We start from the raw sequence: 55,791 nt of genomic DNA on the forward strand, positions 1-55,791 counted from the left end.
GGCGACCGGTCTCCCGGTAGAGATATCCCACGGGTCTCTCCGCCTTACTCTCGGGAACGTGAACACGGAGGCAGACGTGGATTTCGTGCTGGATGTGCTTCCGAAGGTTGTATCCCGTTTGAGGGACATGTCTCCCTTGTACCAGAAGAGCGGGAAGGAAGGAGGCTGCAATGTACAGTGACAAGGTCATGGACCATTTCAAGAACCCCCGCAACGTGGGCGAGATAGAGAACCCTGACGGAGTCGGGGAAGTCGGGAACCCGGTCTGCGGGGACATCATGAAGATCTTCCTGAAGATCGAGAATAATATTGTCACCGATGCAAAATTCAAGACATTCGGGTGCGGTGCTGCAATCGCGTCCAGCAGCATGGCAACCGAACTGGTCCGGGGAAAGACCCTCGAGGAAGCCTGGGAGGTGTCCAACAAGGCGGTGGCAGAAGCCCTCGAGGGACTCCCGCCGATCAAGATGCACTGTTCGGTGCTTGCGGAGGAAGGTATCCACAAAGCAATCAACGATTACCGGAAGAGACACGGGCTGCCCGAGTGGGAGGAGAAGAACCCTCATTCCCACGACCACGAGGAAGATCTGACCTGCCAGCATTAGCTCCGGATCGGCCTGGAGGCAAAGTGCCGCGGTCCGGAAGGGAATTTTGCAGAATATCCTGATGAAGCCGGGGATCAGGAAAAATTTGCCGAGACGAAATTCAATAAATAATCCTCCCGACAATGATGAAACTAAGTTTCCGGAGAATGAACCGGACGCCCCGCCCGGACTAATTTCGGACACCCCGGCGGAAGTTAGGTGATGCATGTTATCCCAACGTGAACTCGACAGGTACAAACGACAGATCTTGCTCTTCGGTGAAGAAGGGCAGGAAAAGCTGAAAAAATCAAAAATATTTATCGCTGGCGCCGGGGGACTGGGCTGTCCCATATCCATCTACCTTGCGGTTGCCGGCGTCGGAACGATCACGCTCGTCGACATGGATGTCGTGGACCAGACCAATCTCAACCGCCAGATCCTGCACTATGACCGGGACATCGGGAAGAAGAAGACCGTTTCTGCAGAAGAGAAGCTGCGCGAGATCAACCCGGATATCAGGGTGAAGGTCATCGATACCACCATCGACGAAACGAATGTCCTCAGCCTTGCCGGCAGTGCCGATGGCATCGTAGACGCGATGGACAATTTCCCCACCCGTTACCTCCTCAACGAAGCGGCAATAACAAAGAACATCCCGCTCTTCCACGGCGCGATACGCGGGTTATACGGGCAGGCAACGACTATCATTCCGGGAGTGACTCCGTGTCTCAGGTGTATCTTCCCGAGCGCTCCTCCAAAGGAAGTCTTCCCGGTGGTGGGGGTGACCCCCGGGCTCATCGGGATGGTGCAGGCAACAGAAGTACTGAAATATCTCACCCACGAAGGCAGGCTCCTGACAGACCGGCTCTTCCTCTGGGACGGCTTGGAAGCACGTGCGGAGGAGATCTGCGTTGAGAGAAACCCGGCCTGTCCGGTATGCGGCGGGAAGAATACCAGAAAGACAACAACGGAGAGAAAGAGATGACAGTCAAGGTACGGTTTTTTGCCCGGTTCCGGGAACTGCTCGGGACGGATATTCTTGCAGAACCAGAGAGTGGAACCGTCTTTGCGAGTCTGGTAAAGGACATTGCAAAGAAGAACAGGGAAGGATATGACGCCATCTTTGACGGGAACGGCAATTTCCGGGAGTTCGTCATCCTGATGCGGAACGGGAAGCGGCTTGAGGCGTCCGATGCAGTCACGCTCACGGTGACAGATGGCGACGAGATTGCGGTATTCCCCCCTGTCGCCGGGGGATGAATAACCGGGGTATCATGATTGCCATCCAGCACGAAGATGTCGATATCGGCAGGCTGATCAACGACGCGAAGCGGGCGGGTACCGGGGCCGTTGTCGTGTTTGACGGGGTTGTCCGGGATGATGATATCCGTGAGATGGAGCTCGAGGCGTACGAGGAGGTCGCACGCCGGGAACTCGAGAAGATTGCGGAGGATGCAACGAGGCTCCATGACCTTTTCCATGTCGATATCATTCACCGGATTGGCCGGCTTTCGGTAGGAGAGAACATCCTTATCATTGTCGTCAGTGCCGGCCACCGTCCGGAAGCGTATGCGGGTTCACGCTACATCATCGAAGAGATAAAAAAGGGCGTGCCGATCTGGAAGAAGGAGCTGACCCGGGATGGAGGGCGTTGGGTGCCCGGTGAACACCCGCATGGTTCAGGAAAGAGTGAGTAGATCATCGTGTTTTTTCGATTTAGAGTTCCTTCGTAATCCTTTGGGATGAACGCCGTAGCAGTCGAAGAACTCTGATGAGTTCTTCGCCACTCACAGGTCGCTTCGCAACCTGTTCTTAGTCAAAGAACTCTGATGAGTTCTTCCTCGGCCAATCCTTCCTGATGCGACGATTGACTCCCCGCGGTGGGGATCAGTGACTGAAAAAAACTCCTTGCCCCGCCGTGCCCCGTAGGGGCCCTGAGGCGGGGAGCCGTCGCAAATATCGATCTTTTTAGTAACTTTCATTATTCAGGTTCAATTTCGTTTCTCATTATTTCTAAAGAGCCGAACCTTTTCATCGTTTAAAAAAATCGTAACCTGAGACAAGATCTGTGGAATGCACCACTTCCCTGCTTTCCTATCTCCTCGTGATGGTCAGGTTCACCCGTTCAAGGGCGAGAGCTGTCTGGTTGGCAAAGGCGGTCAGGATCCTTGACTGTTCAGGACTAATGAACCCGTTCAGTTCGGTGGGCTTGACACCCATGATGCCGACGACCCCCTGCGTGCCCTGGAGCGGGATGTACCGCAGCCGCGATCCATGGAGGGTGTCGGTATCGTAACCGGCAACGGCCCCGTGCTGGTACGCCCATGTTGCAACGGCAATGTCATCCCCGTCGAGGACCAGCCTTTCGCTGGCCGAATGTACGATCAGGCGGTTCTCCCGGGGAAGAAGAAACACCGAATCCCACTGGAAGATCTCGGTGATATGCTTCCGGACTGCGTTGATAATTGCGTCAGTCGTGACAGCCACCGCGAGGTCTTGGGAAAGGGCATAGAGCGTGCCGGTCTCTTTTTCCCGGATCTGGGCGGCATCGGCGTGTTCGCGGGCCCGTGCAACGAGAAGGCTGACCACGGCGCCGACAATAATCATCCCGGCAAACGTGATCAGGTATTCCGTGTCCGAGATCCTGAATTCCAGGTGGGGGGAGGTGAAGAAGAAATCAAATGCGAGGACCCCGATGATACTGGTGAAGATGGCGGGGCGGAGCCCCCTCCGCCACGCGACCGCCACGACAGCCAGAAGGTAAAGCATCGCAAGGTTCGTCGGTGATATAACCCAGTGGATCAGCCATCCGATGATGGTGACACCTACGACCAGGAAAAAGCTTGCCATGTAGTCCTTTGGCGGGGTTGCCGGGAGAAGCGGCTCCATCTCCACCGGCTCTTCCTGTACATCCTTGCCGCTGCTGATCACGTAAACATCGATGGGGCCGCTGTTGTGGATGAGCTGGTCGACAACCGAGCCAAAAAGATACTCCTTCCACCGCGCCCGGAGGGTCTTGCCGATAATGATCCTGGTCACATTGTGCCTGCGGGCATAATCAAGGGCCGTTGACGCTACGTTGAGCCCGAAGACGGTGGCAGTCGTGGCGCCGAGTTTCTCCGCGAGCTGGAGGGTGCGCCAGAGCTGTTCCTTCCCTTCCTTGGAAAGTCGGTGGTGGGAGGGGGTTTCGATGTAGATCGCGCTCCACGAGGCATTCGTGCGGTCAGCCTGGCGGCGTGCAGTCCTGACAAGCCTCTCCGAGAGCGGCCCTGGTCCGATGCAGACCAGCAGGTGTTCGCTCGCGGCCCATGGGCCGGGTATCGCCCGCGTCTGCATGTAGGCGAGCATCTGGTTATCGACCCGTTCCGCGGCGCGCCGGAGGGCCAGCTCCCGCAGAGCGTAGAGGTTACCCTCGTTGAAGAACTGCTCGATCGCCCGCTGTGCCATGTCAGGGACATACACTTTACCTTCCCTGAGCCGCTGGAGCAGTTCCGGTGGGGCGAGGTCAACGAGCTCGATCTCGGCAGCCTCGTCGATCACCCGGTCGGGAATGGTCTCCCGGACGATGATCCCGGAGATCTGGGCGACCACGTCATTGAGGCTCTCGACATGCTGGACATTCAGGGTCGTATAGACATCGATCCCCGCGTCGAGCAGTTCCTCGACATCCTGGTAGCGTTTGGGGTGGCGCGACCCCGGGGCATTGGTATGGGCGAGCTCGTCCACGAGCACGAGCCCCGGATGGCACTGAAGTATCGCGTCGAGGTCCATCTCCGGGATCCTCACGCCCCGGTATTCCACCTCCTTCCGGGGAACTGCCTGGAGGCCTTCTACCAGCGCTTCGGTCTCCGGCCTGCCATGAGTTTCGACATAGCCGATCTTTACATCAATCCCTTCGTTTTTTCGGAGGTGCGCTGCTTTCAGCATCTCGTAGGTCTTGCCAACGCCAGCGATGTATCCCAGGAAGATCTTGAGGCTGCCCCGGTGCTTCTGCCGCTCCTCGCCCTGGACGTGGGCGAGGAGGGTGTCCGGATCGGGGCGGCATTCTAAGGGGACGGCCATGGGTAGCGCGTCACACTCCGGGCAGCATCAGCAGCATCAATGTACTCCCAGCACTATCAGAAGCATATCAATGATCTTTATTCCAATGAACGGGGCAATAAGCCCTCCGACGCCATAGATGAGGATGTTGTTGCGGAGCGCCTCTTCTGCCGACATGGCCCGGTATTTTACGCCCCGAAGGGCGAGCGGGATGAGGAGGACGATGATAATGGCGTTGAAGATCACCGCCGAGAGGATACCGTTGTGCAGCCCGAGCACATTGAGGGTGGCAAGGGAGGGATAGGTGGAGGCGAATGCGACCGGGATGATGGCGAAATACTTCGCTACATCGTTGGCAATAGAGAACGTGGTCAGTGACCCCCTGGTCATCAGGAGCTGCTTTCCGATCTCCACGATCTCGATCAGTTTCGTGGGATTGGAGTCCAGGTCGACCATATTTGCCGCTTCCCGGGCCGGCTGGGTGCCGGTATTCATCGCAACCGCGACATCTGCCTGAGCGAGCGCAGGGGCATCGTTGGTGCCGTCCCCGGTCATCGCGACCATCCTCCCGCCGGTCTGGTACTCCCGTATGAGTTTGAGCTTGCTTTCGGGCGTGGCCTCTGCAAGGAAATCGTCCACCCCGGCTTCTGCCGCGATGGTTGCTGCGGTGAGACGGTTATCCCCGGTAATCATGACGGTTTTGATCCCCATCTTCCGGAGCTGGGCAAACCGCTCCTTGATGCCTCCCTTGACAATATCCTTGAGATGGATCACGCCCAATGCCTGTCCGTTACGCGTCACGACGAGGGGAGTACCCCCGGCACGGGAGATGGTGTCCACTTCCTGGCGAAGATTGCCGGAGACGGCTTGGCCCTGCGATTCAATGTACCGGAACATGACGTCTGCAGCACCCTTGCGGATGCGGAGTTCTCCCTGATCAACCCCGCTCATCCGTGTCTGGCTCGTGAACGGGATGAACCGGGTATCAGTACCGGCATCTGTGGACGCGACCGACCGGCCGCGGAGATTATATTTTTCCTTGACGAGCACAACGATACTCCGGCCTTCAGGAGTCTCATCGGCGAGGGAGGCAAGCTGCGCGGTTTCGGCCAGATCCATGATGTCGCTGTTGTCTACCGGGATCAGTTCTACGGCCTGGCGGTTGCCGAGCGTGATGGTTCCGGTCTTGTCCAGCAGGAGGACATCCACGTCACCGGCAGCCTCGATGGCCCGGCCTGAAGTCGTGATCACATTGCGCTGGATCAGGCGATCCATACCCGCTATGCCGATCGCACTGAGCAACCCGCCGATAGTTGTCGGTGCGAGGCAGACGAAAAGGGCGACAAGGACCGTGATCGTCACGGTAGTGCCCGCGCCGGCAGCCCCGACACTGTATTTCGAGAAGGCATAGAGGCTGGCGGAGACAAGGATGAAGACGGCGGTCAGGCCGATGAGCAGGATATTGAGGGCTATCTCGTTCGGGGTCTTCTGCCTTTTTGCCCCCTCGATGAGGCTGATCATGTGATCGAGGAACCCTTCGCCCGGGTTCGCGCTGACCCTGACAACGAGCCAGTCGGACAGGATCGCGGTCCCTCCGGTGACCGCACTCCGGTCCCCGCCGGATTCCCGGATGACCGGCGCGCTCTCCCCGGTGATGGCGCTCTCGTTGACGGATGCGATCCCTTCGATAATCTCCCCGTCAACCGGTATCGTGTCGCCTGCCCTAACATAGAAGAGATCAGACTTGCGCAGCGTGGAGGATGAGACTTCAATATAATCGAGGGATGACGGCTCCCTCCCCTTGGTGATCACGTGGCCGGGATGCAGTTTTTTTGCTGCTGTGTCCTGCCGCATTTTACGCAGGGAGTCGGCCTGTGCCTTTCCCCTGCCTTCAGCAAGGGCTTCGGCAAAGTTCGCAAACAGTACGGTGAACCAGAGCCAGGCCGAGACTGCGCCGATGAACCCGGCCGGGGCTTCCCCCGCTCCGGTGAGTGCCTGGAGCCAGAGCAGGGTCGTGATCACGCTGCCGACTTCCACGGTAAACATCACCGGGTTCCGGATCAGGGTGCGGGGATCCAGTTTGATGAATGCATCGAAGACCGCCCTCCGGTAGAGACCCGGGGTATCATAGGCATTTCGTGTCTTTCCATGTTCAGACATGGATGATCCCCCCCGCGGCCATATTCAGGAATTCTGCAACAGGCCCGAGCGAAAGGGCGGGCAGGAAACTCAGGCCCCCGATAATGAGAATGACAAACACGAGCCAGATGATGAAGAGCGGGCGGTGATCCCGCAGGGTGCCTCCGCTGACCGGGACTATCTTCTTGGTGACGAGCGCACCGGCAAGGGCGAGGGTCAGGATAGCCACGAGGTACCGTCCTACGAACATGGTGAATGCGGTCGTAAGGTTATAGAAGAGGCTGTTGGCATTGAGCCCGGCAAAGGCGCTGCCATTGTTCTGGGATGTGGACGAGAAGGCGTACAGGATCTCGGAGAACCCGTGCGGGCCCGGGTTGAACGCCCCCGCTTTGCCCGGGTCAGTCAGTACTGCAAGGGATGTGAGGATGAGGATCAGGAAGATCGGGACGAGAATGATGATGGTGGAGAGCTTCATCTCATGCTGTTCGATCTTCTTGCCATAGAGTTCCGGGGTCCGGCCGACCATCAGGCCGGCAATGAACATGGCGATGATGGCAAAGACGAGCATGCCGTAAAGCCCCGATCCCACTCCGCCATAGACCACCTCCCCGAGCTGCATATCGAACATCTGGACCAATCCGCCAAGCGGCATGAAGGAATCATGCATCGAGTCGACCGCCCCGCAGGAGGTCACCGTCGTGACCACTGAGAAGAATGCCGACGGGACGATCCCGAACCGGACTTCCTTGCCTTCCATGTTCCCTCCCGGCTGCGCATGCCCGGGGTCCTGGTCGATGCCCAGTGGCGTGAATGCCGGGTTCCCGCCCAGCTCCGAATAGATGGCGATACCGGCAAGCGGCAGGAAGATGATAGTCATCGCCATCAGCAGGGCGATCCCTTTGCGCCCCGAGCCGATCATCTTCCCGAAGGTGTAACAGAGTGCCGTGGGGATGAAGAGGATAGCCAGTGTCTCAAGGAAGTTGGAGAACGGCGTGGGATTCTCAAGTGGGTGGGCGGAGTTGGCGTTATAGAATCCTCCCCCGTTCGTGCCCAGCTGCTTGATCGCGATCTGGGATGCCGCCGGCCCGAGCGGGATCGTCTGGGTAGTGACAGGATTCCCGTTGCTGTCATTCACCGGGTCGAGGAGCGGGACGGTGACCGGGCCGCTGAAGGTCTGGGGGACCCCCTGCCAGACCAGCACGAGCGCGATCGCGAGGCAGATTGGCAGCAGGATCATGACGCTCCGGATGAGGAGCACCCAGAAGTTGCCGATGGTGGTGCCCGATCGCCGGGAGAATGCAAAGATGAGTGCTATCAGCACAGCCATGCCTTTTGCCGCAGACAGGAAGTTCTGTACGGCGAGCCCGGCCATCTGGGTGAGGTAACTGACCGTGACTTCCGGCACGTAGGCCTGCCAGTTCGTGTTGGTGGCAAAACTGACTGCGGTGTTCAGGGAGAGGTCCCATGGCACCGGCCCGAGCCCGGCGGGATTGAGCGGGAGGTACTGCTGGACGAGCTGGAGGAGGAATACGACGAGGATACAGGGGACCGTAAAGACCATGAGGGCGATGGCAAACTCCTTCCAGTCCATCTCCTCAGTCCCGTCCACACCTCCCAGTGCAAGGAATTTCTGTTCGACAAAGTCGCTCAACGGTGTCAGGAAATTGGGCTTCCCGGTATAAACCTTCGCCATCCATGCCCCGAGCGGGACGACGCAGAAGGCAATCACGATGATAAAGAGGATCAGCTGGAGCCAGTCTGACATGCGCATGCCGAACATCGGGGTCTGGAAATATATCTGGAGCTGGGTGGACCATGACAATGGCTGCGATGAGACGGTGATGCGCCCTGCACTGAGGTCATCGAGCGCGAGGTTCAGGGAGAGGACGTTGACCCGTGGCTCACCGAAGATTCCGAACTGTCGGGGTTCGATCTGCTGCGCGACCAGCGCATGGACATCCTGTTCGCTCAGGTTCCGATCCCGCGCAATGCGGGGTACCTGGTACTCTGCGGCAGCGATCGATATGTCCGGGTCAAGGCCGCTTGCGGATGCCGTGACCAGATCCACGGGAATCGCCTGCACATTCCCGGGGTCTGCGGCATGGAGGGCATCGACACGGGCTTTCACGGCATCGATGAGCGCAGGATTATTCGGCCCGAGATTCGAGCCTGACGATGCTCCGGCATTATAGGGGAATGGTGATGTTGCCGAGGGGCGGCCCCAGAAGTATTCCGGGGAATCAAAAGGCTGGCCTACCAGTGCCGAACCCACAACTTTGCCGTTGTGTTCGATCAGGTTCCCGTTTGCCTGGACGGGAAAGATCATTTGTGCGATGCCGGTGACAAACAGGGGGTACACGATCCCCGTGACAAGCGTGAGGAGTAAAAAAATGACGATTGCCGGTTTGATCTGCTTTCTGATCATGGACTGAATGGTGCCTGTGGTCATAACGTGACCGCCTTTCTGGAGATATGCCCCTGACCCTGGAGTACGGAGCATTCACATTACCAGCGTGCTGGTTTTGAGTATTTATGCCCATTGAAAACCATGGTGGTCCCGGGGATCTGGTGAAACAGAAAGATATGACGAAAAAAATCCTTTGGGTGGAAAAGTACTTCCAGCTATTCTTTATATAAAAACTTGTGACCGCGCGGAATTTTCCGGGGAACAGATGCTGATGCCGCCGAAATTTTCCCTGCGAGGGCTCTGCCCGGATGCCATCACTTCTTCGTATGACCGGGGATCGTTTCAAGTGCTGTCATGAACCGGTCCCGGATCTGTTCCGGGCTGAGCGGGATATTCGGCACGTCGCGGTTACCGGGCTGTATACGGGCATGGATAAAGGAAGGCCCGCCCCGGGCAGAAGACCCGATGGCCGCTTCCAGTTCCCGGGGTTCGTGGACGGTCATGCTCTGGTTAAAACCTGCGGCTGTAGCCATGAGGGCGAGGTCAGCCGTGTCGCACCCCGGGCGCGGCTGGTTGCCGGTACTGCCGAAGACCCCGTTGTCAAGGCCGACGACCGTGAGATTCTCCGGTGCTGCCGCCCCGATCACCGGAAGGATGGAGGAACCAAGCAGGCTCCCGTCGCCGTCCAGCACGATAACCTGCTTCTCCGGCCTGACCGTGGCAATGCCAAGCCCGATTGCCGAAGCCTGGGTGTAACTTCCCAGCATGTAGAAATTTCCGGGCCGGTCCCGTGCGGCATACAACTCTTTTGAGGGCACACCGATGTTGGAGACCAGCACCTCTTCCTCCACGCGTGAAGCGATCGTCCGGATGGCATCGAACCGGGTCATCAGCGGTGTCCGCCAGTTCCTTTCATAGCAGATCTTCGATGGACGGGCGCCCCGGGGAACTGCGCAGCCCGCAGTACAGGTGCTCTCCCCGATACACCCGGGCGGGACAAGGATCACGTGGGGCGACCGGTTTTCGTATGCGGAGGAGATCGCATCACCAATCTCCCGGGGATTGTCCGGGCCCGAAAGGATGGTGAAGGGGATCCCTGCGGCCGAGAGAATGCGGGGGAGGGGGCGGTTGAAGGGGACCTGTGCCGGGATGGCCTCGCCCTCCCCTCCCCGCCAGCTGGCAAGGATCGGGAGCGGGAGGCCGTACGTGGTCGTGAGGGAGAGGATCGCGTTCAGCATGTTCCCGAGGCCGGAACTCTGGAGTGCGATCAGAGGGCGGGCCCCCGCGAGGAATGCCCCCGCGGAGATCCCCACGCCGTCTTCTTCCCGGGTGAGGCCGATGTGCCGGAATTCTTCCGGGAGCCGGAAGAAGAGTCCCCGTGCCTTGTCACAGGGTATTGCAGAGACGAGATCGATCCTCTGGCTTTTTAATTCGGCAATGACCCGGTCTTCATCCATAGCGTGAGATCCACTCCCTGAGCCCGGCCACGAGTTCGTCTCGCGATTCACCCGGAAAGACCGTGGCGGAAGGGCTGATCGGGTAGAGCGTAAAATCTTCCCGGATCCGCTCGTATCCTCCGCCCGTCAGGTTCAGGAGAATATGGTCGCCGGGGCCGATGATATCTTTTTCCACTGCCTGTACGAGCGCTGCGGTGGCGATGGCAGCCGCGGGATCGGGATCGATCCCCACGGTCTCACGGATCAGCTTCTCCGCATCCGCCCCCTCCTCATTCCTGACGCCGTACATACGTCCCCGCGTCTCCTGGAGAGCGTCAAAAAGACCGCCGCGGATACCGTACGGCGGGTTCCGGTTCGTCAGCACATCGGACATGACCTTTCCGATACTCTCCGCCGCGTCGGGCATATCCTCCGCGGGGACGATCTCGCGCCGGTGTGCCGCCCAGGCCGAGACCATCGGCGTAAAGGGCTCATTCTGGGCCAGGTGGAGCCGGGGCAGCTGCTGCCCGTATGAGCCGTCGCGGATGAGCCGTATCGCGGCTTCCCACGCGGCGATCGCCCCGGTACCGCTCCCCACCGCCTGGAAATAGTGACCAGGGATCCTGCCGGTGGTCGCGGCGGCATCGAGCATCACCGTGCCCATCCCGTCCCGCCGGGCCACGTTCTTCGCCCCGCCTTCCGGTATGCACCCGGGGACTGCGGCGAGGGTGGTGCTGACCGCGATCGCATCCGAATAGTCTCCTCTCACGGCGACAAGGAAGATATCCTGCGCCGGCTCCGTAGTCCAGAGCCGGGGAACCGCTTTCTCCGGGATCACGATAACGACCGGCCGCCTGCACCGTGCCGAGAGTTCCGCAAAGGCCCTGCCGGTATTGCCGGCCGAGGCGATCACCGGGATCTTACCGCCAAGTTCCTGCAGCCGCTGCATAGTGGGCGATGCCTCAAGTTCCTTGAAGGAGCAGGTGGTGAGGTCCGCCCCACGTTCGGGGAAATAACCGGAGAACGAGATGGAGAGGCCCGGGAGCCCGAGCTCGCGGGAGAGTCCCGGATCCGTGAACGTGACCGGCCCACCCGACGGGAGGAGCGGGGCGCTGACCGGCAGCCATGCCAGGTAGCGGTACATGCCTTTGTGGGGTGCGAGCCGGAGTTTCCGGGTGCTGTACTCGGTCCGGAGCAGCGAATCATGCCGGTGCGGGCAGGAGAGGAGGGAGATGTCATCCACGATCTCGTTCCCGGCAACACACCGGACCCGGTACTTGGGTATCATGGAACGTGCTCACAGGATCCTGATATCTTCAAGGCGGACATGCGTGCCCTCCTCCTTTTTCAATACCATGTTTACCACGGCGGTATGGGAGAGGTCCATCATGCAGTAGCCGGGAAGGAACCGCTGGCGGAGGCCGAGGGTCGGCGGACGGATGATCGTCTCGGCAATCCCCTCGAACGCGTGGACATGGTAGGCCTGCACGTCGTGAGGTTTTTCCTTCCGCGCTTCCAGCGGTCCGACCGTATGGCACTCCAAGACTCCCGTGACCGGGTTGGCAGAGAGTACCCTGAGCGCGTGATAGACCGGGCAGCCGGGTCCGGCAGGACGGCCGGTGACGAGGTCACCCTTCTGAATGTCCCATCTCTCCACAAGATCCGCCCGGAACGGGACGATAAATTTGCGTGCCGAAGGTTCACCGGGAAAAGCCCGGAGTACGAAGTCATATTTTGCGCCGGTTACATCGGTTCCCGTATAGGTCGTCTTTTCACCATGTGCACCCTGGCCGATCGTGTAAAATGTGCAGTCCTCATTGGTCTTATTCTTCTCCCTGACCGCCCTGACAAACTCGTCACAGCTCGGCAGGCCGCAGGCCCCGCAGTCCCTGCCCGGGGGGACCCATGCCATGGTCAGTCACCCCGGTAGATATTGTCAGCCTCTTCCAGCGGGCGGATCACACCGAAGTGGTGCTGCCACCCGATCTCTTTTTTCCCGATACAGATCGTGCAAACCCCGAGGGGTGGGGTCCCTCTCAGGGTGATCGCGGCTGCATCCGCAATATCCGGATATGCCGCGATGGCCCGCATCAGGTACCGCATACCTGTTCCCTGGATTGCGTTGGTCTCGATGATATCGATGCCCGGGGTGACCATCCTGATGCACTCCCGGAACACTTCCTTCTCCGCCTGGGAGACGAGGTCTGTCTTGGTCACCACCGCCACATCGGCAAGGGCGATCATGGGGGCCATCTTAAGGGGGGAATTGCTGCCGGAAATTGCTGAGAGCACGGCAATGCCGAATGCCTGGGTCGTGTAGGGGGTACAGCGGAGGCAGAGCCCGGCGCTTTCAATGATGAGGATACCGGCATTGAGGCCCTCTGCCCAGCTTATCGCATCCCGCATGATCATGATGCCCATATGGTCGGGACAGAGATCGCCGGAGTAGACTTTCCGTGCCGGGATACCGAACTCTTCCCTGAGTTCGTCGTCCTCGAATGCCCGGACAACATCGATCTTCAGGAATACCGGGTTCCGTGTCGTTAAAAATTCACGGACGATCTGCCGGATCACCGCGGTCTTCCCCGCACTCGGCGGGCCGGCAACGATGACGAGTTTCATGCAGGGATGACCGTCATGTCCCGTGCCAGGATATCATCGCTGATCAGTTCCCCGGCCCGTATCTTTTCGCGGAGATCCACGAGGAATGCATCGATGCCGGAGATATGGGTGATCATCTCCCTTTCAGCGTCCTTTGGTTCGAGGACGCTCACAACTGCCCCGCGTTTCATGACGATCCTCCGGTCGGTGATCAGGGAGAGCAGGGGATCGTGGGTGACAAAAATAACCGCCTTGTTGTAATGTTTCAGGCATCGGATGACTTTTTCCTTGAAGATGCCGGCGTTTTCCACTTCATCGAGGAGCAGGATGGGGGTCTGGCCGATCATGATGGCGTCGGCGATGAGGAGTGACCGGGTCTGGCCGCCGGAGATGGATGTCATCCGCATGGACCTGTCGATCTTCTCCCCGGTAAATTCATTGGCAAGCGCAACCGTACGGGTGATAAGCTCCTGGGCGTCGGAATCCCGTGCCCGTATGTGAAGTGCGAGGAAACGTTCTACCGTCAGATCGGCAATCACGCGGGTATTCTGGGTGATGAGGGCGATGGGTTTTTTTGCGGGATCGCGGACCATGTCATCGGCCGGGGGTGCACCGTTTATCAGGATGGAACGGCCGGTGACGGTATCTTTCTGGGCAAGCACTTCGATATCGTTGATGAATGCCGATTTTCCCGAACCGGTCGACCCAACGATGGAGACCGTGTCCCCTGGACGGAGGGTTATCCGATCAAACCCTTCTTTCTCACCGCACCGGTCGGCGCCGGGAAGGATCGTAAGTTCGGAAAACTGAACGCTCTGCATACTCAGTATGATTGCACCTGTGCTGATATAATTTTCCAATTTGGCAGAATAATTATCCTTATAGTAACAATTATTATCTCCAGAGTATCACTTAAGGGTTAATATGCTATCAAAGAGGATTTTCGAGACGGATTTCACCACGGCCCTGAACGAGGAGCTGGAACGGAAGAACCTGACCGTCAGGGACCTCGCCGAGCTGACCGGCATCCCTGCCTCGACGCTCTACAAGGTTACGGCTGGCGAACGGGACCCGCGCCTCTCGACGATAAAAAAAATTGTCTCGGTCCTCGAACCCGGGCACGACCGGTTCATCGCGATCATCGCCGCCCGTTTCCTGCTCGACAACCTTGAGGTCCGCGAGACGGACGTCAACGGGAAGTCCTTCAGGATCCGGGGATATTCCGCAAATTCCCTTGAGGAGTGCATCATCGCGGCGGCCCGTGCGGAAAAAGACGGGGCGTCCGGGATCGTCTGCGCACCTATCCTCGCTTCCATTGTCGAGAAGATCGTTGATATCCCCGTCGGGATGCTCCGCCCGGAACTCTCCGTGGTCAGTGAAGCGATCACCACGGTCGCGAAAAAGATAGGGTGAACCATGCCACAGGAACCCGCAAAGATCAGAATTGGCCACCTCTCGACGATGTACCATACCGCATTCCTGCTTCGCGGAACGGATCTGCTGGAACGCCAGGGTCTTGCGGCTACGTGGACGCTCTTCCCGTCCGGGCCGGATATCATCAACGCGATGCAAAACGGGACTGTCGATCTCGGGTATATCGGGCTTCCGCCGGTGATCATCGGGATCGACCGCGGCCTCTCCCTTGCCTGTATCGCGGGAGGGCACGTGGAAGGGACGGTCATGATAGCCGGCGCCGGGATTCGCACGCTCGGTGAGTGCTCAGGCATGCCGGACTTCCTCTCCCAGTTCTCCGGGAAGGCGATTGGCACTCCGCCGAAAGGTTCCATCCACGATGTCATCGTGAACGAGCTGCTGCGGGAGCACGGGTTTCATGATATCACCGTGAAGAACTATCCCTGGGCTGATTTTCTGTCCGATGCAATCGAACAGGGGGAGATTGTTGCCGCTGCCGGGACCCCGGCCCTCGCGGTGACCGCCCGGAGGTACGGCAGCGCTCGCCTCGTCGTGCCTCCGGACCGGCTCTGGCCGTTCAACCCGAGCTACGGGATCGTGGTCATGCGACGGATGCTGGAAAACCGGGACCTGCTCTCGCGGTTCCTGTCAGCCCACGAGGCCGCGTGCGAGATGATCCGGAATGACTCACCTGCTGCCGCCCGTATCGTCGCAGATACTACCGGCATGGTCGATCCGGATTTTGTGCTGGAGACCTACCGTATCTCACCGAAATACTGCGCTGCCCTGCCACCGGAATACATCGCATCCACGATGAAATTTGTACAGACCCTGCAGTCGCTTGGGTACATCTCCCGGGCCATCGGTGAAGAAGAGATCTTCGAACGGTCGCTCATTGAGGCCGTCCATACGGGACCGCACCACTACGATGCGGGGATCTCCGGTTAAGCCGGCGTTATGATTTCTTCCAGTTTTTCCAGCCTCCGGCAGGCCTCTTCAAGTGTCCCGTCCTTCTTCGAGAACGTGAACCGGAGTTTCGTCTCCCCTCCTTCATGGTAGAATGAACTGCCCGGGACTGCGGCTACGCCAATCTTCCCGATAAGGAACCGGGCAAATTCCGTATCGGTCATGCCGAAGCCGGTGATATCCGTGAAGATGTAGTATGCGCCTTCCGGCAGCTGGCAGGAAAACCCGGCATTCCTGAGGCCGTCAAAGAGGATCCTTCTCCTGCGATCGTAATCCTGTGCCAGCCCGACGTAATAGGATTCCGGCAGCATCAGGGCAGCGACACAGGCACGCTGGAGGGGAGCAGGGGCACCGACGGTCAGGAAGTCGTGGATCTTCCGGATCCGCCCGGTCAGCCCCTCATCCGCAAGGGCATAGCCGACGCGCCAGCCGGTGACGCTGTAGGTCTTGGAGAAACTGCCGATGGTGATCGTCCGGTCCCGCATGCCGTCCAGCGACGCGAGCGACAGGTGCCGGTGCCCGTCATACACGATATGCTCGTAGATCTCGTCCGTGATGGCAACAGCGTCGTGATCGATGCAGAGGTCAGCGATGAACGAGAGTTCCTTTCTGGTGAAGACCTTGCCGGTCGGGTTGTTGGGGGTGTTGAGGATGACTGCCCGGGTCCTCTTTGAGAACGCCTCCTTCCACTTCTCCTCGTCGATGGAAAAATCGTCCTTCAGCGGGACAAATCTCGGGACGGCTCCGGAGATCTGCGCATCCGGGCCGTAGTTCTCGTAGAAGGGTTCCGGCACGATCACCTCGTCGCCCGGCTGGATGACGGCGAGCATCGATGCCATCATCGCCTCCGTCGACCCACAGGTGACCGTGATCTCCGTCTCGGGATCGAAGCGCATCCCATTGAACTTCCCGACCCGTTCTGCCAGCGCATCGCGGAGATCCTTTGCCCCCCAGGTGATCGCGTACTGGTTGATGTCGTCGTTCACCGCATTGCATGCCGCCGCCTTGAGCTCGGGCGGGCAGGGGAAATCGGGAAAACCTTGGGCAAGGTTGATCGCGTTATGCTTCAGAGCGAGCCGGGTCATCTCCCGGATCACCGATTCGGTGAAATTGTCGGCCCGTGAGGGCCGGGTGGAGAAGTATTTTTTTACGTTGGGATCTGCTGGGGTATTTCCTGTGCCGGGCCCGGTCTGCTTCATGGTGATCAGATTGGCATGCAATGAAATATAGTGGGAGGATCCGGCAGGAGATGCGGGACGCGCTTTCTCTGTGGTCGGGATCTTCAACCCGGACGGTCTTTAAATAGAGTCACGTACCCAATAAGCAAATTTTATTTACTTAAGGCAAGTAAATTTGTTCCTGTATCATCATGCACATCATGGAAGGATTTCTGCCCTGGCAGTGGTGCGTCTTCTGGTACCTTGTATCGGCGCCGTTCATCATCTACGGGGTTTACCTCCTGGACCGCCAGGTTAAGGAAAACCGTGAAACACTCTCACTCCTTGCCGTGTCAGGTGCTTTCATCTTCCTTCTCTCCTCCCTGAAGATGCCGTCTCCCGTTGTGGGAAGTTGTTCCCATCCCACGGGCACCGGGCTCTCGACCGTCCTCTTTGGCCCTGTTATCACCGGTATTCTCAGCCTGATCGTGCTCATCTTCCAGGCGCTCTTCATGGCCCACGGGGGGATCACCACGCTCGGCGCCAATGTCTTCTCTATGGGAATTGCGGGGCCGCTTCTCGGGTATGCTGTGTACCGGCTGGGAAAAGCGGCAAACCTGAATATTTTTATCAATGTGTTCCTGGTGACGGCGGTCGCGGATCTCTTCACCTACGTTATCACGGCAATCGAGCTCGCTGCTGCATTCCCGGCCACGCACGGGGGGTTCCTGATCTCCTTTGAGACCTTCTTTGCGATCTATGCAGTTACGCAGGTCCCCCTTGCGATCCTCGAAGGCGTGCTTATCGCGCTCGTCTTCAAGTACATCATCCAGAGCCGGTCAGATATCCTCGTCAGACTCAAGGTACTCACGCCGGAGCAGGTCACAAAAATCCTGGAGAGTTTCTCATGAAGTTCAGGTTTCTCATGAAGTACAAACTCGAGATCATCTTTGCTGTCGTGGTCGTGGTCTTTGCGGCAGTGTTCCTCGTCCAGAATGCCCATATCCAGGAAACCGCCAGACCCGGGCAGGAGACCTGGCAGGGATCCGATGATATGGGCAGCGCTGCAATTGAGGCCACGGGATATCACCCCTGGATATCCCCCCTCTGGACACCCCCCAGCACGGAAGTCGAGTCCCTCCTCTTCAGCATCCAGTCCGGGCTGGGGGCGCTGGTGATCGGATACTTCTTCGGGTATTACCGGGGCAAAAGGGAATGTGCGAAATCTCCATAAACCTGTCATCCGTTGATATATTGGCATCCGGGGGTATGTACTCTCCATGACATTCATGGAAGGGAACCTGGATTACTACGCCCAGTCAAACGCCTTGCGGGACGTGAACAGTTATCTCAAACTCGTCCTCGGCATGGGGGCCATATTCATCTGTGTTGCATCCCCGGGCCCGCTGGCTCCTCTCTTCATCCTCGTCACTCTCTCCGCAATTACCCTCGTGTTTGCAAAGATCCCGGTGCGGGTTTACAGCGAACTCCTGCTGATACCCGCAACATTTGTCGGGCTCTCGGTCATCGTGATATTGTTTCTGAGCGGCGGGGGAGAGCCGCTCCCGGCCTTTTCCATCGCCGGTTTTCCGCTGACCGCCACGACGGGCTCCGCAAACCTCGCGCTCCTCGTACTGGTACGGACCTTCGGCGGGATGTGCGGGCTCTTCTTCATCTCCCTGACAACGCCCATGGTCGAGATCTTCTCTGCCATGCACGCGCTGCGCGTCCCGCCCGTCCTGATCGACCTCTCCATGCTGATCTATCATTTTATCTTCGTCTTCATCGGCCAGGCCATCGCGATCCACAATGCCCAGACCATCCGCCAGGGATATACTTCGTTCAGGCGATCGCTGAACTCAACGGCGATGCTCGGCGCCATGCTCTTCATACGGGCGTGGAAGGAGGCAGAAGACCTGGTCATAGCGATGGACTCGCGGTGCTATGACGGCAGACTGGAATTACCGGGGCACCAGAACCCCCCGAAACCGGTTGCAATCGCGTCCACCGCAGTCTACCTGGGTCTCTGCATTACCGTTGCGATCATGACTAGCACAATAGTGCCTTTCAGGTGAACGATGACAACCCTGCTCGAATTCGACGATATTCATTATGCCTACCCGAACTGCCCGGCATCGCTCTCCGGTGTAACATTCTCGATAGAGAAAGGGGCCCGGGTTGCCCTGGTCGGCCCCAACGGTGCCGGGAAGACCACCCTGCTCCTGATGTGCAACGGGGTTCTCGAGCCCTCGAAAGGACGGGTGCTGCTCGGTGGCGAACCGCTCCGGTACGACAGCCGTTCGCTGCGCGAGGTGCGCAGGAAGGTCGGGCTGGTCTTCCAGAACTCGGATACCCAGCTCTTCGCACCGACGGTATACCAGGACGTGGCGTTCGGCCCCCTCAACCTCGGCATGACACCGGGCGAGATCCAGGCGACGGTTGCCCGATCGCTTGCGGCCGTGGGTCTCACCGGGTACGAGAAGCGGCCGCCCCACCAGCTGAGCGGCGGTGAGAAGAAGCGGGCCGCGATTGCCGGGACCCTTGCGATGGAGCCGGAGGTCCTCATCTTCGATGAACCCACCAGTTCGCTCGACCCGGCCGGTGCCGCTGACCTCATGGAGCTGCTCGATGAACTCAATATAAGGGGGACGACGATCATCATCTCGACCCATGACGTGGAGCTCGCGTACCACTGGGCGGACCAGGTCATCCTCCTGAACAGGGGGACCGTGCTTCATGCCGGCTCTCCTGAAGAGGTTTTTACCAACACGGCACTCATTGCTGCTGCCAATCTCCGGATGCCTGCGGTGCTGGAAGTCTACACGGAGCTCGTCTCGCGGCAGATGATGGAGAAGACGGAGTCGCCAAAGTCTGTCCTCCAGCTGGTCAGTTCCCTCGAACGGAGCTTCAGTAAACCCCACGCGGGCAGGGCCCTTGGGACCATCACGGTCTGCGATGTGGACGCGACCGGTGCCGGTGAGATCCTGGCGTGGATAGCAGATCACCCGTCGTACAGGTGCGGGGCAATGGGGACCCGGGCGAAGAACCTTGCCGAGCGCGAATCGATATCGCTCGATTTCACGTACGGCGTGATAGACAAAAGTATCCTGCGGGCACTCGTCGGGGAATCTTCGCTCCTCCTGACCCCGGGGTCGATGGTGCCGCATGTTTTCCGGCGGGTCGGGACGTACTGCCGGGAGAGCGGCAATACCATCGCGGTGGTCTCCCTGGACACTACGAACCCTTCCCCAGACCAGGCCGGGTGAATGAGGAGGTGAAAGAGCATGATCCTCACTGTTGAAGACCATGAACCCCGGGAAGATACCGGGCTTGATCCTGGCCATCTCCCCGGGCATGATCGTGGGGATGACCATGACCATCACCACGGCCATGCCCACACGCATGGTGTTGTCGATCCATCCGTTCTCAGCACCGAACGGGGGATCCGGGCGGTCAAGTGGTCGTTTGCCGGCCTGTTCATAACCGCGACCTTCCAGTTAATCATCGTCTCGTATTCCGGGAGTATCGCACTGCTCGCCGACACCATCCATAACTTCGGCGATGCGTTCACCGCGATCCCACTCCTGTTCGCGTTTCTGCTGGCCCGGTGGAAACCGACGAAACGGTTCACCTACGGGTATGGGCGGGTCGAGGACCTCGCGGGCGTATTCGTGGTCCTGATGATCATGGTATCGGCTGTTGTGGCCGGGTACGTCTCTATCGACAGGCTCCTTCACCCGCAGCAGGTGACGTTCCTCTGGGCGGTAGCAGCGGCAGCACTGGTCGGGTTTACCGGGAATGAAGCCGTGGCCCGGCTCCGCATCCGGGTGGGAAACGAGATCGGCAGTGCAGCGCTTGTCGCGGACGGCCAGCACGCCCGGACAGACGGGCTCGCGAGCCTTGCAGTCCTGATCGGTGCAGCCGGGGTCTATCTCGGATTCCCGATTGCCGACCCGGTCATCGGTCTCATCATCACGATCATCATATTCTGGATTGTCTGGGAGTCGGGAAAGACGATCTTCACCCGGCTGCTTGACGGCGTCGACCCGGCGATCACCGACGAGATCCGCCATACTGCTGAGTACGTTGAAGGAGTGATGGAAATTACCGATGTCAAGGTCCGGTGGCTGGGTCACCGGCTCCATGCGGAAGTCAATATCACGGTCGGTTCATCCCTTTCCGTGGAAAAAGGCCACGCGATTGCGAAAGAGTTCCGGCACGAACTCCTTCACCACCTCCGGTATCTTTCGGATGCCACCATCCATGTCGATCCGTCGACTGCCTCTGGGCCCGATTATCACGATATTGCGGAGCACGACCATGACGGGCTGCCTGAGCATTCGCATTGAATCCGCCAGAGGATGGGACCTGAGTGAAACAAAAGAAACCCGGGGAGAGCAGATGTATCATTTTTATGGAGTCAGTCCCGATCGCGCATTATAACGGCCGTGCTGAATGAGATGGCGGGAAACCCGGTCCATCCCGGTTCCTTATCCCCATCGCCCGGTTCATGGCTGCCAACTGCGGGTTCTATAGTGTCGCCTGGACCGTGGACGGCGATCCGAGCTCGGGGACTTCGAGTCCTATCGTTTCAGAGAACCATTCTGCGACCAGCCCGCGGTGGCAGTGCATCCGTTCCTTCTCGAAGCAGAGCAGGATGACATCATGACCTGCCCCGGCAATGTCCAGGTCCCGGAGGATCTCCTCGGGATCGAGGCCCGAGAGAATTTCCTCCCGGTACCTTCTCTGATATTCTTCCCAGTCCCCGAGTTTCAGCATCTCGGGTTTGGGGGCGAGCCTGAAGTATCTCCTGCCGGTATACCACCGTGGCGGGAAGCGGGCTATCGAGACCGCACCGGGCTCCCGTGCACTCCTCGCGAAGTAGCTGGTCTTCAGCATCCTGAAGGTATTTCATTGCCGGTCGGGAATATGCTTGCGGAACTCTCAGGCAGGTCTATCTCCTGTTGCGGACCGGGAGAGAGGGGGTACCCACCCATTCCCCTCAGCGAGGGTGGGGAGGGGGGTGCCCCTTCTACTGAGGGAGGGGCAAGGGGGTGGGTACCCCTCTGAGCACATGAGGGGTGGGTACCCCCCCTGCCCGATACCGGCCCGTAAACCGGCCTCTCCGACGAGAACTCCATGAGAAATCACATCCAAGTGTATGTAACCGGAGAGGGGTAGGTACCCCACTCACTGAGGGATGGGTGGGGAGGAGGGGGGTGGTCTGAGCAAAGAGGGGCAGGGGGGAGGGGTACCCCTCATTGCATGGGACAGGGGGGTACCCCCTCAGTCAAGGTGGGGTGGGTATCCGCCCTCCCCCTTTCATCCGGGCCGGCAAAAAACAGCCTCTGCCGTCGGACGTTCCATGGGAAGGGTAGGTTCTGCCGTTGTCAGACAGGAGAGGTAGCTACCCCACCCTCAGCAGAGCGGGGGGTACCCCTCCCATGCCCGGAGGGGTGGGGGGTAGGGGGAGGCCTCCTCTATGAAGATGGGGGGTGGGCCCCTCTGCTTGGGGTTGGCATTGAAGGCAGTTGTCAAGTATTCTTTGACTACTAATCCTTTCTCCAATTCTCTGTCATTAAAAAAATATTTCTGAAGTAGAGGCTGACATTTTCTGTTTTGTTGTCTGGTGGAGTTCTGCGATAACTATCTGTGTGAGCCAGACGGTTCCTTCGTCAAGCCGGACTTCAATGCGACTCATGTTCTATCAGGGGTTCACTTTCACTCTGCGCATCAGGTAATTTGTTAATTATATAATGGTCAGGGAGATATGACAATAATTCTCATATTCTCATGAAAATGAGCATTATTGCAGGAGAACAAATATGGCAAAGAACACAGACGAAGGTTTTCGAAGAGGAACTGTAGATGATCGGAGTCAGGTTCTCAATCCAAAGACCGGACAGTTTGTGAAACGTGACACAAATACCGGCCAATTCATGGATGTAAAACAGGATGGTGCCCCCTTCAAGGGTATAAGAAAGGAGAAATAATTTTTCTCGTCGTCGGACCCTCTTAGTATTACCTACAAAATAAATGAAGAAATATCAACCGTATCGAATTTAAAAGCAGTATTATTATATCCGGAGCCAAATTGACAATTATGACGATCCAGTTGAATGATGAAAAAATTGGATCATTATTGGCGGAGAGAAAATTACTTCCCGAAGACTTCCTTTCACAATTGAAACCAAAATCAAAACATGGGCATAAAGAGTACGAGAAAGACATCCTTGGAGAGAGTGGATCGAATTTCCGTTTAATCTTCCGGCAGAGCGAATTGAATCCACTGGACTTCTCGGTTATGCTTGTGTATCTCCCGAAAGGATCAAACCAGCAGTTCCGCCTTCGCAGGTATAATGGAAAAAGTCATGAGCATGGCAATCATATTGAGAGAAACAAATTTTATGGGTTCCATATCCATACAGCGACCGAACGGTACCAGCAATCCGGCTACCGGGAAGATACCTACGCAGAAGAGACAACCCGGTATGCAGATTATCATGGTGCAATAGAATGCATGTTAAAAGAATGCGGGTTTATGATCTCTGCGAAGAATCGTAGTCTGTCCCAATGGGGGATGAGTTAATGTCGGTCAAGGCAATCATCCAGAATTTCCGGCAGAAAGTGTGCGATCAGGTACGCGTCGAAGCCGAAGGTGTCGATCGCTATCATGTATTCACCCCTTTCCTCTTTGAAGACGGAGATCATCTCGTTGTCATCCTGAAACAGGAGAACGGGAAATGGATACTCTCCGATGAGGGACATACGTTCATGCACCTTACCTACGATCTTGAGGATAAGGACCTGCGAAGCGGGGGGCGGCAGAAGATCATCTCAAATGCCCTCGCTGCATTCTCGGTTGAGGACAGGAACGGAGAGTTGATCCTGTCGATAGACGACGATCAATACGGGGATGCCCTCTACAGCTATATCCAGGCACTGCTCAGGATTTCGGACGTATCCTATCTCTCACGGGAGCGTGTCCGCACCACCTTCATGGAAGATGTCCGGGAGTTCGTGAAAGAACAGATTCCGGAGGAACGTGTCCAGTTCGAGTGGCACGACCCCACCCATGATCCTGACAGCCGGTATACCGCCGATTGCATGATCGAAAGTCCATCCGGCCCTATCCTCATCTATGCCCTGCCAAATGATGACCGGGTGAGAGAGGCAACCATCAATCTTCTCATGTTCGAGAAGTGGGGCCTGAAATTCCGGTCCATCGGCATCTTCGAAGACCAGGAAGAGATCAACCGGAAGACGCTTGCGAAGTTCTCTGATGTATGCGAGAAACAGTTCTCCAATTTCCCCGGAAACAAGGACCGGTTCCTGAAATACGTGCAGGAGACCGGGGGGATGGCGGCGGGGTAGGTTTGTCTTCTTTTCTTATACACATTATCAAAATATGTGTGAAACTTTTCTTATTATCCATAATTCCGATTATTTTAATTGTAAAATTGAATTTTGATGCAATTCTTCCGATTGTGGTCTATTTACAATTTTTGTTAATCTGGTGTCAAGCGGAAATTGCCTTAAAGCAGCATTATCTTTTTGCAGTCCAATTTGAGCCGACATTCATTACAATTCAGACAAATGATTTTTTGTCGCCACCTTCTCAAGATTTCGCAATTACCCTGAGAATTAAAAATACGAGTTCAAATCCTGCATACAGTGTAGCGGTAACTCGGGTGTTAGACCATAGCATTCCAATAATGCCAAAAGAGTGGGAAAATAAAATTACTCGTTCTCATTGGATTAATTTAGGTCCGAATGAAGTGAACGTTCTTTGCCAAATTACTGATGTTGATTATTTCAGAAATAAACAAATGGAGATTTTGTACAGAAACCAATTTGGGGACTTCAGAGAACTTATCCTATTATTTTCAAATGATACGTTCATTTTAGTACCTCATGTAGTTAAGGAAAAAGGTTTCCTATTGAACACTTTTAAGGAAATTATTGAACTTCCGGATTTGTTGTTTTTGAAGTGGCGATTAAATCACTAATCTCATCCTGAACAATTTTAAACGCAAATAAGAACAGATTTTCTGCATCCGGTTCTGTTATCGTCTTTCCCGAATGTACAAAATCGTTTCTTTTTTTATTATATTCGGTTAAAAAAGAATATTCTTGAACACCCAGATTTCCGTTGGAATAGAGCAACTTCAACTTGTGGCTATTTCTCTCTTTATCAGGATCTTTATTTTTCCCTTGTTTTCCTGCAATTTCCTTTTTTTCTGACAATAATATTCTGAATTTTTTCGAGATATATTGCTCGACTATCAACCAACAAAAAATATAAGCTTGGGAGAACTCGGAATTTTTCAGATGTGTATTGCTTTCAAGTAAAAACAATAATGATTCATTCAAATTCTCATTGCGGAAAACTATCTCTGATACTTTGATAATTTCCTGCATTTTTTCAAAATTAATTTGTGTTTTCTTTATCATTGCAAAGAAATTCGGGGCCTGTCCAGTAATTTTGGATATTTTCCTACTATATGATCCAAGTGACTGGCCTAATGGTACAAAGTCAAATGGGGGGTCTGTACTTAATACATCTGATTTTCTTACTGAAAATGCCTCAATCCCATACAGAATAGAAATCCCAAAAATCGTATTGATGATTTTTATCGCTTCTGCTTCGCTTTCACCCTCGATAATTACCAAACCGTACCGGTCATAGAACCCCATTCGACCATTGAAAGCAAATCCATATTCATATTTTGGGTATTCCATGTTCGGACCAAAAATTTTCTCCCTAAAAGGTAATTCGACATTATCCCCAATACGCGCACCAGGACTGTAATAAGACCCGAAAAAATTTCTTCTCTTTATGTATTTTTCGGCAGTTTTTGATTGCACAATATCTGGAATTAATCCTCTTTTAACAGATTCTGCATACTGCTTTGCAGATTCAATGAAACTTTTCTGATCTAATTCAGCAGGTGGCAGATTTGCGATATTTCCTTTGAAAATTGCGCAATAATCAATTTCACCCATCGCTTGACTAAAGATTAAACCTGGGGGAAAAGATTGTGATACGGTTTGCCGAATCACATCTAAAAAAGTTGAAAAATGACCGGCAAATTCGTCAGAATATTTATGCTCTTTATCCCCCACATCGGAGGGGAAGGGCCAATTGTCATCCGAATGTGGTGCCTTTCCTCTCCATCTGGGTTCGTCCATTATTTCAATAACTCTTTCGACAATTTGATTGGCATTGTACGGGCCATTGATTATAATCTCTTTATCCTGCCGATTGGGATCATGGAGCAGAACAAAAAGCTGGAACTCGGACGGTTCAGACACCCAAAAAATCTCAATCTGGCAGGGAACTGAATATAATGTATTTTGAGCGATATACTTCCGTTCTACATCATCAAGTTGATCATATTCTTTCCTGAAATCATCGATGATTTTAACTAAATATTTTTTTAAATATTGGATCTTTGATTCGCTTTCCATGGTCCATCTTTTTATTCCTTAGAATTATTCTCGCTCGATTTTTCTCTTCCTTCCACAATCCCAATCTCCTCCTCCGTTAGCCCATACAATTCGTACACCAATGTATCGATGGAAGCATCCGTCGCCTCGATCTGCCGCTGGAGCAACGTCTTTTCATGGTCCAGTTTGGCGTCTTCCAATCGATTAGTTAAATCGAGCATCTGTATGACTAGCATAACCATGCGATCATGGCGAGTCATGTCTGTCGGATCTGCAGAGTTGATGGTGCGTATGGGGAGTTTGGAAATGTACATCGGTTTATATTCGTAATATCCACCTTGTTTTGTTGATGAAATAGCATGCATCACAAAATCTAACACTTTTGAATTAAGCAGACCAAGTAAGTACCAATCTTTTTTAGGAATGATTGTGGTTTTATCACTTGAATAAAATCCAGCTCGGTCGAAGGAATAAGAAGCACTTTTTACAATGGCGGGAATGACAATTTTAGGTTTTTCGAACTCTGAATGATAATTTGAACCAAAACGTTGAAGCGCATACCACTCATATCGAATTCCTGTCTCGGCAGTATTTCGCGCAGCCAACTTATCCTTATATTGTAAAAGATGATTGTAGATTGCAGGATATTTTGTTTTAAACTCTTGTTCAGCTCTTTTGGATGATCCCATGATTGATTGATCTGTATGCAACGGGAAATGCCAGGGGATATACAGTAAAAATTTTCCGTACTTCAATAAGGAGTAACGTTTTATATCTCTGCCGCTCACGAATGGCTTTATCACTTCAGAGCTTTTTGGATCTTCTTTAATAAGACGATTTTTTGTTTCTACATCAATAACAAAGGCTTCATTCAATCCTGTTTTAAGTCCATAATAAATCGCACCCTCTACATATTCTTCAAGCGATCTTCCAGTAGTTTGTATTTTTTTCAGGAGTTTTTCCGTCCCCTCATTCCCAAGAGTCCATCCTTCTTCTGTAAGATTATTCGGATTAATCGAATGCCAATGCTCTTTCACGTATTCATCAAGACTCGGGAAATTGAGGGCATTAACATTTGTTACACCGAATTCTCTTATTAACTTCTCGTTAGAAATCCGAATTATACAAGGATAGGTTATCGCCGTTGTAAATACCGGAAGATCTCCGAAATCGACAATTTCTTCAATTTGTTTTGTGAGCAAAAATTTTCGGAGTGGTTTTCCATAATTCGCCCGCATCCATTTATTCGCTACAATATAGGAAAATTGACCCTTCGGGCGTGCGAGTGCCAATCCTTTTTCGATGAAGTATGCATACAAATCGGCCGTACCCTGATAAACTTCAAAATGGGTCTCGAAATATTTCTTCTGTTCTTTCAATGCCTCTTGCCTGAGATACGGCGGATTCCCAATCACCGCATCGAACCCGCCCGCCTTCATCACATCGGAAAATTCCCGATCCCAGTCGAATGGTTTTATTCGCATAAATTCTTCAGAGGTCATTTCCGGAGTCAGGATATCCGTCCCGATCAGCGAGTTCCCGCACTTGATATTCTGGTGCAGCGAGGGCAGCGCCCGCTCAGCAAAGAGCTTGAGCTGCTTGTCGATGTTCTCCTCGTTCTCCTCTTCGAGCACTTTCAGGAGGAGCGAGAGTTTCGTCACCTCGACTGCCTGCTGGTCGATGTCCACGCCGAAGATGTTGTTCAGGAGAATGCGTTTCTTCTCGGTAGTCGTAAGCCGCCAGTCGCTCCGGGTACGGGTGGTGTCGCCGCTTGTGCCGGCCTTGAAGATCGGCAGTTCGACTTGGGCGAGGTGCTTCTTCCCTCGCGGGGTGGCTTCGGGCAGGAGGGCGAGGACGGCCGGATCGGTCACAGATTTCTTATCGATGAAGACCGGGACGAGGTTCTCGATATACCAGTCGCGGTGCCGGTCGAGGAGGAACTGGTAGGCGCCGATCAGGAACGAGCCGGAGCCGCACGCAGGATCGAGAATTCGGAGCTTCGACCACTCTCGTGGGGTCTTTTCCTTCAGGAGTTCGCCCGCCGTGTGCTTCACGATATATTCCACGATGTATTGCGGCGTGTAGAAGACGCCGCCGGCCTTCTTGACTTCCGGTTTGTATTCCACCTTGGCCTGGTGGCCTTCTGTGAGCCGGATCACCTTGCCGAGGAACTGCTCGTATACGTGGCCGAGGATCGCCGGCGGGATGACTGAGAAGAGGTACGGTGTCTCTGGGTAGTACAGCCTCCTGATGATCCCTTTCAATATCCTGTCGTCGATATTCAGCGAAAGTGAAAGGGTATCAGGCATCTCGTCCCAGTCCGGTTCTTTCTCGAAATGAAAGATCCCGGAATTATACTTCGCATCCGCCAGCCGGAAGATATCGCAGAGCCGGGCATAGACATGCTCGCCTTCAAGCAGTTTATGGAGGGTCGTGTACTCCTCGATGCCCCGGTCCTCGCAGATACGTAGAAAGATGATCCGATCGATCGTCCGCTGGACAACCGTGTTCAGCTCATCCACCGAGAGCGCGGAGTTGCGAAGCGCGATGTTTTTTGCAAGAGCATCCCGCCACGTCTCGATCTCGGTCAGGATATCATCATCCACCGTCGCCGTCCCTTTCTTCCCCTTTTGGGAATCGGCATACTTGTCAAACGATCCTTTCAGGATACAGTCCTGCGAGAAGACCGAGACTAAGTATTCCCACTTCGCAGGAATCTCCTTGTACGTGAAATACTCGATCCGCCCCTTGGCGGCATTATCCCCATGCTCCGGTTTGATGGTGCAGTCATAGATTGCCCACTCTTCGAAGTTCGTCAGGATGGAGAGCGGGAGTTTTGCGTTCCACGCGTACCTGCGCAGCTGGAGTGCCGAGTCCGCATCATCCTTGATGCGTACTGACGGTTTCTTGGTCTCGACAATAAATTTCCGGACACCCCCGATGCGGAACGTATAATCAAAAAACTGTGTCGTCCCGCGGATCCGGATCGGTTCCCCGTGCATCACTTCGCGATACGCTTCCGAATGACCCTTATTGTTGTTGACATCCCAGCCTAATGCATGGAAAAACGGGTCGGTAAAGTCCTGGCGGAGCTGGGCTTCATTGTATTTCTCCTGCCCGCGGATGTAGGCATCGCGATGGAACGTGTACTTATCAACAAGGGGTTGGATCGATTCGGGGACTGCCATTGATAATGTGTCACTCTCCATCCCGTTAAATATGTTCTTTCCGTGCCCATTTCAATTTCATTCCGGTCCATTCGATGAATCTCCCAGCCGAACCGATCCTGTCCCTCAGCCCGGATTGAAGTACACCGGTTCGTATAACTCGCATCATCATAGTAATATATATGTGATTTTATCTTTCGTTTAGGTAATCACAAATGCCACACAACTTCTGCACCCCGGCACCGGCGAAGACCCCGGGACCCGGCTCCTTCCCGCACGAAGCGGAGGGTGTCACGGATTTCCCGGGCTTTGTTCCGGTGCCGGCTTACGCAGTCCTTGGTGTACTCAATGTACTCATTTCGGTATTTTGTGGGATCGCTGGTACCGGGATATCTCCTGAAGATGCCCGGATAGATACTCTTCTGCCTGCTGGCAGGAGCCGGATCATTCTCCCGCCATTCCTGCGCGACCCGGGAGGATTCCCATGAGGTATTCATATTCGGAATCCCTGGTAAGGACCGGCAGAGAGAACCCGTTGTGGAATGTCCCGGCCATGAGCCGGAAACGAATCGGACACGAATCCGAATTCGAGGTGGACGTTTTGGAAAGAAAAATTATAAGCCAACCGATGAAACGGTCAACGGAACAGGAACGTATCGCACTATCAGGAGAGAACACTCCGGCAACGGAAGCGACAGTCATCATCCACGAGATCGATGGAGATGAAACGCCCGGTTGCCGCGAGGCATATCTGAGGAGTACCGGGATCATCTTCCGGGCCATGCGGTTGCTGGAAGAATGGAAGTACCTCCCGGCACAGATCAGTCACTGCCGGATCCCGGTCGACATCATCGCGCTGAGGAAGGACGTGACCCTGCTCATCCAGGTCATCTATTCACGAAAGCCGGTATCCAATGCCCGGGTCCTTGTCAGCCACTTTGCAGAGAAGATCGACAACCTCCGCACGATGGGAACCACGAGGCAGTTCAGAAAGATGATAATGGTCTATTCCCGGCTGTGCGGGTGGAAGTATTACGAAGTCCTGCCGGGCGGGCTGATACCGGCATGGGCACTTCCGGCGCTGCCGGAAGAATAAATCCTTTTTTTCCGCGGTAAAACCCACAGGACACAAATCCGCAGTCTCAATAGCAGTGAATCGCTGGACCGGCTGTGTATATGCCCCGGATTACCACCCCCACGTTTATCCGATATATCTCCACATCCAATACTGTATTGTCAAAGGGCGCCCCGAGACACCAAGGAAAAACAGGGTTCAAAGGAATCTGACGGAATCGAAGAGCTCTGATGAGTTCTTCTCATCATTCGGGTCGGAGAGGTTTCCGGTAAACCTCGACGAAGAGAAGTGAGGCAAAAAGCCGAACTTCGAAGGGAGGCGTAAGCCGACTTTCGACTTCCTTACGGATCCTCAGGAGAAACCAAATATGGCAGATTTCGTTCAAAGTACGAACGTAAAAAGTGCAGTTCGCAAACTCGCGAACCCGATTGCTGACGTGGCCGCGTTCAACACGCTGGTCCAGTCAATAATCACCAGCAACCCGTTTGGGTGTGTATCGTATATGAGCTCGGGCGTCAACCACCCGCCCGTAGAAAAGTCCAGGGAAACCTACACGGCGAAGTTCGTGTACCAGGACACCGACGCGAAGAAAATCGGAAGTGGTTCGGAAAGCTACAACACGATCGCCGGCTTCAATGCCGGGATCACCGCGGTGCTCGCAAACACTGCAAACACCACGGCCCACGGGGGCACACCTGTCCACGATGTGGGATCGGACACTTTCTCGGCAACCCTGAAGTGCCACGACCCCAACGGGGAGATGTACTTCGTGAACTTCTCCCGCAGCCGGGTCGTAATCTCCTCGTATGAGGACGACTCGATCCGCAACCGGATCGAGACCTGGGCAGACGGGGTTACAGCGTTAGCCTAATCCCGAAGGGAGGATGGCCCCCGGGGGAGGAACCCCAACGGGCCACTCCCTCTTACGGCTATCCCCCAGAGGAGGATGGTTATGGAAACAACCCTCTCAACCCTGCTCCGCACCTTCTGGTGGGGCGTGCTCCACGCAATCGGTATGTTCGATCTCGCGGAGCTGACGAGCACCGGGAAGGATACTGACCTCGCGGAACAACGGGCCTGGTTCGGGCTCGGGGAAGTCTGCATGGCCGGCGTCCTCGCAGGGATCATCGCGGTCCCTGCCGGGATCTGGTTTGCCGGGCGGACGGAACTCCCGCTCGCCTTCATCGGCGCAGCGGTCCTGTTCCTGCCGCTCTTTGTCTTCCTGCCCCGGCTGGTCCGGTACGTGATGAACGCGGACACGGATGCCGTGCTGGACGCCTTCGGCAAAAACGAGCAGGTGAAGAAAGTCTTCTGGGCCCTCTTCGCCGCGACCGCCGCCCTCGTGCTGGCGCAGGTGGTCGACCCGGCCACGGCACAGAAGATCGTCGGGATCATCACGGGATTGATCCCATAAGCAGAGGCAGGGCCATCCCCCTGCCGAACCTTTTCTCCGCATTATATCATGTCCGGCAATGAATACCTCAAAAACAAGAGGGAGTTTTAATCATGCAGGTATTCGACAGGCCGGGCCCGGTGAACACGGACCGGGTCGTACAGGTTGTAAAGGATTCCGCGGCGCTCGCCGACACGATCGTTGTAGCCTCGATAACCGGCGAGAGCGCACTGAAGATCGCGAAGGCAGCAGGTGCGCGAGACGTCGTCTGTGTCACCTGCCCCCAAGGGATGGCATGGGAGGTGGACGGGATGACAACCGGGGTCTTTGCCGATATCCCCGAGCTGCGGGTATGCCGGGACCGGTGGATGGAAGAGGGGAGGGAACGGGTCCCCATGGAGATCCCGGAAGAGGCCAGGATCCTGCTCGACGCGGCGGGAGTGCGCGTGATCCGCGGGACGATCCCGTTCTTCGGCCCCAGTTTTTCGATGCGGGTCCATCTCGGGCATGTCTCTTCGCTGGATATCATGGCAAAAACCCTCGAGCTCTTCTCCCCCGGCACGCTCGTCGGCATGGAGTGCGTACTCATGGCAGTCGATGCCGGGGTGGTCCCGGAGGGGATACCCGTCGTCTGCTGCGCCGGTACCGAACGCGGCCTCGATACCGCGTGGCTTGTCCGGAGCGCCGCTTCGGCAAATATCTTCCACCCGGAACGCGGGTTCCGCTTCATCAGGATGCTGGCAAAACCTGAGATTGCCGAAACCCCGGGAATCGGCATCGGATATATCCGGTGACCGGAACTATTCCCGAAAACAGGCCGTCTTTTCCTTACCATCCAGTCTTCCCGGGGCCTGCCGCGGGGTACGGCCGGGCGCCGGCAGGGTTACTCCCCGCATTCCCCTCCGCCGCGCCTGACGGTCGCCCCCGGCACCTTTCCTGAAAAATTTTAAAGTTCCGGACCGTTCAATGCAAACGTGCAGTTCAGCTGCTGCAAGAGGCAGGAACCATGGACGATCTGATGAAAATTATACAGGAGAGGCATTCGACCCGAATATTCTTCGATCCCCACAGGCCGGTGCCGGAACGGGAGGTAAAAAAGATCCTGGAAGCCGGCCGGTGGGCGCCGACTGCCCACAACATGCAGAACTTCGAGATCATTGTCGTCGATGACAGGAACGTCCTGGACCGGCTGGGGGACATAACGACCTATCCGTCCCCGGACTTTATCAGGGAAAATTATGAGCAGTTGTCGATGACGGAAGAGGAGTTGGTGCAGAAAAAGGTCGGGATACTGGGGATGCAGTTTCCGCCGGCATGGCGGGACAAGGCACAACTTGAAACGGCGATGAAAGATACGACTCCCGGAACCCTGAACGAGACGATCAAGGGAAGTCCGGTCATCCTCGTCGTGGTGTACGATACACGGAAACGGGCCCCGGCATCAGAGGGAGACAGGCTTGGGATACTGAGTCTTGGCTGCCTGATGGAAAATATGTGGCTCATGGCCGGGGAGCTGGATATCGGGTTCCAGATAATGAGCGCATTCAGCGGTCCCGTCCAGAAGGATGTAAAGAAGATCCTGAAGATACCGGAGCATATGGCGGTATCATTTGCCGTCAGGCTGGGGTACCCGGCTGCACAGGCAGACTATCTGAGGGTGCGCAGGGACAGCGCATCGTTTACGCATCATAACAAGTACGGGACGATGTGGTAAATCCGGGACCCTCCCCGCCCCGGCAGGAATGTATACAATCCCGCACGTGCAATCCGGATTCTGGATATCAGGGAGGGACCTGACGCGGTGAGCCGCGGCCACGTGTCCCCCTTGATGAGAGGCAGGTACCATGAAGATCGGTGGCAATACGGTTTTGATCACCGGCGGGGCGACAGGCATCGGCCTCGCCATGGCCGGGGAGTTCGTGAAAGCGGGCAGCGAGGTCATCGTCTGTGCGAGGACGGAAGAGCATTTACAGGAAGCAAGAGCCAGGCTGCCGTCGCTGCACACGAGAAGGTGCGACATAGCAAAAGAAGCCGAACGCGAGGCACTGTTCGCGTGGGCGGTTACCAACTTCAAGGACCTGAACGTGCTGGTCAATAATGCGGGCATCCAGAGGATGATCGATTTCAGGAAAGGGACAGCAGACCTCCTCAGGCACCGGGGGGAAGATGGCGAGGACGAGATCGAGGTCAACCTGAAGGCGCTCGTGTATATGACCGCACTTTTTACGCCTCACCTGATGACCCGGAAAGAAGCGGCGATCGCCAATATCTCTTCGGGACTTGCCTTTCATCCGATGGCGCCGCTTCCCGTGTACTGTGCGACCAAGGCGGCCGTCCACACCTTCAGCCTGGCACTCCGGCAACAGCTGGAAGGCACCCCGGTCAAGGTCTTCGAGCTGATACCGCCCATGGTGGACACGAACCTGGACAAGGGCGCCCGGAAAGCCCGGGGACAGACGTACTTCGGCCTCACTACGGCCGAATTCGTCATACCGGCCATGAAATCGTTCGCAAACGACGAATACGAGATCCGGGTCCCGGACCCGAAACTGGCAGCCATGACCGGAAACCGCCTGGGTGGGCCGTAACCTGATCCGGGGGGATGAATACCCCTATAAATGTGGCCGGCACCGGTGTGGGGCGACTGCCATGATGAGAACATTAAGCACAGTCCCGGGCTCACCGTGGCAACCGATGACCTGACCGTGGCTATCATCTGAAAAAAAATCAGTCGTTGATCTTCTTTAACAGCCACGCCATGTTGGCGCCAAGCGTCCGCATGGTCATCAACCCTTCCTCATCGCCTTTTGCATCCTCCGGTCCATGTCCTCCTATGCCGATATTCCAGTACGACGAGCCGGGGACTACCATCTGGCTGATGAAGAAGAAATGGTTCATCGTGTCAAACGCGTGAATGGCCCCGGCACGGCGGACAGCAACCACCGATGCCCCGACCTTGCGCCGGAACATGTCCTGGTTTGCCTTTGCCACAAGGCCGGCCCGGTCGATGAGTGCCTTCATCCCGGTGGACACATCGGCAAAATACGTAGGCGAGGCGAGGATGATCCCGTCGGCATCCAGCATCTTTTCGATACAGTCGTTGAGGATATCATCTTTTATTCCGCACCGCTTGTCCTGGTTCGTGAAGCACGTGCCGCAGGCATTACAACCCCGGATCTCCGTTCCTGCCAGCTGGACAAGCTCGGTCCTGATACCTTCTTTTTTCAGTTCCGCAAATACCGCATTGACAAGAATGGCGGTATTGCCGTCCTTACGGGCGCTGCCGTTGAATGCAACAACGTTCACGATCAGTTCCTCTTTGCATTCTTCCGGCCGGCACCTTCCTTGACCGCTGCAACGGTTATGCTCGTGATGCTGTCCTGTAGTGCCTCACTGATTTCCGCCAGTTCTGCCGGGTTTTTGTCTGTCGGAAATCCAAGGTCCCTGATCGCGGAAGCGAAGTCAATGGGGGAATCTTTTACAATCTCAGCCTTTGCGAATCCTGCAGCCCGGAGCATGGACAGGTACTCCTCTTTCATGAGTGCCCCGGAAATACAGCCGACATATGCGGCCACGGATTTCTGGATCGCTTCGGGAAGAGGTCGTATCATAACCGTATCGGATACCATGAACCGGCCGCCGGGTTTCAGGACCCGGAGCGCTTCTGCAAACACCCGGCCCTTATCCGGCGCCAGGTTTATCACGCAGTTGGATATGATGACATCAACGGAGTTGTCATCGACCGGCAGGTTTTCAATCTCGCCAAGGCGGAATTCGACATTGGAATACCCGCCCCGCTTTGCATTGGCCCGTGCCCGTTCGATCATCTCCGGTGTCATATCGACACCGATTACCCTGCCGGCAGGGCCGACTTTTTTTGCTGCAAGGAACGCATCAAAGCCCCCGCCCGATCCAAGATCGAGAACGGTCTCCCCTTGTCGGAGCGAGGCGATGGCAACAGGGTTCCCGCAGCCCAGGCCAAGGTTGGCGCCGTCCGGTGCTGCAGACAGGTCATCATCGGAATAGCCGACTTTCCGGGAAGCGTCGGAAGCGGCAGAGCACCCGCATGAAGGTGCAGGGCCGCAGCACGATCCGCCAGTCCGTGCAATAGTCCCGTAACTGTTCCTGATCTCATCCTTGATTGTTTTTTCACTCGTGGGTTTCGTTTTCATGATACATTCCCGAATTCGGATATCCAATTTTTCCGGTCATATCCAAATCACAACTTGATGTGAGCTTTCAGCATATTTAAATTTATCAGATTAATCAGATGCGTAAGATTATGCTGAAAATATTGTATGTGGACAGCGTTGTGGACAAAAAATGCGATGCAGTTCCGGTTGTAGTTCAGACGCCGCTTATTCTGGTTTTTTTACGGGTTGATAATTAGGCATGAAAAAAACCTGGCATCCGTATTTTTTATTCTGATTTTTCTGAAGAATTAAATAGGTATAAAATAATCAGTAGTGAACGAGACTATGACGAAGAAAAAAGATGTTGTCCCCCCCGGAATTTCCGGAGATATATCCTGCGGATGTGATGTCGGATCGGTTTACAAAATGGAGGCGTTACTGAGTGTCGATGAACGCGGCCAGATGGTACTTCCCAAAGATCTGAGGGAGAAAGCAGGTATACGGCCGGGGGATAAACTTGCATTGTTCACCCTTGAAAAAGAGGGAGGATTCTGTTGCATGGCACTCGTGAAAGCAGAAAACCTGAGTACCCTGGTAACAACGATTCTCAAGCCTCTTGGCGAGAATGTCCCGGAAAAATAAATTTCTGCGTTTTTTCCTGCCTTCTGTTTTAAAAATTTTTCTTCCTCTCATTACGATTCCAGTCAGTAGAGGTTTTGATTGGTCAGCGGTTGGTCCGATCATGAGGTATGAAGTGTCGTGGAATGCAGGATCGTTCAATAACCGTTAACGCATCAATATCCGTCAATTATACTCGTCAGTTCCCCTGAATTTTTCCTAATGCTTCGGCTGCCTTCCCCCGCGTTATTTCATCCTCATCATTCAACGCCAGCCTGAGTGCGTCTACTGCCGTTTCTGATTTTATCTCACCCAGCGCCCATGCAGCCCCATGCCTGACATAGACATGGTTGTCTTTCAGGGCCAGAATAAGCGGTCCAACAGCCTTTTCCGATTTGCGGTGTCCAAGAGCCCCGGCTGCGGTAGAACGGACGATTTCATCAGGATCTTTGAGTTCCTGAATCAGTTGATCAATGGATTTTTCTGCGGGAATATCTGACGGTACTGTTGTATCCGTTCGGGCGTGTTCGACCTTTTCGTGGAATGGTATCTTTGACTTCTTTTTACTTTTTGAGACCATAATGTATCACAACCTCTTGCTGGAAATTCCCTGATATGACGGATATCGGGATATGGTATGGAAGTTTTCCGGTAATTTGTGCGGACCTGAACTGTCATATCAGGGCAGAGCATGTGGATATCTATCAAAGGTATATTTAGAGATTTGCAGCCAGCGGTTCTGGTGCATTAACGAGACTTAAAGAAAATGACCTCGTCGTAATCGATACCGGCATAGTATTTAAAAAGTCACGACAATGCACCGGAACCGCCTGTCCAACCGGAGCGTACGATATCAGCCGGATCGGGTGATTACGAATTGATAGAGAGTATTACACGTTTCCCCGTGCGGCAATTGCAGCCCCCAGGGCACCGGTGATCTGAGGTTCGAAAGGGACATAAAGGGTGACACCCAGCTCCTTTTCGAGTGCTGCTTTCATCCCGGCATTCTTCGCCACCCCACCGACGAACGCGATACGCTCCTTCAATCCCATCCGCTTCGCCATCACCACCACCCGCTGCGCGACGCTCGTGATGAGGCCCGCCGCGATGTCCTCTTTGGTGACGCCCCTCGCCCGGAGCGAGATCACCTCTGACTCTGCAAATACCGTGCACATACTGGTGATGTCGGCAGGGTGGCTGGACGCGAGCGCGAGACCGCCGAGGTCGGTTATCGGGACCTCCAGCGCCTTTGCCGTATATTCCAGGAATTTCCCGGTCCCTGCAGCGCACTTGTCGTTCATGAGGAAGTCCGCGACTCTCCCCTCCTCTACCACGATGACCTTGGAGTCCTGGCCACCTACATCGATGATCCCCTGAACCTCCGGAAAGAGGAAGGATACTCCCCTCGTGTGCGCCGTAATCTCGCTGATCGATGTATCTGCAAACGAAATGGAATTCCGGCCATACCCCGTAGCATATACTTTCCCGACCTCCTCTCTCCCGGTATCACAGCTCGCAAGGAGCTCGTCGAACATAGTCCGGGCAGCGGTGAGGAAATCAAACGCGGTGCCGCCGATCCGGTACCCCAGGATCTCCCGGTCCCGGAGCAGGAGCACCTTCGTCGTGGCGGCACCCGCGTCGATCCCCGCGGTGATCACACGATCATCTCCAGGAACGCGTCGACACGAATCCCGATCTGTTCCATGTCCGAGTCCCCGTAGTCAGACTCGATCGCAAGCAAGGGAATTTTCTCCTTCTTCAGGGCCCTCTGCACCCGGAGGCGTTCGATATTGTAGGCATGGCAGAACTGCAGGGTGTAATATACCACCCCTTGGACATCGTATCGTTTCGCGAGATCCACGATACGGGCGACCCGCTGGTCATTGGGTGTCATGCAGGCACAGGGGATCTCCAGGTACCGCTCTGCGAGGGCTGTCCACGGGTCTTTATCCTCTTCCACAAGGTCCCAGAACGACCTCGTGCCGGTACAGCTCTCCTCAACCACGATCACCCCGCCCTTCTGCTCGATGATGTCCGGCACTTTCGTATTTCCTGCCGCCATCGGGCACCCCGAGATCATGATCCGCGGTCCTGCCCGGGCGTCCGGGGTGGCGTGCTCTATCTCATCGCAGAGCTGGCTGACTCCCTGCCTGAACTGGTCGGGAGAGAGGAAGAACTGCTTCTGCATCACCCTGAGGACTTCGGATCCCCTGATCGGGGGCGGGTCGCGCCTCCTCAGCTCGAAGAGCCGGTGGAGGAGCCGTTTTGTCTCATTTGCCGACCGGATCTCCCGCCTCAGTGCATCGTTGCTCACACCATTTCCGGTCAGGTCCTCCATGAACTTCCCGAACTTCCGGAGCTCGGAAAGAAAGTAATTCAGGGCCTCAGGGCTTCCGGGTTTCTGCGGGAGGTCCATGATATAGGTAGGCAGGTAATCAGGGAGGATCTCGTACATCTTCTTCTTCCCGTCGCAGGTCGCCTCTGCAACCACCACATCGACCAGGGGAACATGAGGGCACGCCAGGTTTCCCCCGCAGCATGCATCGACCACCGCCCCGAACGAGGACTTGATCAGCGGACATATGTTCCGTGGAAGCGATTGCTCTGCCAGGGGGATCGTATCGGCTCTTCCGCCACAGAGCACGATCCGGTCGGCACCCGCTGCAAAGATGATCTCATCCGGAACATAGAGGCAGAAGGTCCCGACGATTTTTATTCCCTTTTCCCGCTCTTCTCTTAGCTGTGCGATACGGAGCTCGTATGAGTTCGTAAAAAAATCGAGACCCTGGAGAGAGGATGGCATGGAGCTTCGATATTCATTTTCATCATGGATCTATTCAAATGTGCCGTCTCACATTCGTTGTTTTCAATAAGAACTGCAGTCCTGCAATATGAGTAGTCCGGGAGCTACCGTGGAGTTGAGGCAGGAACGGGCAATTTCAGGAGTTTCACGATGCTGATGTACGCTGTCGATTTGTCAATCCTGCTTATTGTTATCAGCTCGCCGGGAGGAGCGCTTGGTAAAAAATCAAGGACATGGCTGATCTTTCCTGTCATTCCCCGCAGCCGCCGGAGCGCTTTGGGGTGCATCCACCGCTATAACCTTCGCTCTTCTCCGGGCCACAGCCCCCGGCATCCGTCACATAATCCCGGACCACCTGCTCAGCGACTTTGTACGCATACACCGTGAACATTTCGTCTGGCACCTCATCGATCCCGAACGGGATGGCAGAGGACTCATAGAGTGTGTCAGCCTGTACAACGACCGGCTCGAGGTCCGGTAAAACCCCTCTCATCATCCGCGACGAGCAGTTGATGAAGCAGCCCTCGATTGCGATCACCTTCTCCGCGCTGCGCACCAGGTTCCGCTGGCCGGTGTCCTTCGTGAACGCACCGCCTAGGCAGATGCGCACGGTCTCATCGCGGGCCAGCCGGTGGGCGACCATGTTTGCTGCCCGGCGGGCCACCTCGCCCCGGGAGCATGCCCCCTCGCAGGCCAGCACCGCAATCTTCGGCGGGGTCGTGGAGTTCTTCCCGGCATAGTCCTCGCAGGCCGGGCACTTCCCGGTCACTTTTGCGATTCTGATAGTCTCGTAATCCATGGTTTCACACCCGACAAGCCATAATCAGTCGAAGGTCGGCATTGCCTCCCTTCTCCTCATCGGGATTTTTATAAACCCCTCAGACTTGGAGGAGGAGAATGCTGATGGTCATCAGACCTGAAGCAGGAGAAGACCTTCAGGTCTTTGACCGAACGCATCAGCGTTCTTCGACCTTCTGCATGATACGTGGGAGCGGGTGCGATATATATCCCGGAACCGGATTTCAAAAAAGGTTGAAATCCGGCACAATGTTCGCAGGCCCCTCTGTCAGGATGAGCGGAGAGAAAAGGTCCCGTGGTGCCTGCCGGTGATCACCATGAAGACGCACCAGAAAACCGCAATGACAAGCGGATATACGACGTCCCACCCGACAAACAGGAATATGGTGCCTGTTAGGAGGAGGGAGATGATGCTGACGGGTACGCCCCATCTGCCGCCACGCAGGAGGACAATGCCGGCAGCACAGCCGCCGATATAGGTCAGAATGAAAGTGCCGCTTGGGATCTGGATCAGCGTGGAAAGCGAAACAATCCGGGTACTGAATACGAGGAGGAGGATTGCAAAACATCCCGTGAGGAACAGGAGACCCCCGAGAGGGGTATGGTATCTCCGCGACCTGCGGGCCAGCAGCCGGGGTGCAAACCCGCCGTTGGCAAGCGAACACGCGAGACGGGAGGCGGCCCCGCTGTAGGCGATCACCGGCGCCATGCAGATGAAGAGGGCTGCGATACTGGCGACGATTGCGCCGGCCGGGCCGTAGCTGTGCGTCCCGACAACTACGAAGGCCGTGAGGAAATAGAGGATGCTGATGATCAGGGCGGCGATCAGGCTCCCCCGTATCGCGTCCCGTTGAGGGTCAACAAACTCCCCGGAGATATGCGCAACGGCTTCCCAGCCAATGAAACACCAGAACAATACGGCGGAGGCATGTCCGACGCTCTCCCAGCCGGAGGGCATAAATGGCATGAAATTCGCCGGCTCAATGATGGTAAAACTCCCGGCTATGGTGACAACGAGGACGATGATGATGGTCAGGACAACGACGACCTGGACCTGCCCGGTCATTTTCATCCCGATGTAATTGACGAGAATACCGGCAGAGAGGATTGCCGTCGCAATCAACAGGCGGGCAGTGTCCCCGAGACCGGCCGCTGCGCAGATATATCCTGCTCCCGTGAGTGCGGCAATCGGGGCTGCGACAACAACCGAGAGGAGGAAGAACCAGCCGATCAGTGAGCCGAGCTGCGGGTTGAAGGCCTTCGTGACAAACGAGGAGACCCCTCCGGCATCGGGATACCGGGCAGACAACAGCCCCATCGTCAGGGCCATCGGCACGACAAGGACTACCATCAGGCCCCATGCAACAAGGGATGCCGGCCCGGCGAGTTCGGCTGCAAGGCCAGGGAGGATCAGGATACCCGAGCCGAGAACTGCGCCGGTATAGAGGGCGACCACCTGCGGTAACCTGAGGACACCCTTTGTCTTCAGAGAATCCTGCATCGCCACCTCGCCGTCTCCTTGCCCCGTTTTTGCATTCTCCGGTAAACCGGCTCCCTGTTCTTACAGGGAAAATGACGTTTCATCATATATATCCCGGGATTGGATTTCAAGAAATCTGGAAAACCGGTTGCAGGTTTCTCCCGGTATCAGAATGCCCGGGCAATGTCAGGCACGCCCGGCGGGATCGTATTATTTTCTCCCAAATCCATGGTGTAGTATGGCAACCGCCCGCTGCTGTCCTGCCGACTGCGCCCTCCGGAGCGACTGGGAAGACGAGCTCCGCTCCGAGAAGGAGATGCTCTCGGGAGACTCTGTCGCCGAACTCCTAAACTACATGAAACTGCTCGGCCACCCGCTCCGGCTCAATATCGTCCTGATGCTCCTGAAACGGGACCATTGTGTCTGCGAGTTCTGGCATGTCTTAAAAGAGCCGCAGAACCTCATCTCGTATAACCTGAAAAAACTCAAGGACGGCAAGCTTGTCGAGTCTTACTACCGTTCGAACCACAAGATCTACAAGGTACGTGCAGGGGCAGAACCGGTCCTCAGACGGATTCTAGGAGATCCGATCAGGTGAAAGCAGATGGATAAACCCGTCCGACATCTCTCGTTCCTTGACCGTTACCTGACGCTCTGGATCTTCCTTGCCATGGCAGTCGGTATCGGCATCGGGTATTTCTCGCCCGCAGTACCGGCACTGATCACCGGCCTCTCGGTCGGGACCACATCAATCCCGATTGCCATCGGGCTGATCCTCATGATGTACCCGCCGCTCGCGAAAGTGAAATACGAGGAACTTACGAAAATATTCCAGAACGCAAAAGTCCTCGGGCTCTCGCTCATCCAGAACTGGATTGTCGGGCCGGTGCTGATGTTTGTCCTTGCCGTCGTCTTCCTCCGCGACCAGCCGATGCTCATGTACGGCCTGATCCTCGTCGGGATCGCCCGGTGCATCGCAATGGTGATTGTCTGGAACGATCTCGCCGAAGGAGATTGTGAGTACTGCGCCGCAATCGTGGGACTGAACTCGGTCTTCCAGGTCTTCTTCTACTCTGTCTATGCCTGGTTCTTCATCACGTTCCTGCCGCCTCTGCTCGGCATCGGGGCCGGCTCAACAGTCTCGATCACGATCGTCCAGATTGCCGGGAGCGTCTTTATCTATCTCGGCCTCCCCTTCATTGCCGGTATGGTCACCCGGTACGCGCTCCTCCGCGTAAAGTCGAAGGCATGGTACGAGCAGGTGTTCATCCCGAAGATCTCGCCGATCACGCTCATTGCCCTGCTCTTCACGATCATCGTAATGTTCTCCCTCAAGGGAGAGTACATCGTGAACGTTCCGTTCGATGTGGTACGGGTTGCGATCCCGCTGCTCTGCTACTTCGTCATCATGTTCTTTGCGAGCTTCTGGATGGCCCACCGTCTCGGTATCGACTACCAGAAATCCGCTTCGCTCTCCTTCACCGCTGCATCCAATAACTTCGAGCTTGCGATTGCCGTTGCCATTGCCGTCTTTGGTATCGCATCACCGGCAGCATTTGCCACGGTTATCGGCCCTCTCGTCGAAGTGCCGGTGCTGATCGGGCTGGTGAACGTCTCGCTCTGGCTCAGAAAGAGATGGTATGGCGGAGAGTGTGATGCTGCGTGCAGCCCGTCGCTGAGGTGAAATACTACTGGTGTCATCATGAAAAAGAAGATCCTGTTCATCTGCACCCACAACTCTGCCCGCTCACAAATAGCAGAGGGGTACATGAAGGCAAAGTACGGTGACCGTTACGAGGTATACAGCGGCGGGACCGAACTAGGCCAGGTCCACCCGATGGCAATCGCGGTGATGAGCGAGATCGGGATCGACGTCTCGGGCCACCGCTCGAAGCTCATCGACGAGTTCTACCGGAAGGGGATCGAGACCGTAGTGACGGTCTGCGATTCTGCACAGAAAGCATGTCCCTTCTTCCCGGGTTCAAAGGAAGAAATTCACCAGAGTTTTCCGGACCCTTCGGCATTCACCGGCACCGATGAGGAAGTCCGGGCCGGGTTCCGGCAGGTGCGGGACGAGATCATCCGGTGGATCGATGCGACATTCGCGGAAGACAAGACGCCATGATTGCATTGCGGAGTCCCATGGACCCATAATGACCAGTACTATGTGCGGGAGACCCGGTGTTCTCTCACATTCCCGAATGTGCGTCCTGTTTTCCGACACTATCAATTTTTTCTGGTTGTTCGTCGGCAATGAAAAATCAACAATGAAAATTCACAGGAAAAACCTTAAAAAAATGGCGGATACGGATGCGGAGGGTCATGACAGGGAAATAGTTTGGATCTATGGATCTGCGGGAGCAATTGGGCGCATGACGTATTGCCCCTAGTTCCCGGAAGTGTCCGCCTGTTGGACAAAGGATCTGATACCTATATTCACCATTGTAAATCTTACCGCTGCCCACGGTTATTCAAGCAGAATTAAAAACGTGGGAAGTGTCCTTCGGCACGACAACGGCTCAGATCTGCCGGAGACTTCCCCGCTGTTTCACGAACCGGTCCCAGTTCCACGGCTCGTCCAGCACGTTCACGGTCACGTGTTCGATGCCGCCGACGCCGAGCGCCCTGCGCTGCACCTGCCCGGAGAGGTGATCGGAGAGGGGGCAGGCCTTGCAGGTGAGGACCATGTCGATCACCGCACTGGTGCCTGTCACCCGTATCTCCTTGATGAGCCCGAGGTCCACGATATCGATGCCCACCTCGGGATCGATCACTTCCTTCAATGCATCGCGGATCTGGTTCTCACAGAAGAAATTCTGCTGGACCGCAGAGGAGGCCGGGCCGGGTTGTGACTGCTCGATGGTCCTGAACTTCTCCTCGAGCTGGTTCTGCCGGTCCAGCAGGCGGCTCACCACCCGGAGCATCGGGTCTGGCATGACCTCTTCGACCATTTCCGGTGACCCGGGCTCCGGCCCGGCGATCCTGCCAGGGACGCCGACAACCGTTGCTCCGGGCGGTACGGACCGGACCACGACCGATCCGGCACCGACTTTTGCCCCCTTCCCGATCCGGATCGGACCCAGGACAATCGCACCGGAACCGAGGATGACTTCGTCCTCGATGGTCGGGTGGCGCTTGACGTTCTCGAGCGCCGTGCCGCCCAGCACTACGCCCATGTAGATGAGGACGTCGTTGCCAACCTCGGCGGTCTCGCCGATGACGACCCCCATGCCGTGGTCGATGACCACCCGCCGGCCCAGCTGTGCCCCGGGATGGATCTCGATCCCGGTCAGGAAGCGGCTTATGTGGGAGACGAACCGGGCCCAGAATTTCCAGTTATGGGTCCAGAGCCAGTGGGCCCGCCGGTGGAACCAGAGGGCATGGAGCCCGGGGTAACAAAACAGGATCTCGAGGGTGGAACGGGCGGCGGGATCCTTGGAAAATATTGCCCGGATATCTTCCCGGAGGCGGTCAAAAACCATGGCAGTCTCACTTATTCCACAAAGAGGTCAGGGATACTTAAGTAGCGTTCACCCGTGTCCGGCAGGATAACGACAATGAGCTTGCCCTTATTTTCCGGACGTGCTGCCACCGCAAGTGCCGCATAGGTCGCTGCACCGCTGGAGATCCCTGCGAGGATACCCTCTTCTTTTGCAAGTCTTCGTGTAGTCTCGAATGCATCCTCATTTTTAACCCGGATGATCTCGTCCACCAGGTTGCGCTGGAGCACCTCCGGAATAAAACCCGCGCCGATTCCCTGGATGCGGTGCGGGCCGGGGGACCCGCCGGAGAGGACCGGTGATGCATCGGGTTCGACAGCAATTGCGCGGAACGAGGGTCTTCTCTTCTTGATCACGTCTGCGATACCGGTGATCGTTCCTCCCGTCCCCACACCGGAGACGAGGATATCCACCTTCCCGTCGGTATCACGCCAGATCTCTTCGGCAGTGGTCTTCCGGTGTATGGCCGGGTTGGCCAGATTGTTGAACTGCTGGGGAATGTAAAAGTACTTCGGGTTCTCTGCTGCCATCTTCTCGGCCCTGCTGACAGCCCCTTTCATCCCTTCAGCTCCCGGTGTAAGCACCAGCTCCGCGCCGAATGCCTTTGCAAGTTTCCGCCGCTCGACACTCATGGTCTCCGGCATCACCAGCGTGAACTTATACCCCCGGGCCGCACTCACGAACGCAAGCGCAACACCGGTGTTGCCGCTCGTCGGTTCGAGGATGATCGTATCCTTTTTGATCAGTCCTGCAGCTTCTGCTGCATCGAGCATTGCAACCCCGATCCGGTCCTTGACACTACTCATCGGGTTGAATGACTCAAGCTTGGCAAGCACCGTTGCGCCGGCACCGCTGGTGACGCGGTTCAGCCGCACGAGCGGGGTGTTGCCGATCGTTGCCGTGATATTGTCATAAATCTTTGCCATACTGTTCCCTCTATGAATCCAGGGATTTCCCGAACGAGCCGTCGGGATCCCGGAAGTTCACAATTGTTAATTGTCCGGGCCTGATATTTTATACCTTGGTTTCCAGCAAAAAACCCGGTCTGATAATCTGAAATCTCTGTGATAAGATACCATTGGGAATACAAGAAAATAGCGGCAAAACCTGACGCAAAATCAGGGTATATTACCTGGACTGCCTCATACTCTGTGTTCACAATTGTGAACAGGAAACAGCCATGAACACACACCACGCGAATATCGCAGGACCCGCAGCTGGCCCGGACGTACCCGGTACCCCTGCCCGTGCTTATCCCGGCATACGGCTGGGAAGGCCGGTGGAACGGTTCAGCGGTATCCGGAGCTCCGGGCAGTATTGTCGCTCAATGGAGCTGGCAGGAACAGGCCCACACGTGACTGCACTCCGCATAACCCGCGGACGATCTGCAGTCGATGGTATGCGTTCGTGATGATCACGTCCTGATTCCACGTCCTCGCACCCGATCCGGCGGCACCAGACGGATTCACACACCCGTTCTGGTTACTACCCATACCGGACATATCGCCTCATGCAACACAGCATGCACCCGCTGTGATGCCCGGGGGGAGTCGACAATCCCCCGGTTCAATACTCTTCTTTCCCGCAGATTGCCGGAATACAAGTATTTTTATGGCACCAGCCTGAGAATGTTCACAATTGTGAAAAACTGGTCTCTGTCGGCAATGGATTCCTGCTCAAGGTGAAAAAATGCAGACCCCCACGTCAACCCGCAACTCTTTCCGGACGTACATCCTGTTCGTCTTTGACGGTAATCTCATCGAGCAGACCTCATCGCCGGGTGCTCCACGCAGCTGGCATTCGCGGGAAAAATGACTACCCTGGCAGGACATCACAGCCATCGTCCTCTCCCCCAATACGGAACTGGCACGACGGGCCCCGGGACGGGTGTGTGGTGAATGCACCGGATGGCTGAATCTTCACAGTTTTTAGTTTTTACCCTCGTCAAAATAAAAAAATCCGGAAGCGGCGATCCACCTTGTTCGAAACGACGATTGCTTTTCTCATCGCAACCGGCATCGGCCTGATCGCCTCCATTATCGGGATGGGAGGCGGTTTTCTCTATGTCCCGACACTCACCCTGATCTTCGGCTTTGACCAGAAGATGGCAGTGGGTACGAGCCTCGCGGTGATGGTTTTTTCATCGTCTGCGGCCACGCTCGTTTACTGGAAGCAGAAGAAAACCCTGTTTTCAGTTGCCGCGCTCCTCGTCCTGCCCGCCATGATCTCTTCCATGCTCGGTTCTCTCATTACGTTATATTTCGATGCGAGAATCCTCGTCATCCTTTTTGCCATGGTACTCATCCTTATGTCCCTGCAGATGCTTGTTCCTTCCCTGCGCTTAGTCCCGGCTATCACGGTCGGGCCATCCTTCGAAGTGAGCCCTTCAGGTTCCGGAAAAAATGGCGGACCTGTCCGGATTCCCTGCATTCATCTCATCATATGGGGGGCTATGGGCGGGCTGGTGAGCGGGATCACCGGAACCAGCGGCGGGGCGTTCTTTGTCCCGGCACTTGTGGCCATCGGCCTCCCGGTACATTTTGCGGTTGCGACATCTCTCCTTACGATCATCCCTACATCGATCACCGGTGCCGCAACCCACGCAGCACTCGGACATATCTCCCTGCCATATCTTATGGTATACGGAGCAGGAGCGGGTATCGGTGCCTATGTGGGAGCGTCTCTTGCCCCGCGCATCCACGCCGATCATATCAGGAAATTTTTTGGTGTCCTGCTCATCATCATCGCGCTCCTGATGATCCAGCAGAAAGTGCTCGGTGGCTGAACCTATGCGCTCACCTGGAATGAAGTGGCCTCAGTGTGCCCGGCAGTATAGTTGCAAAACATTAACAATTGTGAATTCCTATACTACACCAAGACATCCTCAGGGAAACCAACCCTGTGTAGTTTGTGAGGATGGCAGGAACTTGAATTCAGAGGATTGCCTGAATGCCTATGTCCGAAAATGACCAGGATACCCATATCATCGAAGCGGTGGGACGATCGAAAATCGTCATAAAAGACGGAAAAGTGACCGAGGTCTCCGGTTCACGGATCCGGCACTGCCCGCTCGCGAAGAAATTTGCCCTTCCGGTCGACGATATAACCCCGGATGCAGTACGAGCGAATATCGAGCACCGGATGGAGTCATGGGGCATGTGTCGCTCCCACCGGAGCGTCTGCGGGAGAGCAGAATTTGTCGGGTTCGGTGCCTCGGAACTGATCGGCAGCGGCCTCTCCTCGAAGAGCCTCGATGCCGCAGTCCTTGCCTGTGACGGTGCGGGGACGGTTATTGCCACCTCACCGGAACTGGTCCAGGGAATCGGCGGGAGGATGTCGGGACTCGTAAGTACGTCGCCCCTGAAGGATGAGATGGACCGGATAGAGCAGAACGGAGGTTTTATTCTCGACCGGACAACGGCAAAAGTAGACCAGGTACTTGGCGTATCGCGTGCATCTGCGCAGGGGTTCCGCACGATAGCGGTAACCGTTGCTTCCGCTGATGACGCGGTCTCGATAAGGAAAGACCACCCCGACGCGTTCATATTCGGTGTCCACCTCAGCGGAATATCTGAGGAGGATGCTGCCCGGATCATCTCTGTCTCGGATATTGTAACGGCCTGTGCCTCAAAATGGATCTGGGAACTTGCGGGTCCAAGAGCACTCGTGCAGGCCGGGACCGCGGTGCCGGTCTTTGCCCTGACCCCGCAGGGAAAACGTCTGATCCTTGAGAAGATTGAGAGGACGGACCGCCCTGTCCTGATCACCGGATCAAAACTACCCTCGTATGGCCCCGAAGTCCCGCAACCCCTGATCTGATGGAAGGAAAATCCGGTTTACTCTATGACGATACTACCTGAAACGTGGAACCCGGGAGATATCAGCGGTGTATCGAGGCAGGGATACTCACCGTTTTTCATCGCAGGACTTCCGTTCGTGACTCCTGCTCCAGGATGCCTTCGTGAGGTTCCATGATTCCCGATGATATCCGCAACGATTTCCCGCTCCTTTCAGAAGTCTGTTACCTGGACAGTGCAGCGACGAGCCTCTCGCCGGAGCCTGTCCTTGAGGCGATGCTCGAGTACGAGCACCGGTTCCGGGCAAATGCCGGCCGGGGCGTCCACCGCATTGCCCAGATGGCCTCCCAGAAGTACCAGGATGCCCATCAGAATGTCAGGAAATTCATTCATGCACAAGAAGGAGAACTGGTCTTCACCCGGAACTCGACCGAGGCGATCAATATGGTCGCCTCGGGATTCCCGTGGCAGAATGGAGACCTGGTGATCACCACCCTCCTTGAGCACCACAGCAATCTCCTCCCCTGGATGCGCCTCCGCGACCGGCAGGGGATCGATCTCCGGCTGATCGCTCCTGCACAGGACGGCACCCTGGACCCGGCTGCCCTTGAGGCGGTCATCACGAGGAAGACCCGGCTCGTTGCCCTCACCCATGCCTCCAATGTGCTGGGAAACGTAGTGCCCGTCCGGGAGTTTGCCAAAGTCTGCCAGGATTACGGGGCGCTCCTCCTCGTTGACGGTTCCCAGTCGGTACCCCACCTCCCGGTGGACGTGGAGCGCCTGGGCTGCGACTTTCTCTGTTTCTCAGGGCACAAGATGCTCGGGCCTACCGGTACCGGGGTCCTTTTTATGAAGGAACCCTGCCTGGAACCTCTCCTTGTCGGAGGAGGGAGTGTGGATAGGGTCACCGCTGCGGGATACACTCTCACGGAGGGGTACGAGCGTTACGAGGCAGGGACCCCGAATATCGCAGGAGCCATAGGCCTTGGCCGTGCTGTCGGGTACCTGGAAGCGCTCGGAATGGAGGATATCCGGCACCATGAGCAGCAGATCACCCGCCGCATCATCGACGGCCTTAACGGGATCGGGAACGTCCAGGTGTTCGGACCCGGATCGGCAGGGAACCGGATCGGGGTCATCTCGTTTGCAATCCCGGGCCTCAACCCGCATGACGTCGCCGTCATGCTTGACGGGGAAGCGAAGATCATGGTCCGGTCAGGCCATCACTGCTGCATGCCCCTCATGGAGCAGCTGAACATTCCGGACGGGACGGTCCGGGCGAGCCTGCACTGCTACAATACGATCGAAGATGCGGAACTGCTCGTGGATACCGTCCGGAAAATTGCAAGGGACTTCTGAAAGGCTGAAGACCGGGGATTACACGATGTGTGGTAGGACACGAGGTCGAAATGTATCACCGTACTCTGCCGTTGTTCACGGGTTACCGGGAAGGAAACCCTGCGTTCCCGTCATCCTTCCCGGGGAGGAGATGATCGGATGAAACCTCCTGAAGAAGATGATGCCGGGACACTTCCGGATTCTTATAACCGGGACCGTTACTGCCGCCAGACCCTCCTCCCCGAGATAGGGGTAGAAGGGCAGCGCAGGCTCAAAGAGAGCCGGGCGGTCATCGTCGGGCTTGGGGCCATGGGAAGTTCCGCGGCGAATTTCCTGGTACGGGCTGGGATCGGCCGGGTCGTCTTGATCGACCGCGACCTGGTGGAACTGCACAACCTGCAGCGACAGATCCTGTACAGCGAGGAGGACCTGAACCGCCCGAAGGCTGTCGCTGCCGCCGGGATCTTGCACAAGATCAATTCTTCCGTCGGGATCGAGACCCACGCAGAGGACCTGAACCTCTCGAATGCCGAGAAACTCATCACCGGGGCGGACGTGGTACTGGACGGGACCGACAACCTCCAGACTCGTTTCCTCATGAACGACGTCTGCGTAAAGCACCGGATCCCCTGGATCTATGCCGGCGCGGTCGGGACAGGGGGAATGGTGATGCCCATCCTGCCGGGCAGGACCCCTTGTTTCCGCTGCCTCGTGCCGTCGCTCCCCGCCCCCGGCATGCTGCAGACGTGCGACATCGCAGGGATCCTGAACACGATACCCGCCCTCATCGCCTCCTTCGAGTGCACCCTTGCCTGCGAGATCCTTACGGGCCAGTTCGGGACCGGGGATGGGACCTCGTACCTGGTCCATGTCGATGTATGGCGTCAGACGTTCGACCGGATTGCGGTCGGGCGACGGGCGGACTGCCCGTGTTGCAGCAGGGGCCGGCTGGATTTCCTGGATCCAGTATCCCGGGAAATGATCACAACCCTTTGCGGGAGAGATGCCATACAGATCACACCGGCGGCCCCCATGGAGATCTCTCTTGAAGAACTGGAGACCCGGCTCTCCCGGCTCGGCGATGTGCGGTTCACCCCGTACATGCTCACCTTCAGGTCAGGAACCGGGGAGATCTCCGTCTTCCGGGACGGAAGGGCGATCATCAAGGGCACCCGGGACGAGGCCACGGCCCGCTCGCTCTATGCACGCTACATCGGATTATAGGTCAGATACATCTGCAGTATCCGGATCGTGTCCGCCCGCGCGCTCTCCGTCCCTACTTCCGGTGTTGCCTTCCCGGCACTCCTGAATCCCGGTGCTTCCGTATCGCCGGTGTTCCTTCCAGCCACCCGGCTATGCGCCCGGCCTGCCCGGAGGCAAGTTCCTGCGAATCCGTCTTGAGGATGAGGCGCCCGTCCTTATGGATCGAGACCTCGCACCGGTCGTTCACGATAAGGAGGATACCGGCGTGGGCAACGATCGTGCAGCTTTTTTTCAGGATCTCCTCGCAAAGGTCGAGGTCGAGACTGAACCGCTCCCGGGGAATTGCCTCGAAAGCGGCCGATGTTTTACAGGGCTTCAGGAGAGAGTACATGCATCCCCGCCAGAGATTTTTCCACGAGAGCGTCGATATCAATTTTTTGTTCGTCAGCGAGCACGTCCCCGAGCCTGGCCGCCGTCGAGGGTTTCTTGGGAACGATAGTGCAGCAGAGGCCCGGGAGGGTGGAGATCTCATACGTACCGATCCTGCGGGCGATCTCAATGATCTCGACCTTATCGAGACCGATGAGCGGGCGGATGACCGGGAGCTTCGCGACCTGGTTCACGACATTGATGTTCTGGACGGTCTGCGAGGCCACCTGCCCCATCGACTCCCCGGTCAGGATCCCGACGGCCCCCTCGTTTTCCGCGATCCGTTCCGCGATCCTGTACATCATCCTCCGGCAGAACAGGCAGTGCAGGTGACGGTGGCAGTTCCGGGCAAAGGCGATGTGGCTGGGCCCGTGGGGGACTACGCAGGTCTTGATCGGACTCCCGGTCAGGTCCCGGAGGTGGCGGACCAGGTGCAGGGCCTTATCCAGGTTTTTTTCATCGGTGAACGGGCGGTTGTCCATATGGAGTGCGACTATCTCGACCCCGCGACGGATCATGAGGTACGTTGCGACCGGCGAGTCGATTCCCCCCGAGATAAGAGATACAAGTTTTGCCAAGGTTCGCTCTCCTGCAGACAGGAACCGGTATTCCCGCGGACATATTCACGTGACGGGGTAGCCTCCCGGAAACGGAAAGGACGGCATCCGGACCCATCGTTTCCGATCTGCGGTCCGGCACCTGATGGGTTATCCAGTACCGAAGGGAAGTTCACAATCGTGAATTATGCTAGTACATCACTGTTGTCCCTACATATAGTTTCTGCGTGGCCCCCGGGAAATGCAGGATGACCGGGGTGTCCTGGTAAGGATAGATTTACCAGAGGGGGTGGGTGGAGATGCCCGCGGGACGATCGGCATCAATGACGGGGAGTTCCATGTACCTGCTCTGGCTGGTATTGTGCTCCTGACGATCCGGCAGAGAGACTGGTTCAGATTCTGCTCTCTATTCAACAGATACATGGCACCATGACCAAGGGACTGCAGTGCTCATACTTCCCCTATGATCTTCCTGAAATCCACCATTCGCCCGGGGTCACCCGTTCAGGTTCCATTCGCATGTTTCGCATCGATGATCGCTTGTATCTGGGTTTTTCCCATTCCCTGCGCATACAGGCCCTTTACTTGGAGCGTGTCATCGACACACATCTGGCAATATGCCCCATGGGATTCATACTCCCCGTCCTCCTTGATAAAGCAGTCCAGCAGTCCGCGTTTGTGAATTCTTCCGTTATGGGCCATCTGCATGCAGCCGCAATAGCATGTGATGCCGTCCAGTTTCTCCGGGTTATCCCGGGCAAAGAGATATGCCTCTTTGATCCTGTCGCTTGCAAGAGCATACTCCGGCAGACCGGAACTATCCGGAGAAGATTGCGTACCCTGGGGCAGGAACACGATCATCGTCACTCCTGCCAGCGCAATGATCATCAGGATACTTATCAGGTATTTTTTGTCCATGATACTGACCTCTTTTCCCTTATCCCGCTGTTATCCACAACAGTGTGGTAGTTACGACGAGTGTTGCGGCCATCAGGATCATTCCCTGGTAGTCAAACAACCGTCTCCCCCGTTTTGCCGTGATGGAATCACTGATAGTGAAGACACCCGCGATCAGGATTGTGCCAACGACCAGGCCGGAGAATAACCTGTCGAGGCCGAACGCTTCCATGCCAAGGACACTATGGTAGTCCGGCATCGATTTCACCACCCCCGTATTCGTAATAATTCCTGCGTAATACAGGGGAATGGCAAGTGCCAGCAGGGAGATGGCAACGAGCAGGGTTCCCTGAAGGGGAAATCGGATCCCCCTTTTGATGAGGAGCCGGTCGATCCATAACGCCGAGGCAGCAACAAATGCCCCGAGCCAGAGCCCGACAATAGCGTCATCGACCCCGAACGCCCGCGCGACAGCAACCCCGGCTGCTGCGCCAGCTGTACACAACGGGCAGTGAGCTGATACCGGCGGGATAACCGCGGCGGTCACGAGCAGCAAAACCGTAAAAATGATTAATGCGGCCTGATGACGGATTTGACGATCTTCCGGTGTGAGTGTCTGAAGCGTCATGCAAATACCCCTATGGGTGCGGATCCGTGCCGATCCTCCGCCTGCTGCCTTTCTGCATAGCATCCTTTCCCGGTAATTAAACCTCTTCTCACCAGGTTATCTCCCGGTCAATTTTCACGAGGTTTGTGAACGGAGAGGGAGCAGGTCCTGCCACAAGGCCAAGGATTATGTAGTAACAATTGTGAATTTTGATCAGGTTTATGATCCGGAAGAGTGCATGCGCTGTTCTGTTCCTGATGCTTGCGATGGCAGCATCTCCCGCTGCTGCATCATCCCTACCGGCAGGGGCGACCATGATGCCCATGAACGGCGGATCCGGGCAACGCGACGGGCAGCCCGCGGGCTGCAACTGTCAGGTGCCCGTGCAGGCATCGACAGCTCTGCCAAGGGGCGACCCCCTCCCGCGTACGGCCGGGGAGGCGGAACCCTCAACCTGCAATGGTCCGGCATTTCCAATACCAAACGGTGCCTTGAGTACGACCAGCAGGGTCTCCGGTATCCGGCGGATCTACCCCAAGAACGTCCTCGATCATCCTGAACGGGCGGCAGTCTATGCGGCTATTGTCACCCGGCCCGGTATTGACCTGGCAGCCATCGCATCGGAACTGGGCATGAACCGCGAGACCCTCCGGTATCATCTCGACCAGCTGGAATCCGCAAGCCGGGTCATCGTGATGCGGGACCATGGGATCGTCCACTATTACGAGAACCACGGACGGTACACCCCCATTGAACGCAGGGTGCTCCAGCATCTCTGGAACCCGACTGCAGAACGGATATTATCGCTCATTTCCAGGATGCCCGGGATCACGCAGGCCGGGGTGGCTGCCCACCTTGCGGTCACTGCGCCGACCGTGCGGTGGTATATACGAAGGTTCCGGGCTGATGGTATCCTTACTGAACAGCATGAAGGACGATACACCCGGTACACCCTGACCCCTGAAGCCTGCCCGTTCATCCGGGATAAGGAAACCGATGCAACCGGTGCCGTAGTTGTTGTCTGAAGGCTTCCCTTCGGTATGAGTGGAGCCCGCGTTTTTGTGTGGTTCCGGAGCCGGATATCTCCTTTTCCGGGATCAGAGGTGGGGGATTCTGCCGGGTTTTTTCCTGTACCGGACCTCGCACGCTTCATGGTGTACTGGGGGATGCCGGGTAAAATAAGGCATCAGGTCTGGATGCCGGGGTGGCGGGATTGTCTGCTCCCGGGAGCGGGCTTTTCATCCGTGAGAATGGATGGTTTCCGGAATCTGCCCGATGATACTATCGGAGATCAGGGCGTTTTCGATAGTACCGTAAAAAATTGTGTGGCCATTCAAGCCCATTCAAACACAAAGTCTGTTACCGTCTTTTTTATCCCCTTGACCTTCCTCACTTCACTCAGCGTCTTTGTCACGATCTCTTCATAACTCTTGCCTTCAACCGATACCAGGAGATCGTGCGTTCCTGTTACAAAGTCTGTGCTCTTTACCCCGTTGATCTTCTTCAGTGCAGTCTTTACTTCCTTCTCTTTTCCGGTCTCGATATCAATTTTCAGATATGCTGTTGCCATTGAATTCAACTCCGTTTGTTGTACTACCTATTATGCCGTGTCAAAGATGATCAACGACAGACGATCTTGACTGACTCCCAAAGAACCTTCCACGGTAATATCATTCTGGACGGGACGGATTTATCCTCGGAGATCTTTGAGATTCTTCAAAATCCTCAACAACGTTATCGGACTCCACGGTATTTACCGATGGAGAAATCCGCAAAAATGGCCTGAAGTGTTTGGATAATGA

General features: G+C 56.0%; 61 protein-coding genes (1 of these 61 cut by a window edge). 34 read left to right on the forward strand and 27 right to left on the reverse strand.

The genetic code is table 11. The annotated features are described in order from the left end of the window. The 5 genes from nifS to ABSB80_RS04050 form a co-directional block, all read left to right on the forward strand. Positions 1–181 carry the final stretch of a cysteine desulfurase NifS gene (nifS, locus tag ABSB80_RS04030; RefSeq protein ID WP_428368421.1) on the forward strand. 1,019 nt of this gene lie to the left of the window's left edge, so 181 of the gene's 1,200 nt are visible here — the last part of the coding sequence; the start codon falls outside the window, past its left edge; the stop codon is at positions 179–181. Then, complete coding sequence (nifU, locus tag ABSB80_RS04035) at positions 171–605, forward strand: Fe-S cluster assembly scaffold protein NifU (RefSeq protein WP_428368423.1); 435 nt, start codon at positions 171–173, stop codon at positions 603–605. Before nifS ends, nifU begins: the two co-directional genes overlap by 11 nt. 205 nt (positions 606–810) lie before the next feature. Then, positions 811–1,569: a HesA/MoeB/ThiF family protein gene (locus ABSB80_RS04040; RefSeq protein WP_428368425.1), complete on the forward strand. Its 759-nt coding sequence runs from the start codon at positions 811–813 to the stop codon at positions 1,567–1,569. Then, positions 1,566–1,844: a MoaD/ThiS family protein gene (locus tag ABSB80_RS04045; RefSeq protein WP_428368427.1), complete on the forward strand. Its 279-nt coding sequence runs from the start codon at positions 1,566–1,568 to the stop codon at positions 1,842–1,844. The genes ABSB80_RS04040 and ABSB80_RS04045 overlap by 4 nt, the downstream gene beginning before the upstream one ends. A gap of 14 nt (positions 1,845–1,858) precedes the next feature. Then, the gene (locus tag ABSB80_RS04050; RefSeq protein WP_428368429.1) at positions 1,859–2,281 is read left to right on the forward strand and encodes a molybdenum cofactor biosynthesis protein MoaE; all 423 of its coding nucleotides are present in this window, start codon (positions 1,859–1,861) and stop codon (positions 2,279–2,281) included. A gap of 397 nt (positions 2,282–2,678) precedes the next feature. Here the strand turns inward: ABSB80_RS04050 and ABSB80_RS04055 are convergent, their stop codons facing one another. From ABSB80_RS04055 to ABSB80_RS04090, 8 genes are all read right to left on the reverse strand, one after another. Continuing rightward, on the reverse strand, positions 2,679–4,646 hold the full coding sequence (locus ABSB80_RS04055) for a DUF4118 domain-containing protein (protein WP_428368431.1): 1,968 nt from the start codon (positions 4,644–4,646) through the stop codon (positions 2,679–2,681). A 36-nt stretch (positions 4,647–4,682) separates the two neighbouring features. Then, positions 4,683–6,785 carry a potassium-transporting ATPase subunit KdpB gene (gene kdpB, locus ABSB80_RS04060; RefSeq protein ID WP_428368433.1) on the reverse strand — a complete coding sequence of 701 codons (2,103 nt, stop codon included), beginning with the start codon at positions 6,783–6,785 and terminating at the stop codon, positions 4,683–4,685. Further along, a complete protein-coding gene (gene kdpA / locus ABSB80_RS04065) occupies positions 6,778–9,213 on the reverse strand; it encodes a potassium-transporting ATPase subunit KdpA (RefSeq protein ID WP_428368435.1) in 2,436 nt (811 codons plus the stop codon). The genes kdpB and kdpA overlap by 8 nt, the downstream gene beginning before the upstream one ends. Before the next feature lie 272 nt (positions 9,214–9,485). After that, the gene (gene comE / locus ABSB80_RS04070) at positions 9,486–10,628 is read right to left on the reverse strand and encodes a sulfopyruvate decarboxylase subunit beta (protein ID WP_428368437.1); all 1,143 of its coding nucleotides are present in this window, start codon (positions 10,626–10,628) and stop codon (positions 9,486–9,488) included. Then, complete coding sequence (locus ABSB80_RS04075) at positions 10,621–11,895, reverse strand: cysteate synthase (protein WP_428368439.1); 1,275 nt, start codon at positions 11,893–11,895, stop codon at positions 10,621–10,623. Before ABSB80_RS04075 ends, comE begins: the two co-directional genes overlap by 8 nt. Positions 11,896–11,904: 9 nt before the next feature. Beyond that, positions 11,905–12,519: a (Fe-S)-binding protein gene (locus ABSB80_RS04080; protein WP_428368441.1), complete on the reverse strand. Its 615-nt coding sequence runs from the start codon at positions 12,517–12,519 to the stop codon at positions 11,905–11,907. A gap of 2 nt (positions 12,520–12,521) precedes the next feature. Beyond that, a complete protein-coding gene (locus tag ABSB80_RS04085) occupies positions 12,522–13,229 on the reverse strand; it encodes a GTP-binding protein (RefSeq protein ID WP_428368443.1) in 708 nt (235 codons plus the stop codon). Continuing rightward, complete coding sequence (locus ABSB80_RS04090) at positions 13,226–14,029, reverse strand: ATP-binding cassette domain-containing protein (protein WP_428368445.1); 804 nt, start codon at positions 14,027–14,029, stop codon at positions 13,226–13,228. The genes ABSB80_RS04085 and ABSB80_RS04090 overlap by 4 nt, the downstream gene beginning before the upstream one ends. Before the next feature lie 103 nt (positions 14,030–14,132). Between ABSB80_RS04090 and ABSB80_RS04095 the strand changes: the two genes are divergently transcribed. Continuing rightward, positions 14,133–14,621 carry a helix-turn-helix domain-containing protein gene (locus ABSB80_RS04095; protein ID WP_428368447.1) on the forward strand — a complete coding sequence of 163 codons (489 nt, stop codon included), beginning with the start codon at positions 14,133–14,135 and terminating at the stop codon, positions 14,619–14,621. A 3-nt stretch (positions 14,622–14,624) separates the two neighbouring features. Then, complete coding sequence (locus ABSB80_RS04100; protein ID WP_428368449.1) at positions 14,625–15,569, forward strand: ABC transporter substrate-binding protein; 945 nt, start codon at positions 14,625–14,627, stop codon at positions 15,567–15,569. Here ABSB80_RS04100 and ABSB80_RS04105 read toward each other — a convergent pair. Continuing rightward, the gene (locus ABSB80_RS04105) at positions 15,566–16,786 is read right to left on the reverse strand and encodes a pyridoxal phosphate-dependent aminotransferase (protein ID WP_428368451.1); all 1,221 of its coding nucleotides are present in this window, start codon (positions 16,784–16,786) and stop codon (positions 15,566–15,568) included. The two genes, ABSB80_RS04100 and ABSB80_RS04105, sit on opposite strands and share 4 nt — an antisense overlap. Positions 16,787–16,956: 170 nt before the next feature. Here ABSB80_RS04105 and ABSB80_RS04110 point away from each other — a divergent pair, with 170 nt between their 5' ends. From ABSB80_RS04110 to ABSB80_RS04130, 5 genes are read left to right on the forward strand one after another with little or no spacing between them, the layout of a single operon-like run. After that, a complete protein-coding gene (locus ABSB80_RS04110) occupies positions 16,957–17,655 on the forward strand; it encodes an energy-coupling factor ABC transporter permease (protein WP_428368453.1) in 699 nt (232 codons plus the stop codon). Further along, complete coding sequence (locus ABSB80_RS04115) at positions 17,652–17,978, forward strand: energy-coupling factor ABC transporter substrate-binding protein (protein WP_428368455.1); 327 nt, start codon at positions 17,652–17,654, stop codon at positions 17,976–17,978. The genes ABSB80_RS04110 and ABSB80_RS04115 overlap by 4 nt, the downstream gene beginning before the upstream one ends. 46 nt (positions 17,979–18,024) lie before the next feature. Continuing rightward, on the forward strand, positions 18,025–18,819 hold the full coding sequence (gene cbiQ / locus ABSB80_RS04120; RefSeq protein ID WP_428368457.1) for a cobalt ECF transporter T component CbiQ: 795 nt from the start codon (positions 18,025–18,027) through the stop codon (positions 18,817–18,819). Between the two features lie 3 nt (positions 18,820–18,822). Continuing rightward, positions 18,823–20,010 carry an energy-coupling factor ABC transporter ATP-binding protein gene (locus tag ABSB80_RS04125; RefSeq protein WP_428368459.1) on the forward strand — a complete coding sequence of 396 codons (1,188 nt, stop codon included), beginning with the start codon at positions 18,823–18,825 and terminating at the stop codon, positions 20,008–20,010. Between the two features lie 18 nt (positions 20,011–20,028). Beyond that, positions 20,029–21,093 (forward strand): cation diffusion facilitator family transporter, encoded by a 1,065-nt coding sequence (locus ABSB80_RS04130; RefSeq protein WP_428368461.1) that lies wholly within the window; start codon positions 20,029–20,031, stop codon positions 21,091–21,093. 181 nt (positions 21,094–21,274) lie between these two features. On the opposite strand, the gene ABSB80_RS04135 is transcribed toward ABSB80_RS04130, so the two are convergent. After that, on the reverse strand, positions 21,275–21,643 hold the full coding sequence (locus tag ABSB80_RS04135; RefSeq protein ID WP_428368463.1) for a DUF488 domain-containing protein: 369 nt from the start codon (positions 21,641–21,643) through the stop codon (positions 21,275–21,277). A 926-nt stretch (positions 21,644–22,569) separates the two neighbouring features. On the opposite strand from ABSB80_RS04135, the gene ABSB80_RS04140 reads away from it, so the two are divergent. The 4 genes from ABSB80_RS04140 (at position 22,570) to ABSB80_RS04155 (ending at position 24,753) form a co-directional block, all read left to right on the forward strand. Beyond that, positions 22,570–22,737 carry a hypothetical protein gene (locus ABSB80_RS04140; RefSeq protein WP_428368465.1) on the forward strand — a complete coding sequence of 56 codons (168 nt, stop codon included), beginning with the start codon at positions 22,570–22,572 and terminating at the stop codon, positions 22,735–22,737. A gap of 110 nt (positions 22,738–22,847) precedes the next feature. Further along, positions 22,848–23,333: a hypothetical protein gene (locus ABSB80_RS04145; protein ID WP_428368467.1), complete on the forward strand. Its 486-nt coding sequence runs from the start codon at positions 22,848–22,850 to the stop codon at positions 23,331–23,333. Beyond that, positions 23,333–24,118 (forward strand): DUF1828 domain-containing protein, encoded by a 786-nt coding sequence (locus ABSB80_RS04150; protein ID WP_428368469.1) that lies wholly within the window; start codon positions 23,333–23,335, stop codon positions 24,116–24,118. Before ABSB80_RS04145 ends, ABSB80_RS04150 begins: the two co-directional genes overlap by 1 nt. A gap of 38 nt (positions 24,119–24,156) precedes the next feature. Further along, positions 24,157–24,753 carry a hypothetical protein gene (locus ABSB80_RS04155; protein WP_428368471.1) on the forward strand — a complete coding sequence of 199 codons (597 nt, stop codon included), beginning with the start codon at positions 24,157–24,159 and terminating at the stop codon, positions 24,751–24,753. Here ABSB80_RS04155 and ABSB80_RS04160 read toward each other — a convergent pair. The 3 genes from ABSB80_RS04160 to ABSB80_RS04170 form a co-directional block, all read right to left on the reverse strand. Next, positions 24,704–26,215, reverse strand: coding sequence for a hypothetical protein (locus ABSB80_RS04160; protein ID WP_428368473.1), 1,512 nt, complete (start codon positions 26,213–26,215; stop codon positions 24,704–24,706). The two genes, ABSB80_RS04155 and ABSB80_RS04160, sit on opposite strands and share 50 nt — an antisense overlap. An 11-nt stretch (positions 26,216–26,226) precedes the next feature. Beyond that, positions 26,227–29,382, reverse strand: coding sequence for an Eco57I restriction-modification methylase domain-containing protein (locus tag ABSB80_RS04165; RefSeq protein WP_428368475.1), 3,156 nt, complete (start codon positions 29,380–29,382; stop codon positions 26,227–26,229). A gap of 188 nt (positions 29,383–29,570) precedes the next feature. Then, positions 29,571–29,858, reverse strand: coding sequence for a hypothetical protein (locus tag ABSB80_RS04170; RefSeq protein ID WP_428368477.1), 288 nt, complete (start codon positions 29,856–29,858; stop codon positions 29,571–29,573). Between the two features lie 131 nt (positions 29,859–29,989). Between ABSB80_RS04170 and ABSB80_RS04175 the strand changes: the two genes are divergently transcribed. The 6 genes from ABSB80_RS04175 (at position 29,990) to ABSB80_RS04200 (ending at position 34,417) form a co-directional block, all read left to right on the forward strand. After that, positions 29,990–30,457 carry a hypothetical protein gene (locus ABSB80_RS04175; protein ID WP_428368479.1) on the forward strand — a complete coding sequence of 156 codons (468 nt, stop codon included), beginning with the start codon at positions 29,990–29,992 and terminating at the stop codon, positions 30,455–30,457. A 346-nt stretch (positions 30,458–30,803) separates the two neighbouring features. Next, a complete protein-coding gene (locus ABSB80_RS04180) occupies positions 30,804–31,307 on the forward strand; it encodes a hypothetical protein (RefSeq protein WP_428368481.1) in 504 nt (167 codons plus the stop codon). An 81-nt stretch (positions 31,308–31,388) separates the two neighbouring features. Then, complete coding sequence (locus tag ABSB80_RS04185) at positions 31,389–31,850, forward strand: hypothetical protein (RefSeq protein WP_428368483.1); 462 nt, start codon at positions 31,389–31,391, stop codon at positions 31,848–31,850. Positions 31,851–31,942: 92 nt separating this feature from the next. Next, entirely contained in the window at positions 31,943–32,623 is a 681-nt protein-coding gene (locus tag ABSB80_RS04190) for a hypothetical protein (protein ID WP_428368485.1), read from the forward strand. A 224-nt stretch (positions 32,624–32,847) separates the two neighbouring features. After that, complete coding sequence (locus tag ABSB80_RS04195; protein WP_428368487.1) at positions 32,848–33,543, forward strand: nitroreductase family protein; 696 nt, start codon at positions 32,848–32,850, stop codon at positions 33,541–33,543. A 130-nt stretch (positions 33,544–33,673) separates the two neighbouring features. After that, positions 33,674–34,417, forward strand: coding sequence for an SDR family oxidoreductase (locus tag ABSB80_RS04200; protein ID WP_428368489.1), 744 nt, complete (start codon positions 33,674–33,676; stop codon positions 34,415–34,417). Positions 34,418–34,556: 139 nt separating this feature from the next. On the opposite strand, the gene ABSB80_RS04205 is transcribed toward ABSB80_RS04200, so the two are convergent. After that, positions 34,557–35,135 (reverse strand): flavodoxin family protein, encoded by a 579-nt coding sequence (locus ABSB80_RS04205; RefSeq protein WP_428368491.1) that lies wholly within the window; start codon positions 35,133–35,135, stop codon positions 34,557–34,559. A 2-nt stretch (positions 35,136–35,137) separates the two neighbouring features. After that, positions 35,138–36,001 carry an arsenite methyltransferase gene (locus ABSB80_RS04210; RefSeq protein ID WP_428368493.1) on the reverse strand — a complete coding sequence of 288 codons (864 nt, stop codon included), beginning with the start codon at positions 35,999–36,001 and terminating at the stop codon, positions 35,138–35,140. Between the two features lie 306 nt (positions 36,002–36,307). On the opposite strand from ABSB80_RS04210, the gene hgcC reads away from it, so the two are divergent. Beyond that, positions 36,308–36,604, forward strand: coding sequence for an HgcAB-associated protein HgcC (gene hgcC / locus ABSB80_RS04215; protein WP_428368495.1), 297 nt, complete (start codon positions 36,308–36,310; stop codon positions 36,602–36,604). Positions 36,605–36,779: 175 nt separating this feature from the next. On the opposite strand, the gene ABSB80_RS04220 is transcribed toward hgcC, so the two are convergent. The 5 genes from ABSB80_RS04220 to ABSB80_RS04240 form a co-directional block, all read right to left on the reverse strand. Next, positions 36,780–37,160, reverse strand: a complete 381-nt coding sequence (locus tag ABSB80_RS04220; RefSeq protein ID WP_428368497.1) for a HEAT repeat domain-containing protein — start codon at positions 37,158–37,160, stop codon at positions 36,780–36,782. 310 nt (positions 37,161–37,470) lie between these two features. Continuing rightward, positions 37,471–38,238, reverse strand: a complete 768-nt coding sequence (locus ABSB80_RS04225; protein ID WP_428368499.1) for an acyl-CoA dehydratase activase — start codon at positions 38,236–38,238, stop codon at positions 37,471–37,473. Continuing rightward, on the reverse strand, positions 38,235–39,383 hold the full coding sequence (locus ABSB80_RS04230) for a double-cubane-cluster-containing anaerobic reductase (RefSeq protein ID WP_428368501.1): 1,149 nt from the start codon (positions 39,381–39,383) through the stop codon (positions 38,235–38,237). Before ABSB80_RS04230 ends, ABSB80_RS04225 begins: the two co-directional genes overlap by 4 nt. A 250-nt stretch (positions 39,384–39,633) precedes the next feature. Continuing rightward, positions 39,634–40,182 carry a putative zinc-binding protein gene (locus ABSB80_RS04235; protein WP_428368503.1) on the reverse strand — a complete coding sequence of 183 codons (549 nt, stop codon included), beginning with the start codon at positions 40,180–40,182 and terminating at the stop codon, positions 39,634–39,636. Positions 40,183–40,449: 267 nt separating this feature from the next. Next, positions 40,450–41,682, reverse strand: coding sequence for an amino acid permease (locus ABSB80_RS04240; RefSeq protein ID WP_428368505.1), 1,233 nt, complete (start codon positions 41,680–41,682; stop codon positions 40,450–40,452). Positions 41,683–41,899: 217 nt separating this feature from the next. Here ABSB80_RS04240 and ABSB80_RS04245 point away from each other — a divergent pair, with 217 nt between their 5' ends. The 3 genes from ABSB80_RS04245 to ABSB80_RS04255 are packed head-to-tail and all read left to right on the forward strand — an operon-like array spanning position 41,900 to position 43,786. Further along, positions 41,900–42,259 carry an ArsR/SmtB family transcription factor gene (locus ABSB80_RS04245; RefSeq protein ID WP_428368507.1) on the forward strand — a complete coding sequence of 120 codons (360 nt, stop codon included), beginning with the start codon at positions 41,900–41,902 and terminating at the stop codon, positions 42,257–42,259. 6 nt (positions 42,260–42,265) lie between these two features. Then, positions 42,266–43,345 (forward strand): ACR3 family arsenite efflux transporter, encoded by a 1,080-nt coding sequence (gene arsB / locus ABSB80_RS04250; RefSeq protein WP_428368509.1) that lies wholly within the window; start codon positions 42,266–42,268, stop codon positions 43,343–43,345. Between the two features lie 18 nt (positions 43,346–43,363). After that, positions 43,364–43,786, forward strand: coding sequence for an arsenate reductase ArsC (locus ABSB80_RS04255; RefSeq protein WP_428368511.1), 423 nt, complete (start codon positions 43,364–43,366; stop codon positions 43,784–43,786). A 394-nt stretch (positions 43,787–44,180) separates the two neighbouring features. On the opposite strand, the gene cysE is transcribed toward ABSB80_RS04255, so the two are convergent. Together cysE and cysK are read right to left on the reverse strand one after the other, a co-directional pair. Then, entirely contained in the window at positions 44,181–45,143 is a 963-nt protein-coding gene (cysE, locus tag ABSB80_RS04260) for a serine O-acetyltransferase (protein ID WP_428368513.1), read from the reverse strand. Between the two features lie 11 nt (positions 45,144–45,154). Further along, entirely contained in the window at positions 45,155–46,087 is a 933-nt protein-coding gene (gene cysK, locus ABSB80_RS04265) for a cysteine synthase A (protein ID WP_428368515.1), read from the reverse strand. A 254-nt stretch (positions 46,088–46,341) separates the two neighbouring features. On the opposite strand from cysK, the gene ABSB80_RS04270 reads away from it, so the two are divergent. The 6 genes from ABSB80_RS04270 to ABSB80_RS04295 all read left to right on the forward strand — a co-directional run bounded on the left by ABSB80_RS04270 (position 46,342) and on the right by ABSB80_RS04295 (position 51,520). Beyond that, positions 46,342–46,572, forward strand: coding sequence for a hypothetical protein (locus ABSB80_RS04270; protein ID WP_428368517.1), 231 nt, complete (start codon positions 46,342–46,344; stop codon positions 46,570–46,572). A 278-nt stretch (positions 46,573–46,850) separates the two neighbouring features. Then, a complete protein-coding gene (locus ABSB80_RS04275; RefSeq protein ID WP_428368519.1) occupies positions 46,851–46,976 on the forward strand; it encodes a hypothetical protein in 126 nt (41 codons plus the stop codon). 163 nt (positions 46,977–47,139) lie between these two features. Next, positions 47,140–47,946 carry a sulfite exporter TauE/SafE family protein gene (locus ABSB80_RS04280; RefSeq protein ID WP_428368521.1) on the forward strand — a complete coding sequence of 269 codons (807 nt, stop codon included), beginning with the start codon at positions 47,140–47,142 and terminating at the stop codon, positions 47,944–47,946. Positions 47,947–48,110: 164 nt separating this feature from the next. Next, on the forward strand, positions 48,111–48,980 hold the full coding sequence (locus ABSB80_RS04285; protein WP_428368523.1) for a methanogenesis marker 8 protein: 870 nt from the start codon (positions 48,111–48,113) through the stop codon (positions 48,978–48,980). Between the two features lie 152 nt (positions 48,981–49,132). Next, complete coding sequence (locus ABSB80_RS04290) at positions 49,133–50,317, forward strand: aminotransferase class V-fold PLP-dependent enzyme (protein WP_428368525.1); 1,185 nt, start codon at positions 49,133–49,135, stop codon at positions 50,315–50,317. A 138-nt stretch (positions 50,318–50,455) separates the two neighbouring features. Continuing rightward, complete coding sequence (locus ABSB80_RS04295; RefSeq protein ID WP_428368527.1) at positions 50,456–51,520, forward strand: ThiF family adenylyltransferase; 1,065 nt, start codon at positions 50,456–50,458, stop codon at positions 51,518–51,520. Between the two features lie 52 nt (positions 51,521–51,572). Here the strand turns inward: ABSB80_RS04295 and ABSB80_RS04300 are convergent, their stop codons facing one another. Beyond that, complete coding sequence (locus ABSB80_RS04300) at positions 51,573–51,890, reverse strand: hypothetical protein (RefSeq protein WP_428368529.1); 318 nt, start codon at positions 51,888–51,890, stop codon at positions 51,573–51,575. Further along, positions 51,865–52,506, reverse strand: coding sequence for a tRNA sulfurtransferase (locus ABSB80_RS04305; protein WP_428368531.1), 642 nt, complete (start codon positions 52,504–52,506; stop codon positions 51,865–51,867). Before ABSB80_RS04305 ends, ABSB80_RS04300 begins: the two co-directional genes overlap by 26 nt. A gap of 220 nt (positions 52,507–52,726) precedes the next feature. On the opposite strand from ABSB80_RS04305, the gene ABSB80_RS04310 reads away from it, so the two are divergent. Next, the gene (locus tag ABSB80_RS04310; protein ID WP_428368533.1) at positions 52,727–52,918 is read left to right on the forward strand and encodes a hypothetical protein; all 192 of its coding nucleotides are present in this window, start codon (positions 52,727–52,729) and stop codon (positions 52,916–52,918) included. Between the two features lie 71 nt (positions 52,919–52,989). Here ABSB80_RS04310 and ABSB80_RS04315 read toward each other — a convergent pair whose 3' ends face one another. Further along, positions 52,990–53,403: a PCYCGC motif-containing (lipo)protein gene (locus ABSB80_RS04315; protein ID WP_428368535.1), complete on the reverse strand. Its 414-nt coding sequence runs from the start codon at positions 53,401–53,403 to the stop codon at positions 52,990–52,992. A 19-nt stretch (positions 53,404–53,422) separates the two neighbouring features. After that, positions 53,423–53,938 carry a hypothetical protein gene (locus ABSB80_RS04320; RefSeq protein ID WP_428368537.1) on the reverse strand — a complete coding sequence of 172 codons (516 nt, stop codon included), beginning with the start codon at positions 53,936–53,938 and terminating at the stop codon, positions 53,423–53,425. Between the two features lie 272 nt (positions 53,939–54,210). Between ABSB80_RS04320 and ABSB80_RS04325 the strand changes: the two genes are divergently transcribed. Beyond that, entirely contained in the window at positions 54,211–55,014 is an 804-nt protein-coding gene (locus ABSB80_RS04325; RefSeq protein WP_428368539.1) for a winged helix-turn-helix transcriptional regulator, read from the forward strand. 308 nt (positions 55,015–55,322) lie between these two features. Here the strand turns inward: ABSB80_RS04325 and ABSB80_RS04330 are convergent, their stop codons facing one another. Further along, positions 55,323–55,559 (reverse strand): Lrp/AsnC ligand binding domain-containing protein, encoded by a 237-nt coding sequence (locus ABSB80_RS04330; protein WP_428368540.1) that lies wholly within the window; start codon positions 55,557–55,559, stop codon positions 55,323–55,325. Positions 55,560–55,791 lie beyond the last annotated feature (232 nt).

The sequence above is a fragment of the Methanoregula sp. genome (assembly GCF_050010295.1).
Classification (GTDB): Archaea; Halobacteriota; Methanomicrobia; order Methanomicrobiales; family Methanospirillaceae; genus Methanoregula.

Coding starts and splice junctions, on each gene's coding strand:
- comE (WP_428368437.1), bottom strand. CDS start 10,628: ATGGATGAAGACCGGGTCATTGCCGAATTAAAAAGCCAGAGGATCGAT.
- ABSB80_RS04100 (WP_428368449.1), top strand. CDS start 14,625: ATGCCACAGGAACCCGCAAAGATCAGAATTGGCCACCTCTCGACGATG.
- nifU (WP_428368423.1), top strand. CDS start 171: ATGTACAGTGACAAGGTCATGGACCATTTCAAGAACCCCCGCAACGTG.
- ABSB80_RS04170 (WP_428368477.1), bottom strand. CDS start 29,858: ATGAATACCTCATGGGAATCCTCCCGGGTCGCGCAGGAATGGCGGGAG.
- hgcC (WP_428368495.1), top strand. CDS start 36,308: ATGACGAAGAAAAAAGATGTTGTCCCCCCCGGAATTTCCGGAGATATA.
- ABSB80_RS04195 (WP_428368487.1), top strand. CDS start 32,848: ATGAAAATTATACAGGAGAGGCATTCGACCCGAATATTCTTCGATCCC.
- ABSB80_RS04200 (WP_428368489.1), top strand. CDS start 33,674: ATGAAGATCGGTGGCAATACGGTTTTGATCACCGGCGGGGCGACAGGC.
- ABSB80_RS04165 (WP_428368475.1), bottom strand. CDS start 29,382: ATGGCAGTCCCCGAATCGATCCAACCCCTTGTTGATAAGTACACGTTC.
- ABSB80_RS04325 (WP_428368539.1), top strand. CDS start 54,211: ATGATCCGGAAGAGTGCATGCGCTGTTCTGTTCCTGATGCTTGCGATG.
- ABSB80_RS04185 (WP_428368483.1), top strand. CDS start 31,389: ATGGAAACAACCCTCTCAACCCTGCTCCGCACCTTCTGGTGGGGCGTG.
- ABSB80_RS04135 (WP_428368463.1), bottom strand. CDS start 21,643: ATGCTGAAGACCAGCTACTTCGCGAGGAGTGCACGGGAGCCCGGTGCG.
- ABSB80_RS04245 (WP_428368507.1), top strand. CDS start 41,900: ATGGCAACCGCCCGCTGCTGTCCTGCCGACTGCGCCCTCCGGAGCGAC.
- ABSB80_RS04270 (WP_428368517.1), top strand. CDS start 46,342: ATGAACACACACCACGCGAATATCGCAGGACCCGCAGCTGGCCCGGAC.
- ABSB80_RS04235 (WP_428368503.1), bottom strand. CDS start 40,182: ATGGATTACGAGACTATCAGAATCGCAAAAGTGACCGGGAAGTGCCCG.
- ABSB80_RS04230 (WP_428368501.1), bottom strand. CDS start 39,383: ATGCCATCCTCTCTCCAGGGTCTCGATTTTTTTACGAACTCATACGAG.
- cysE (WP_428368513.1), bottom strand. CDS start 45,143: ATGGTTTTTGACCGCCTCCGGGAAGATATCCGGGCAATATTTTCCAAG.
- ABSB80_RS04115 (WP_428368455.1), top strand. CDS start 17,652: ATGAAGTTCAGGTTTCTCATGAAGTACAAACTCGAGATCATCTTTGCT.
- ABSB80_RS04145 (WP_428368467.1), top strand. CDS start 22,848: ATGACGATCCAGTTGAATGATGAAAAAATTGGATCATTATTGGCGGAG.
- ABSB80_RS04290 (WP_428368525.1), top strand. CDS start 49,133: ATGATTCCCGATGATATCCGCAACGATTTCCCGCTCCTTTCAGAAGTC.
- ABSB80_RS04220 (WP_428368497.1), bottom strand. CDS start 37,160: ATGGTCTCAAAAAGTAAAAAGAAGTCAAAGATACCATTCCACGAAAAG.
- cysK (WP_428368515.1), bottom strand. CDS start 46,087: ATGGCAAAGATTTATGACAATATCACGGCAACGATCGGCAACACCCCG.
- ABSB80_RS04095 (WP_428368447.1), top strand. CDS start 14,133: ATGCTATCAAAGAGGATTTTCGAGACGGATTTCACCACGGCCCTGAAC.
- kdpA (WP_428368435.1), bottom strand. CDS start 9,213: ATGACCACAGGCACCATTCAGTCCATGATCAGAAAGCAGATCAAACCG.
- ABSB80_RS04080 (WP_428368441.1), bottom strand. CDS start 12,519: ATGGCATGGGTCCCCCCGGGCAGGGACTGCGGGGCCTGCGGCCTGCCG.
- ABSB80_RS04310 (WP_428368533.1), top strand. CDS start 52,727: ATGCAGGATGACCGGGGTGTCCTGGTAAGGATAGATTTACCAGAGGGG.
- kdpB (WP_428368433.1), bottom strand. CDS start 6,785: ATGTCTGAACATGGAAAGACACGAAATGCCTATGATACCCCGGGTCTC.
- ABSB80_RS04275 (WP_428368519.1), top strand. CDS start 46,851: ATGCAGACCCCCACGTCAACCCGCAACTCTTTCCGGACGTACATCCTG.
- ABSB80_RS04110 (WP_428368453.1), top strand. CDS start 16,957: ATGCACATCATGGAAGGATTTCTGCCCTGGCAGTGGTGCGTCTTCTGG.
- ABSB80_RS04040 (WP_428368425.1), top strand. CDS start 811: ATGTTATCCCAACGTGAACTCGACAGGTACAAACGACAGATCTTGCTC.
- ABSB80_RS04045 (WP_428368427.1), top strand. CDS start 1,566: ATGACAGTCAAGGTACGGTTTTTTGCCCGGTTCCGGGAACTGCTCGGG.
- cbiQ (WP_428368457.1), top strand. CDS start 18,025: ATGACATTCATGGAAGGGAACCTGGATTACTACGCCCAGTCAAACGCC.
- ABSB80_RS04105 (WP_428368451.1), bottom strand. CDS start 16,786: ATGAAGCAGACCGGGCCCGGCACAGGAAATACCCCAGCAGATCCCAAC.
- ABSB80_RS04295 (WP_428368527.1), top strand. CDS start 50,456: ATGAAACCTCCTGAAGAAGATGATGCCGGGACACTTCCGGATTCTTAT.
- ABSB80_RS04240 (WP_428368505.1), bottom strand. CDS start 41,682: ATGCAGGATTCTCTGAAGACAAAGGGTGTCCTCAGGTTACCGCAGGTG.
- ABSB80_RS04130 (WP_428368461.1), top strand. CDS start 20,029: ATGATCCTCACTGTTGAAGACCATGAACCCCGGGAAGATACCGGGCTT.
- ABSB80_RS04300 (WP_428368529.1), bottom strand. CDS start 51,890: ATGTACTCTCTCCTGAAGCCCTGTAAAACATCGGCCGCTTTCGAGGCA.
- ABSB80_RS04140 (WP_428368465.1), top strand. CDS start 22,570: ATGGCAAAGAACACAGACGAAGGTTTTCGAAGAGGAACTGTAGATGAT.
- ABSB80_RS04315 (WP_428368535.1), bottom strand. CDS start 53,403: ATGGACAAAAAATACCTGATAAGTATCCTGATGATCATTGCGCTGGCA.
- ABSB80_RS04190 (WP_428368485.1), top strand. CDS start 31,943: ATGCAGGTATTCGACAGGCCGGGCCCGGTGAACACGGACCGGGTCGTA.
- arsB (WP_428368509.1), top strand. CDS start 42,266: ATGGATAAACCCGTCCGACATCTCTCGTTCCTTGACCGTTACCTGACG.
- ABSB80_RS04210 (WP_428368493.1), bottom strand. CDS start 36,001: ATGAAAACGAAACCCACGAGTGAAAAAACAATCAAGGATGAGATCAGG.
- ABSB80_RS04085 (WP_428368443.1), bottom strand. CDS start 13,229: ATGAAACTCGTCATCGTTGCCGGCCCGCCGAGTGCGGGGAAGACCGCG.
- ABSB80_RS04160 (WP_428368473.1), bottom strand. CDS start 26,215: ATGGAAAGCGAATCAAAGATCCAATATTTAAAAAAATATTTAGTTAAA.
- ABSB80_RS04175 (WP_428368479.1), top strand. CDS start 29,990: ATGAAACGGTCAACGGAACAGGAACGTATCGCACTATCAGGAGAGAAC.
- ABSB80_RS04075 (WP_428368439.1), bottom strand. CDS start 11,895: ATGATACCCAAGTACCGGGTCCGGTGTGTTGCCGGGAACGAGATCGTG.
- ABSB80_RS04180 (WP_428368481.1), top strand. CDS start 30,804: ATGGCAGATTTCGTTCAAAGTACGAACGTAAAAAGTGCAGTTCGCAAA.
- ABSB80_RS04125 (WP_428368459.1), top strand. CDS start 18,823: ATGACAACCCTGCTCGAATTCGACGATATTCATTATGCCTACCCGAAC.
- ABSB80_RS04150 (WP_428368469.1), top strand. CDS start 23,333: ATGTCGGTCAAGGCAATCATCCAGAATTTCCGGCAGAAAGTGTGCGAT.
- ABSB80_RS04090 (WP_428368445.1), bottom strand. CDS start 14,029: ATGCAGAGCGTTCAGTTTTCCGAACTTACGATCCTTCCCGGCGCCGAC.
- ABSB80_RS04255 (WP_428368511.1), top strand. CDS start 43,364: ATGAAAAAGAAGATCCTGTTCATCTGCACCCACAACTCTGCCCGCTCA.
- ABSB80_RS04330 (WP_428368540.1), bottom strand. CDS start 55,559: ATGGCAACAGCATATCTGAAAATTGATATCGAGACCGGAAAAGAGAAG.
- ABSB80_RS04285 (WP_428368523.1), top strand. CDS start 48,111: ATGCCTATGTCCGAAAATGACCAGGATACCCATATCATCGAAGCGGTG.
- ABSB80_RS04055 (WP_428368431.1), bottom strand. CDS start 4,646: ATGGCCGTCCCCTTAGAATGCCGCCCCGATCCGGACACCCTCCTCGCC.
- ABSB80_RS04050 (WP_428368429.1), top strand. CDS start 1,859: ATGATTGCCATCCAGCACGAAGATGTCGATATCGGCAGGCTGATCAAC.